This is a genomic window from Streptomyces sp. NPDC001220 (assembly GCF_053597895.1).
In genome coordinates, this window is sequence record NZ_JBSFJE010000011.1 from 90,265 (window position 1) to 147,611 (window position 57,347).

The following is a 57,347-nucleotide window of genomic DNA, read 5'->3' on the forward strand; positions in this document are numbered from 1 at the left end:
GCCGTGCGTGCCGGAACCGGTGCTCGCGCTGTCGGCCGTGCGTGCCGGAACCGGTGCTCGCGCTGTCGGCCGTGCGTGCCGGAACCGGTGCTCGCGCTGTCGGCCGTGCGTGCCGGAACCGGTGCTCGCGCCGTCGGCCGTGCGCGCCGGAACCCGTGCCCGACCGCGCCGCCCCTCCCGGCTCGCCCCGCTCTCGGGTTTCCCGGCCGGGACGGCGATCAGCCCCGACGGGCGCTGTCCGGCGGTGCCGGGGCCATCGCGACCCGAACCGTCGGCCCTCGCTGTCAGTGCGGCGTGGCAGGATCGGGGGCGTGGCAGAGACAGCATCGAAGAAGACCGACAAGACCCCCAGTGGGACCCGTCCCCGGCTGATGCTCATGGACGGGCACTCGCTGGCCTACCGCGCGTTCTTCGCGCTGCCCGCGGAGAACTTCACGACCGCGACGGGCCAGCCGACGAACGCGATCTACGGTTTCGCGTCGATGCTGGCCAACACCCTGCGTGACGAGGCGCCCACCCACTTCGCGGTGGCCTTCGACGTCTCGCGCAAGACCTGGCGCTCCGAGGAGTTCACCGAGTACAAGGCGAACCGCTCCAAGACGCCGGACGAGTTCAAGGGCCAGGTGGAGCTGATCGGCGAGCTGCTCGACGCGATGCACGCGCAGCGCTTCGCCGTCGAGGGCTTCGAGGCCGACGACATCATCGCCACCCTCGCCACCCAGGCCGAGGCCGCGGGCTTCGAGGTCCTGATCGTCACCGGCGACCGTGACTCCTTCCAGCTGGTCACCGAGCACACCACGGTCCTCTATCCGACGAAGGGCGTCTCCGAGCTGACCCGGTTCACCCCGGAGAAGGTTTTCGAGAAGTACGGCTTGACGCCCGCCCAGTACCCCGACTTCGCGGCCCTGCGCGGCGACCCGTCCGACAACCTCCCCGGCATCCCCGGCGTCGGCGAGAAGACGGCCGCGAAGTGGATCAACCAGTTCGGTTCCTTCACCGAGCTGGTGGAGCGCGTCGACGAGGTGAAGGGCAAGGCCGGCCAGAACCTCCGCGACCACCTGGAGTCGGTCAAGCTCAACCGCCGGCTCACCGAGCTGGAGCGCCGGGTCGAGCTGCCGAAGACGGTCGCCGACCTGGAGCGCGCGCCGTACGACCGCAAGAACGTCGCGATGATCCTTGACACCCTGGAGATCCGTAACCCGTCGCTGCGCGAGCGGCTCTACGCCGTCGACCCCGGCGCCGAGGAGGCCGAGGCCACGCCGGCCCCCGAGGCGGGCGTGGCGGTGGACGGCACCGTCCTCGGCACCGGCGAGCTGACCGGCTGGCTCGCCGAGCACGGCACGCAGGCGCTGGGCATCGCCACCGTCGGCACCTGGGCGCTCGGCACCGGCTCGGTCGCCGAGGTCGCGCTGGCCGCGGCCGGGGGAGCGGCGGCCTGGTTCGACCCCGCCGAGCTGGACGAGGCCGACGAGAACGCGTGGACGGCCTGGCTGACCGACGCGGCGCGGCCCAAGGTCTTCCACAACGCCAAGGGCGCCATGCGGGTCTTCGCCGAGCACGGCTGGAGCATCGACGGCGTCACCATGGACACCGCGCTCGCCGCCTATCTGGTCAAGCCCGGCCGCCGCTCCTTCGACCTGGACGCGCTGTCCCTGGAGTACCTGCACCGGGAGCTGGCGCCGGCCGCGGCGGCCGACGGTCAGCTGGCCTTCGGCGCGGACGACGGCGCCGAGGCCGAGGCGCTGATGATCCAGGCCCGCGCGATCCTCGACCTGGGCGAGGCCTTCGAGGGCCGGCTCCAGGAGGTCGGCGCGGCGGACCTGCTCCGTGACATGGAGCTGCCGACCTCCGTCCTCCTCGCCCGCATGGAGCGGCACGGCATCGCGGCCGACCGCGCGCATCTGGAAGCGATGGAGCAGATGTTCGCGGGCGCGGTCCAGCAGGCCGTGAAGGAGGCGCACGCGGCGGCCGGGCACGAGTTCAACCTGGGCTCGCCCAAGCAGCTCCAGGAGGTCCTCTTCGGCGAGCTGGCGCTGCCCAAGACGAAGAAGACCAAGACCGGTTACACCACCGACGCCGACGCACTCGCCTGGCTGGCCGGCCAGACCGAGAACGAACTGCCGGTGATCATGCTCCGCCACCGTGAGCAGGCCAAGCTGCGGGTGACCGTCGAGGGCCTGATCAAGACGGTGGCGGCGGACGGCCGTATCCACACCACGTTCAACCAGACGGTGGCCGCGACCGGCCGGCTCTCCTCCACGGACCCGAACCTCCAGAACATCCCGGTCCGTACCGACGAGGGCCGGGCGATCCGCCGGGGCTTCGTGGTGGGCGAGGGCTTCGAGTCGCTGATGACGGCCGACTACAGCCAGATCGAACTGCGGGTGATGGCCCATCTCTCCGAGGACGAGGGCCTGATCGAGGCGTTCACCTCCGGCGAGGACCTGCACACCACGGTCGCCTCCCAGGTGTTCTCCGTCGACCGCTCGGCCGTCGACGCGGAGATGCGCCGCAAGATCAAGGCGATGTCGTACGGCCTCGCCTACGGACTGTCGGCGTTCGGCCTCTCCCAGCAGCTGAACATCGACGCCGGCGAGGCCCGGGCCTTGATGGACACCTACTTCGAGCGGTTCGGCGGCGTCCGTGACTATCTGCGCCGGGTCGTGGACGAGGCCCGGGCGACCGGCTACACGGCGACACTCTTCGGCCGCCGCCGCTACCTCCCCGACCTCAACAGCGACAACCGCCAGCGCCGCGAGGCGGCCGAGCGGATGGCGCTCAACGCGCCCATCCAGGGCACCGCGGCGGACATCGTCAAGCTGGCCATGCTGAAGGTGGACGGCGCGCTGCGCGAGGCGGAACTGAAGTCCCGGATGCTCCTCCAGGTCCACGACGAAATCGTCCTGGAGATCGCCCCCGGCGAGCGCACCGAGGTCGAGGCGATCCTCCGCCGTGAGATGGCCGACGCGGTCCACCTCAGGGCCCCGCTGGACGTCTCGGTCGGCGTGGGCACGGACTGGGAATCAGCAGCGCACTAGCCTCCGGCGAGAGCCGGCGGGGGTTCCCGGCAGCCGGCGGCGGGCGCCACTCCACGACACCGGTGGAGCGGCGCTCGCTGCCGGTCGTCGGCGCAACGGCGTCACTCAGCTGGACCCCGTCAGAACGCCCCCGTACCCGGCAACGGCAAGGATGCGGGCATGGGTATACGCATGCTTCACGGCCGGACGCCCCAGATCAGGCCCCCGGCCAAGGTCCGCTCCGCCGCGGCGCAGGTCACGGCGGCCTCGTCGGCCCCGGCCATGGCACCCGGCGCCAGCTCCGCCCACATCCCCACCGACCTCGCCGTCACCGTGCGCAAAGCGGTCGCCCGCCTCCGGCGCAGACTCCGCACCCGCCCCGACCCGCGGCAGTGGCTCGATCTCGCCCGCAGCTATCTCGCGCTGCTCCTCAGCACGCTCCCCGGCCCCCGCCGCCCCCGCACCATGACCGTCTTCGTGGCCACCCTCACCGAACGGCCGAAGGGTTCCGGCGCACACCGCCGGCCACCGGAGCCGGACGCCACACCCTGACCGTCGCCGCATACCCGAGCACCCCGAGCAGCAGCCCCGCGCCCGCCCCGAAGAGCACCGTCGGCAGCAGCTCCCAGGGCTTCGCCGTCGAATCCCAGTAGGCCCACCACCGCGTGGCCCGCTGCACCGCGGCCACCAGCGCGCAGCCCGCGATCCCTGCCCCGGCCCACCACCGGTCCCGTACGGACAGCAGCGGCACCCCCACCGGCTCCCCGGCCGGGGCCCGCCGTAGCGCACGGAGCACGAACACGGCGAGCACGGCCGCGGCCACCGCCGAAGTGCCGTACTGGAGCAGGGTGTAGAGCGGTACGCCCGCGACGTTGCGGCCGATCGCGGGGATCAGCCGGGTCCCCCAGCGGTCGTGGTGGGTGAACGCGTCCCAGACGACATGGGTGAGCGCGCCGAGCACGGCGGAGACGTACCACCGGGCGGCGACGGAAAGAGCGGCACGCGCGCGTGGCGCCCCGCAGCGCAGCAGGGCCGCCGGGCGCCCCTGCCGGGTCCGGGGCAGCAGGGCCACGAGCGGCTCCCGTACCAGCACCCACAGCGCCGCCAGCGCCCAGGAGAAGAGCACGTCCACGGTGAAGACACCGGTGAAGGAGTGCGTGAACCGGCCGAACTCCATCGCGTCCGGCACCGCGCTCGCCGCGTAGTAGGTGAGGTCGGGGGAGAAGGACCCGGCGAAGAGCACCGCCGGCACCAGCCGTCCGCGCCCGGTCCCGTCGTCGCGCACGGCGGGCAGTACGGCGGCGGCGTGGCTGAGAGTGAACGGCACCCGGTCTCCCTGGAGCAGTCGGCGGCCGGAGCGCCGAACAAGTGATCGCGTACGGCAAGTATCCGCGACACCACCATCGTTCAACGGGTAATGGCCAACTGGTGAAAATCGGGCACCGCCGGGTGTCCGCGGAATGGAAGTTGTCGTAGTGTCGCCTGGGTCGCCGCCCCGGCGTGTACCACGGATGCGCTACCTCACCAATGGAAAGAGGTAACAGGGGGCAACCGCAGCACCAGGCCAACCGTCACACCAGAGGCGAGCAGGCAGACGGAGACGGGCGCTCAGAAGGCGCCCATGGGAGGGGTTCACCTTATGGCGGCGCAATTCGGCAGGCGGCTGCGCAAGGGAGCGGCGACGACCGCCGCGGCCGCGTTGGCGGTAGCGGCTCTGTCCGCGTCCCAGGCACCGGGTGCGACGGGCGGCGACACGGGCCGGCAGGCGAACGCCGGTGCCAGCACCTCCGCACCCGACGGAGCCGGCGCGGCCGACGGCGCCACCGGCAACTCGCCGTACTACACGGACCTGCCGCCGCTCAACAGCCCCAACCCCAGCCCCAGTCCCACCGCCTCCTCGTCGAGCATCGGCACCGCCGTCTCCCGGGGCGCGGCCGAGGCGGGCATACCCGCCACCGTCCTCGACGCCTACAAGAAGGCCGAGGCGGAGCTGCGCGGCTCCAAGCCGGGCTGCAACCTGCCCTGGCAGCTGCTCGCCGCCATCGGCAAGGTGGAGTCGGGGCAGGCCCGCGGCGGCGACGTCGACGCCGAGGGCAACACCCTGCACCGGATCCTGGGCCCGCAGCTCGACGGCAACGGGTTCGCGCTCATCCCGGACACCGACGGCGGCCAGTACGACGGCAACAGCCAGTACGACCAGGCCGTCGGCCCCATGCAGTTCATCCCCTCGACCTGGGCGTGGGCGGGCCGCGACGGCAACGGCGACGGCGTCAAGGACCCCAACAACGTCTACGACGCGGCGCTCGCCGCCGGCCACTACCTGTGCCGCAACGGCTGGGACCTGTCCGTCCAGGCCGACATGAACAGCGCGATCCTCAGCTACAACAACTCGCAGGACTACCTCAACCTGGTGCTGTCCTGGTACGAGTTCTACCGCAAGGGCACCCACTCGGTCCCGAACGGCACCGGCACCGTGCCCAGCCACCGCAGCGACGACGGCAAGCCCGGCAGCGGTTCCGGCTCCAGCGGTCCCAGCGGCTCCCCGACGCCCACTGCGCCGGGGACCCCGAAGCCCGACGAGCCGAAGCCGGGCGGCCCGAGCACGACCCCGAGCCTGCCGCCCACGGCCACCGACACCGTGGACCACCTGGAGGACGCGGGCACCGCCAAGCTCACGGCGATGGCAGGCGACGCGTTCACCAAGAGGATCAGCACGCGCGCGGAGACCAAGGCGGGCCGGATCGTCGCCAAGGTCCGGGTCCGGTTCACCATCGTCGGGGACACGGACGCGACCTTCACCGGCGGCGAGAGCGTCGCCACGGTCACCACCGACAGCAAGGGCGTCGCGGTCGCACCGGCGCTCCAGGCGGGCGAGAAGACCGGCGACTTCACGGTCCGCGCCAGTGTGGCGGGCCGTACGGCGAAGGGCGTCGACTACGCGGCGAGTGTCACCGCGCGCGCCGCCGACACCCTCGCCCTCGCCGACACCACCGCGCTCACCAGCACCCCCGGCGCCGAATTCGCCGACCAGGTGCAGGCGAAGGCCACCTACCAGGGCGCCGTCGCCGACCAGGTCGCCGCCACCGCCACGCTCGTCAAGTCGGCGGACGACAGCACCGAGAACGACAAGGGCCCGTACTTCAAGGACGCGAACGGCAACCCCGTCCGGACCCTCACGGACCTCAAGACGGACAAGAACGGCCTGCTCACGCTGCCCAAGCTGTACGCGGACGACACCACCGGCACGTTCCTGCTCCGCATCACCACCACCGGCGGCGCGACCCTCACCGTCGAACTGACGGTCGCCGCGGCCGACACCTCGCCGAGCCCGTCGCCGAGCCCGTCCGCGTCCGAGTCCGCGTCGGCCTCCGCCTCCCCGAGCGCCTCCGCCACCCCCTGAACCACGGCCGTACGACCACGAGGGCGCCCTCCCGCCGACGCGGGACGGCGCCCTTCGCCGTCGTACGACCTGTTCTCATCTCACCCTCCCGTTGCTACGGTGCCCGCACCTGACGATCCATCAGGAAGACCGTCGGGAAGCAGCCGGCCGTCGGGAGGCCCCGCATGCGTGCCCTGATCGCCGCCGCGACCGGTCTCGCCCTCGCACTGGTCCTCGTCGTCACGATCGGCGCCCTGGGGTCGCCGGCCGGGAAGACATCCCCCAAGCCGCTGCTCACAACGGTGCCGTCCCATCCGTAACCGCCGCCCCGGGAGGCCGAGATGCGCCGCAAGGCCAGTCTGGTCCTGCTCGCCTGCGCCGTGTTCTTCGCGGCACTGTCCCCGCTGCTGCGCTGGTACGCCTTCCCGCGCCTGGCCAAGATCCCCGCCAACCAGTACCAGGACATGGTCCTGGAGGCGAAGGACGCCACGCTCCTCGACTACGGCACCATGAAGGCGAAGAAGGTCCCCAGGGTCACCATCGTGCAGACCCTCAAGGGCGATGTGGCGGCCGCGAAGAAGATCGAGAAGACGGCGGGACGGGACGTCGTCGTCTGGGACGGCCTGTCCTACGTGCAGGGCCCTGACGGCAAGATGGTCTCCGAGATCCCCGAGCGCTACATCTTCGACGCCCACAGCCAGGAACCCGTCCACGCCACCGGCGAGATGGTCGACGGGGACCCGGTCAGACGGGACGGCATCGAGTTCAAGTGGCCGTTCCTGACCGAGAAGCGGGACTACGAGTACTTCGACGCGCAGACCCGCACCACCAACCCCATCCACTACAAGGGGACGCAGACCTTCCGGGGCGTCGAGGTCTACTACTTCGAGCAGACCATCCCCTGGACCAAGGTCCCCATGCCCAAGAAGATGCCGGTACAGGGCATCACCCCCGAGACCGTCGCCAAGACCGGCACCACCCGCTGGTACACCACGGTCCGCAAGTTCTGGGTCGAGCCCGTCACCGGGGCACCCGTCTACGGCGAGGAGATCCACAAGGAGGAACTGCGCGGCGGCACCCTGCTGGGCGGCCGCGCCAAGGTGACGGCCTTCGCCGGCGACGTGAAGATGCGCGAGGACTACATCGAGCACACGGTCGCCCTGGTCAAGCAGAACCGCACCCTCGTCCTGATGCTGACCTCCTACCTCCCGTGGGGCTTCCTCTCCCTCGGCATCGCGCTGCTCGCCCTCTCGCTCTGTCTGGAAGCCTTCGGCCGCCGCCCGGCCGACCCGGAACCGGCCGCCTCCACGGTCCCGGAACCGGTCAGCGCCTGAGCCGCGCGTTGGTGTGCCGGGTGGGCTCGGCGGACGCCGGGTCCTCGGGCCAGGGATGCTTCGGATACCGACCGCGCAGTTCGGCCCGTACGCCCTTGTACCCGTCCCGCCAGAAGGAGGCGAGGTCGGCGGTGACGGCGGCGGGGCGCCCGGCGGGCGACAGCAGATGCACGAGCACCGGCACCCCGGCCACGGCCGGTGACTCCTGCGCCCCGAACATCTCCTGCACCTTCACGGCGAGCACGGGCTGCTCGGGGTTCCCGTAGTCGACCCGGATCCGTGACCCACTGGGTACGACGATCCGCTCGGGCGCCAGCTCGTCGAGCCGGCCCGCCTCGCCGCTCGCCCACGGCAGCAGCCGCCGCAGCGCCTCCCCGGCGTCGATCCGCCCGAGGTCGGCCCGGCGCCGGGCCCGGCTCAGCTCCGGTTCCAGCCACTCGTCCACGCGCGCGTGCAGCGCGTCCTCGCAGACGTCGGGCCAGGGCTCCCCGAGGCGCAGCCGCAGGAACGCGAGCCGCTGCCGCAGTACCGCCGCGTCGGGCGTCCACCGCAGCAGGCCGAGCCCCTCCTGCCGCAGCCCGTCGAGGAGCGCGGCGCGGACGAGGGCCGGGTCGGCGTCCCGCAGCGGCCGCACCACGAGCTCGATCGCCCCGAGCCGCTCCACGCGCCGCGCCACGATGTCCCCGTCGGCCCACCGGACCTCCTGGTCCTCGGAGTACAGCGACCCGGCCGCCGACCTGGCCGTGGCCTCGTCCACCACCGCGGCGAGCCGCACGCGCGCGTGCCCTCTGCCGAGGGGACGGTCCGCGACGGCCACCGAGAGCCATGGGGCGCCGCGCAGCGGGCTGCCGTCGGCGAGCTCGGCCCGGGTGCCGGAGGCCATGAGATACGACCCGCCGTCGGCCTTGGCGACGCGCTCGGGAAAGGCGAGAGCGGCGACGAGTCCCACCATGCGGTCGCCCACCGAGCGGTCGTCCACCGAGCGGTTGCCTCCCGAGCGGTCGTCCACCGAGCGGTTGCCTCCCGAGCGGTTGCCTCCCGAGCGGTCGTCCACCGAGCGGTTGCCTCCCGAGCGGTCGTCCACCGAGCGGTTGCCTCCCGTGCGGTCGCCCACCGAACCGGCCGAGGTGCGCTGGTGGTCTGCTGTGCGGTCGCCCGTCGTGCCGGCCGGGGTGCGCTGGTCGTCCACCGTGCCGGCCGAGGTGCGCTGGTCGTCCACCGTGCCGGCCGAGGTGCCCCGGCCGCCCGCCCGGAGCCGGCGTACCTCCGCGTGCCACCGGCCGGCGTAGGCGTCGCCGCCACGCCGGGCCGCCCGCAGCGCGCCGGCCAGGTCGTCGCCGTACTCCCGCGGCGGCTCCTCGCTCAGCAAGGCGACCACCTCGGCACTTCCGCCCGGGCCGTCCAGCAACGCCCGCCCCAGCCGCGGATGCACCCCCAGCCGGGCCAGCCGCAGCCCCCGTTCCGTGGCCCGTCCGGCGGGGTCGACCGCCCCGATCGCCGTCAGCACCTCCCGCGCCGCCGCCATCGCCCCGCCCGGCGGCGGATCGAGCAGCGCCAGCCCGGCGGCCCCGGGATCACCCCAGCAGGCCGCCTGAAGGGCGAAGGCCGTCAGATCGGCCACCTTGATCTCCGGCGCCGGAAAGGCGGTCAGGCGAGCATCCTCCGCCTCGGACCAGCAGCGGTACACCGCTCCCGGAGCCTCCCGCCCGGCCCGGCCCGCCCGCTGCCGTCCGGCCGCCCGCGACGCCCGTACCGTCGCCAGCGCGCTCAGCCCGCGCGCGTGGTCGACCCGCGGCTCCCGCGCCAGCCCGGAGTCGACGACCACCCGCACCCCGGGCACGGTGAGCGACGACTCGGCGACCGCCGTGGCCAGGACCACCCGGCGCCGCTCCCCGGGCGCCAGCACCGCGTCCTGCACGGACGCCGGTGCCCGGCCGTGGACCTGGAGCACCGCCACGTCCCCCAGGTCACCCAACAGGCCGGCCACCCGCGCGATCTCGCCCACGCCCGGCAGGAAGCACAGCACGTCCCCCGGCCGCTCGGCCAGAGCCCGCCGCACCACCGACGCCACATGCGTCAGGAGCGCCGGGTCCACGCGCATCCCGTGCGGCGGCCGCACCGGACGCGCCGGCGGGGCCCACACCACCTCCACCGGGTACGACACGCCGTCCGCCTCGACCACCGGCGCACCGCCCAGCAGCCGCGCCCACCCCTGCGCGTCCGTGGTCGCCGAGGCGGCCACCAGGCGCAGCTCCGGGCGGAGCGTCTCGCGAACGTCCCAGAGGAAGGCCGCCACCGTGTCGGCGTCCAGATGCCGCTCGTGGCACTCGTCCAGGACGACGACGTCCACGCCCGAAAGCTCCTGGTCGCGTTGCAGGCGCTGCAACAGCACACCGGTCGTGACGACCTCCACGCGCGCGTAGGGGCCCACGACGCGTTCGCCGCGCACGGTGTAGCCGACGCTCCGCCCGACCTGCTCACCGAGCAGCCAGGCCATCCGGCGGGCCGCCGCGCGCGCCGCGATCCGGCGTGGCTCCGCCACGACCACCCGCCGCGCGGGCCGGCCGCCGTCCAGCAGCCCGGCCAGCGCCAGCGGCACCAGCGTCGTCTTGCCGGTGCCGGGCGGTGCCACCAGGACGGCGGTGCCGGGCCCGGCCAGGGCGTCGTCCAGACCGGGCAGGGCCTGTCTTACGGGCAGCGCGTCCAGGGCGTCGTAACGGATCACGGCCCTAGTGTCTTACGGCCGCCGAAGACGCCCCCACGCGCGCGTGCTCTCACGCGCGTGCTCTCGCGCGCGTGCCTTTGTACGAGCCGCCGGCGGCTCAGGTCCGCTCGCACACGAAGATCGCGGTCCCCGGCACGAGGCCGCCCCGCAGCGGCGACCAGCCGCCCCATTCGGCGGTGTTCCAGGCCGGCCACTCCGGCTCCACCAGGTCGACCAGGCGCAGGTCCGCGGAGACGATGTCCCGGACCCGGTCGCCGAGCGTGCGGTGGTGCTCGACGTACACCGCGTGGCCCTCCTCGTCCTGCTCGACGTAGGGCGTGCGGTCGAAGTAGGAGGCGGAGACCGAGAGGCCCTCGGGGCCCGGCTCGTCCGGGAACGCCCAGCGGATCGGGTGCGTCACGGAGAAGACGAAGCGGCCCCCCGGGCGCAGCACCCGCCGCACCTCGCGCAGCACCAGGCGCGGGTCGGCGACGAAGGGGAGCGCGCCGTACGCCGAGCACGCCAGGTCGAAGGAGCCGTCGGCGAAGGGCAGCGCGCCGGCGTCGGCGCAGACGAGGGGAAACGATCCGCCGATGCGCAGCGCGTGCTGGAGCTGGCGGTGCGAGAGATCCAGGGCGACCGGACGGGCACCCTGGGCGGCCAGCCAGCGCGAGCACTGGGCCGCGCCGGCACCGATCTCCAGGACGTCCTTGCCCTTGAGGTCCTCCGGCGGCCCGAGCAGCTCCGCCTCCACCTCGTCGAGGCCCTCGGGACCCCACACGAAACGGTCGTCGCCCAGGAACGTGCCGTGCTCGACCTGGTACTCGTCGGCGTTGCGATCCCACCAGCTTCGGTTGGCGCGGCTGCTCTCCGTGACCCCGGCGGCACGCCGGGTGGCTTCGGGATCGCCCTCTGTTCCGGGGTGTGACCCGGCCTCTTCGAGGTCGAACGAATCGGGCTCTTGGATGATCGGCTCCCTCGTCGTACTCTTCCGTGCAACCCGTTCAGGGGGGTGTCACGGAGGAGGTCTGTCGGGCCTGCGTGGCCTCGCGGGACGGCTTTTGTGCCGGGTATGCGGCGATCCGCCCCGGGTGTGCGCCTTCGCGCATTGACCCTGCCCGGCTGCCCCCGTATGCTACAAGTTGCGCTGCGGGCCTGCGCACCTCAGACGTAGCAGGCTGCGCTCGCATCTGTTGTATGTCCCCTCGGTTGTCGAGGCGTCACCAGTGTTTCAGGTGGCGCTTCCTAGGCTGTCCGGCTTCTACAGAGCGAAACAGGCTCCCGGCGTAAGCAGTACCTACGACTTCAATGTCCGTACCGGAGCCCTTTCTCACATGACGAGCAGCACCGAGACCACCGCCACCACCCCGCAGGTAGCGGTCAACGACATCGGTAACGAGGAAGCTTTCCTCGCCGCGATCGACGAGACGATCAAGTACTTCAACGACGGCGACATCGTCGACGGCGTCATCGTGAAGGTCGACCGGGACGAGGTCCTGCTCGACATCGGTTACAAGACCGAAGGTGTCATCCCGAGCCGCGAACTCTCGATCAAGCACGACGTCGACCCCAACGAGGTCGTCGCCGTCGGTGACGAGATCGAGGCCCTTGTTCTCCAGAAGGAGGACAAGGAAGGCCGCCTGATCCTCTCGAAGAAGCGCGCCCAGTACGAGCGTGCCTGGGGCACCATCGAGAAGATCAAGGAAGAGGACGGGATCGTCACCGGTACCGTCATCGAGGTCGTCAAGGGTGGTCTCATCCTCGACATCGGCCTCCGTGGCTTCCTCCCGGCCTCCCTGGTCGAGATGCGCCGCGTCCGCGACCTCCAGCCCTACGTGGGCAAGGAGCTCGAGGCCAAGATCATCGAGCTGGACAAGAACCGCAACAACGTGGTCCTGTCCCGCCGTGCCTGGCTGGAGCAGACCCAGTCCGAGGTCCGCCAGACGTTCCTCACGACCCTCCAGAAGGGTCAGGTCCGCTCCGGTGTGGTCTCCTCGATCGTCAACTTCGGTGCCTTCGTGGACCTGGGTGGCGTCGACGGTCTGGTCCACGTCTCCGAGCTGTCCTGGAAGCACATCGACCACCCGTCCGAGGTTGTCGAGGTCGGCCAGGAAGTCACCGTCGAGGTCCTCGACGTCGACATGGACCGCGAGCGTGTCTCCCTGTCGCTGAAGGCGACCCAGGAAGACCCGTGGCAGCAGTTCGCCCGGACCCACCAGATCGGTCAGGTCGTCCCGGGTAAGGTCACCAAGCTGGTTCCGTTCGGTGCGTTCGTCCGCGTGGACGAGGGCATCGAGGGTCTGGTCCACATCTCCGAGCTGGCCGAGCGCCACGTGGAGATCCCGGAGCAGGTCGTCCAGGTCAACGACGAGATCTTCGTCAAGGTCATCGACATCGACCTCGAGCGTCGTCGCATCAGCCTCTCGCTGAAGCAGGCCAACGAGTCCTTCGGTGCCGACCCGGCCTCGGTCGAGTTCGACCCGACCCTGTACGGCATGGCTGCCTCGTACGACGACCAGGGCAACTACATCTACCCCGAGGGCTTCGACCCCGAGACCAACGACTGGCTCGAGGGCTACGAGACCCAGCGCGAGGCGTGGGAGCACCAGTACGCCGAGGCGCAGCAGCGCTTCGAGCAGCACCAGCAGCAGGTCATCAAGAGCCGCGAGGCCGACGCCGCCGCTGCCGCCGAGGGCGGCGAGGCTGCCGCTCCGGCCGCTTCGGGTGGCGGTTCGTACTCCTCCGAGGGTGCGGACACCTCCGGCGCGCTGGCCTCTGACGAGGCGCTGGCCGCGCTGCGCGAGAAGCTCGCGGGTGGCCAGAGCTGAACCCCAGCCGCTGGGCTTAGCCGGTAACTGAGGGGCCGTACCTTTCGAGGTACGGCCCCCCGGTGTTTTCCGGGGGTGCGCGTCCGTGCGCATGTGCGGCCCCGCTGTGGCTGATCGCGCAGTTCCCCGCGCCCCTGCAGGGCGCTTCACTTCACGTGCGCAGAAACGTGTGGGATACACGAGTAACCGCTGGGCCGTAACGCGGCGCTGGGACGCTTCCCCGGTCTTCGTTCAAGATCGAGAGAGGAGTCCAGGCATGGCACACCCTCAGTACAGGTCAGGGACGAGCCGGCGGACCTTCCTGCGCGACGTCGGTCTCACCGGCGGCGCCGGCACCATGCTCGCCACCATGGGAGCGCTCGGACTCGCCCCCACCGCCCGGGCCGCCCAGCGCGAACAGGCCTTCCGGGCGCCCGGCGCGAGCGACTTCACCCTCACCGGGCGCGCCGCGGCCAGAGTCGTCATCCTCGGCGGCGGCATCGCCGGCCTCGCGACCGCGTACGAACTGGGCAAGGCCGGCTACGGCTGTACGATCCTGGAGGCCAGGGACCGTACCGGCGGACGCAACTTCACCGTGCGCGGCGGCGACTCGACCACCGACCTCCACGGCCATACGCAGACCGCCCGGTTCGCCGACGGCCACTACATGAACGCCGGGCCGGCCCGTATACCGCAGTGGATGATCACTCTCGACTACTGCCGCGAACTCGGCGTCCCCATAGAGGTGTTCACGAACACCAACGCCGACGCGTACCTCTACAACGAGTCCGCCGGCATGACGAAGGCCGAGCGCTACCGCACCGCCAAGGCCGACGTGTACGGCTACGTCGCGGAGTTGCTCGCCAAGGCCACCGACAAGGGCGCCCTGGACAAGGAGCTGACGGCCACCGACCAGGAGCGGCTCGTCGAGTTCCTCAAGGACTGGGGCGAACTCGGCGACAAGCTCACGTACCAGGGCGGCGAGCGGCGCGGATACACGACCGTACCGGCCGCCGCCGGCACTCCCGGCGTGCTTCTCGGCGATGTCCCGGCCGCCTCCGAGGTCTTCGCGAGCGGCGTCGGACGCTACTTCTCCTTCGAGTTCGGCTTCGACCAGGCGATGCTGATGTTCCAGCCGGTCGGCGGCATGGACCGGATACCCAAGGCGCTCACCCGCGCGATCGGCGCCCACCGCATCCGAACCGGAGCCGTCGTCTCCAGGATCACCGACAAGGGCGACGGCGTCACCGTGACCTACACCCAGGGCGGCCGTACCAAGGCCGTCGACGCCGACTACTGCGTGGCCGCCATGCCGCCCAACATCCTCGCCAAGGTTCCGCACAACCTCGGCACCGGCGTGCAGAGCGCCCTGGCGGCCGTCACCCCGTCGTCGGCGGCCAAGATCGGCCTCGAATACCGCTCCCGCTGGTGGGAACTGGACCACCGCATCTACGGCGGCATCACCGAGACCGACCAGGACGTCACCCACATCTGGCACCCCTCGTACGGCTTCCACGGCGAACGGGGCGTCCTCATCGGCTACTACAACTACGACACCGACGCGGACTCCTACGCCGAACTCACCCCGGCCCGGCGCGAACAGCGCGCGGTGGCCGCCGGCGTGAAGATCTACGGCGACAAGTACCGCACCGAGCTGGTCTCCTCCTTCTCCCACCACTGGCGCCAGACCCCCCATCTGGAGGCCGCCTGGCACGACACCCCCGGCGGTCCCGACGACGCGCGCTACAAACCGCTCAACGAGCCCACCGGCCGCGTCTACTTCGCCGGCGACTGGCTCAGCTACACGGACGCCTGGCAGCACGGCGCGTTCAGCTCCGCGCGAAAGGCGGTCACGGCACTGCACGCGCGCGTGCTGTCCGCGTAGGGCGCGGCAGGGCGGGGCCCGCACGGGCACGAGGCCGCGTTCTTCGGCAGGAGAAGAGCGCCCTTCGAGCGCCCTCCGGCATGAGAAGTCGGTGAGTGGTCGGTTCATCGGAGCGGCGGCGGGAATGCCCGCCGCTCCTGCCACGTTGTCCGGTACGAACACGAGGAGGAGCGGTCACAGTGCTTGATCCGCAGGGTTTGTACGCATGGGAGCCGAAGGGCCTCGCCGTGGTGGACATGGCGCTGGCCCAGGAGTCGGCCGGTCTTGTCATGCTCTACCACTTCGACGGGTACATCGACGCGGGCGAGACCGGCGACCAGATCGTCGACCGGCTCCTCGACTCGCTGCCCCACCAGGTCGTCGCCCGCTTCGACCACGACCGGCTCGTGGACTACCGGGCCCGCCGCCCGCTGCTGACCTTCAAGCGGGACCGCTGGACCGAGTACGAGGAGCCCAGCATCGAGGTCCGGCTGGTCCAGGACGCCACGGGCGCGCCGTTCCTGCTGCTGTCCGGCCCCGAGCCGGACGTCGAGTGGGAGCGCTTCGCCGCGGCCGTACGGCAGATCGTGGAGCGGCTCGGCGTCCGGCTGTCCGTGGACTTCCACGGCATCCCCATGGGCGTCCCGCACACCCGTCCCGTCGGCCTCACGCCGCACGGCAACCGCACCGACCTCGTCCCGGGCCACAGCAGCCCCTTCGACGAGGCCCAGGTGCCCGGCAGCGCCGCGTCGCTGCTCGAATACCGCCTCATGGAGTCCGGCCACGACGTCCTGGGCGTCGCCGCGCACGTCCCGCACTACATCGCGCGCTCCGCCTACCCCGACGCCGCCCTGACCGTCCTGGAGGCCATCACGGGCGCCACCGGCCTGGTACTCCCCGGCATCGCGCACGCCCTGCGCACGGACGCCCACCGTACGCAGACGGAGATCGACCGCCAGATCCAGGAGGGCGACGAGGAACTCACCGCCCTGGTCCAGGGCCTTGAGCACCAGTACGACGCCGCCGCCGGCGCCGAGACCCGGGGCAACATGCTCGCCGAGCCGGTGGAGATCCCCTCGGCGGACGAGATCGGCCTGGAGTTCGAACGCTTCCTCGCGGAGCGGGAGGGCGACAACTAGATCCCCCCTCCGGGGCCTCCACCGGGCCGACGGGCCTTGCAACAGTGCCTGTTCCATGGGGTCGGGGCTGCTCGGGAGCAGGGCCGGTTCTGCGGGGTCCGGGGCCGGTCGGGAGCGGGGCCGGTTCTGCGGGGTCCGGAGCCGGTCGGGAGCAGGGCCGGTTTCGTGGGCCCCGGCTCCGGGTCCGGTCGGGAGCAGGGCCGGTTTCGTGGGCTCCGGCTCCGGTCGGGAGCGGGACGGGTTTCGTTGGCTCGGGGCGTACGGGAAGCAGGGCCGGTCGGGGCTGGTGTCGGTGGCAGGGCCTAAGCTTCGGGGCATGCTGAAAGTGGGTCTCACCGGCGGGATCGGCGCCGGCAAGAGCGAGGTGTCGCGACTGCTCGTCGGCCACGGCGCGGTGCTGATCGACGCGGACCGCATCGCGCGTGAGGTCGTCGAGCCGGGAACCCCCGGTCTGGCGGCCGTCGTCGAGGCCTTCGGGCCGGACGTGCTCGCCGCCGACGGCACCCTGGACCGGCCGAAACTGGGCTCGATCGTCTTCGCCGACCCCGAGAAGCTCGCCATACTGAACTCGATCGTGCACCCCCTGGTCGGGTCCCGCTCCCGCGAACTGGAGAACGCGGCCGCCGCGGACGCGGTGGTGATCAACGACGTTCCGCTCCTCACGGAGAACGGCCTCGCGCCGTTCTACGACGTCGTGGTCGTCGTGGACGTCGACCCGAAGACCCAGCTCGACCGGCTGACCCGGCTGCGCGGGATGGCCGAGGGGGACGCACGCGCGCGCATGGCCACGCAGGCGACGCGCGAGAAACGCCTGGAGATCGCGGACATCGTGATCGACAACGACGTTCCCCTGGACGTGCTCCAGGAACGGGTCGCACAGGTGTGGGCGGACCTCGCACGCCGGGCGCGGGAGGGCGGTTCGAACTGACGGACATGCGTCTTCGAAATAGCGGGCACCCGTCCGGGCGTTGAACCGCTTCAGCGAGGGAAGGACTTTGCCGTGCCCGAGACCAGCGGTTCGACCGGACGTACTCCGGAGACGCATGTCATCGACTTCCGTGCCGCCGAGCAACTGCTCAACGCACGGGACCCGCGGGGTGCGGTGAAACTGCTCGACGGAGTGATCGCCGCACACCCCGAGAACACCGCCGCCCGGCTGCTGCGCGCGAGAGCCTTCTTCGCCGCCGCGCAACTACGCCCCGCCGAGCTGGAGTTCACCATCGTCCTGGAGCGCGAGCCGGACAACGCGTTCGCGCACTTCGCGCTCGCCCGCACCTACCAACGCCAGGGCCGCGCCGACCTCGCGATACGCCACTTCCGGCTGGCGGCCGCCCTGGACCCGAACCCCGAGTACCTGAAGGCGGCCCGCTTCGACGACGCCGGGTGAGCGGACAACTCCCCAGGGCAGCCGGGTCCGACGGTGCGAGACCGGACACCCTCCAGGGCCGCTCGGTTCGCGGACGGGCGCGCCGGTGCCCGCCCAGGTTCACCCGTGGGCGCGTGAGCGGATGATCAGCCAGGTCACCCAGGTCGCCCAGGTCGCCCAGGCCGCCCGGTTCAACGGCGGGTGAGCGGGCGGCTGCTCACGGGTGGCCGTGCTGCGGCGGGCGCCGCATCCGACGCGGGCCGCCTTCCGCCGGCTGGTACGGCGGCACATCACGGCCCGGCTGATAGTGCGGGCCCTGCCTGATGTGCCTGATGATCATGGTCATGTCGGCGGTGGCCACCAGCCACAGCACCCCACAGGCCGCCGCCCAGCCGGGACGGCCGACGAGCGCGAACGCCGCCGTCCCGAAGATCGCCCAGGCGACACCCCACACGCTCAGCCACAACCGCGCCCGCAGCGCACTGCGCGCGGTCGCCGGTTCACTGCCCGTACGCATCATGGATCACCACTCCTCCTTGCAACGTACTCTTCGACCAGGACGTTCACCAAGGGGGACCCTGCCGTGCTGCCGGACGCCGACGACCTGCCCGACCTGCTCCTCGACCTCGCCGTGCCGCACGAGGACATCAACGAGGTGGTGGCCCTGCGGCGGACCGTGACCGCCGATCCCGGAGTGCGGCGGCTGCTCGCCGAATGCGCCGACGAGGTCACCGGCGGCACCACCGCTCCGGCTGCCCCGGCTGCCCCGGCTGCCCCGGTGGGGGCCGACGGCCGGGCCGGGCTCGGGGAGCTCACCGCCGCCGCCCCGGCCGCACTGGACGGGTACTTCCTGGTCTACGTCCTCCTCGCCGCACTGCCCCACGCCCACGCCTACCACCAGGCGCGCGGTATCCCCGCCGACGTGTCCCGGCGCACGCTCGCCGACCTGGGGCGCAATATGACGCTGCACCGCAGGCGCCACGGCAGGGGAGGACTGTCGGCCCCCCAGGCGTCCTGGCTCGTCCGCCACTTCCGCGGCGAGCTATACCAGCTGGGCCGGCTGCAGTACGAGCGGGCCCCGCTCGGCGAGCGCACGGCACGGGCGGTCACGGCGACCGCGTCGGGCTCGTCCGGGGCCGTGGCACCGGGGCAGCCCTGCCTGAACCTGCACATCCCCGACTACCGCGGGCCGCTGACCCCCGTCGCCTGCGACCGCTCGCTCGACCTGGCACGGGACTTCTTCCCCCGGTACTTCCCCGAGGAGGAGTACGCGGTCGCGACCTGCCACTCCTGGCTGCTCGACCCGCAGCTGAGGCGGTACCTGCGAGCGGACTCCAACATCGTCCGCTTCCAGGACCGGTTCCGGGCCGGGCACGAGGACACCGAACCGGTCGACACCACCGCGGTCCGGTTCGTCTTCGGCGCCCCGGACCTGCCGGTACAGGACCTGCCCCGGCGTACGTCGGTGGAGCGGGCGGTCGGCGACCACCTGCGGGCGGGCGGCCACTGGTACCTCGGACACGGATGGTTCCCCTGGGGAGAGTGACGCCACGGCGGGAACGTCCATACGGGGGTGGGTCGTTGTCCGGGCATGACGATTGAAATGCGGGAGGGGTACGAGGGGACAGGTCCCGGTGCCATCACCCCGGACGGCTGCGCGGTGGAGCTCTACTCGCGGCTGTCCGTCGGCAGCGAGCCGGACATCATCGAGGCGGCGGTCCCGGCCGGCGCCCACATCCTGGAACTGGGCAGCGGCGTGGGGCGGATGACCCACCCGCTCCTGGAACGCGGGTTCGCGGTCACGGCGGTGGACGAGTCGGCGGAGATGCTGGCGCGCGTCCGCGGAGCACGCACCGTGCAGAGCACCATCGAAGGGCTCGACCTGGGCCGGAAGTTCGACGTGGTGATGCTCGCGTCGTTCCTGGTGAACACCGGGGACGCGGAGGTACGCCGGGGCATGCTGCGCACCTGCGTGGCACATGTGGCGGACGGCGGCTGCGTGCTCATCCAGCGGGAGGGCGCCGACTACCACTCGAACGTGCCGAGGGAACGGGTCGACCCCAGCGGCTACACGGTACGGATCGCGTCCGTGGAGCCGGCCGGGGACGGGGTGAACTCGGTACGCGCGGAGTACGAGTTCCCGGACGCGGCCTGGACACAGACGTTCCTGGCCCGGCCGCTCACCCAGGAACAGTTCGAGGAGGCGCTCGCGGAAGCGGGACTGGAGGTGACCGAGTACCTGACCGAGGACGGGGTGTGGGTGAGGGCGGTACCGGCGCCCTAGCGAGAGGCGGCGGGCGGCCGGGAAATCCCGGTGGCGGCCGATGAGTTCTCCGTCGGCGGCGGGTCTACCCCTGTGACAGCAACAGGGACCGCTTCCCCCAGGAGAACCCCATGCCCGAGCACACCGCTTCCGCCTCCCTCGCCGCTCCTACCGCGGCACCGGCCCCCGTCGTCGCCGAGTCTGCGACGGCCCGCGGCCGCCGGGCCCGGCTGGCCCTGCGCACGGTGCAGGTGCTGCTCGCCCTCTTCTATGCCGTCGCCAGCGCGCTGCCCAAGCTGATAGCGAACCCGTCGGCCGTCGAATCCTTCGACAGGATCGGCTGGGGCAGCACGGGCATGTACACCATCGGCGCGCTCGAACTGGCCGGTGCCGTCGCCCTGTTGATACCGGTGCTGCAGTCGGTGGCGGCGACGGCACTGAGTGCGCTCATGGTGGGCGCGTTCATCGTCCAGCTCACAGTCTTCGACGGCCAGTACGCGGCGACCCCGCTGATCCTGATCGTGCCGCTGGCCCTGGTCGCCTGGGCCCGACGCGGACAGAACGCGCGGCTGTGGGGACTGGTGCGGCCACGGGCATGACACCCCGCCCCGCCGAACAAAAGCAGAGCCGGAACCCGACCCGACGGAGCCTCGCCGGTCGACCCTGACGAGCCCGCCCCGCACGCCACCGATCCCGACCAGGTCGAGCCTCCTGACCAGGCCGACCCTCGCGCTGCCGACCCCGACGGGGCCGAGCCTCCCGACCAGGCCGAGCCTCGCGCCGCCGATCCCGACCAGGCCGAGCCTTGCGCCGTCGGCCTCGCGGCCTGGCCGAGCCCTGTGGAGTCAGCCCCGGTGGATCACCGTCCGCGGGGGCGTCCGCCGTCCGGTCGGCCCATTCCGCTCGTTCCGCCCGCGCCACCCAGCCCGCCGAGGCCGCGCAGGCGTTCCAGGTCGCGGCGGTCGCGCTTGGTGGGGCGGCCGGCGCCGCGGTCGCGCAGACCGATGGGGACGAAGGCCCCGCGGGGCGGAGGCGGCGGCGAGTTGTCGACGTAGCACTGGGCGGCCACCGGGGCGCCGACCCGCTTGCGGATCAGGCGCTTCACGATGACGATCCGCTCCCGCCCCTCCTGGCGCAGCCGCACCTCGTCACCGACGCGCACGGAGTAGGCGGGCTTGACCCGTTCGCCGTTCACCTGGACGTGCCCGCCCCGGCAGGCGGTGGCTCCCATCGAGCGCGTCTTGATCAGGCGCACGGCCCAGATCCAGCTGTCGATCCGCACGTTCTCACCGGGAGCGGGCCCCGCGGCTTCGGCGGCGGCGATGGCCGCGGCGACGGCGGCGGGGTCGAGGTCCGAGCCGGAGTCGGGGGCCTGGGCGGCGGGCGCCTCGGTGCCCTCGGCGGGCCCGCCCGGGACAGGGGCTCCCGTCCCACCAGTCTCGCGCTCCCTGCTCTCGCCCGTGTCCTCAGAAGCCATGCCCCGACCTTAGCCCTCCGAGCCGAGAGAAACGGAGCCGATTTCCCGGATGCCCACGTGGCCCGATCGGGTCGACCGGATCGACCCGGCACGGTCAGGTCCGCGCGGCTTACCGTTGACCTTGTGCCCCACCCCCCTCCCTCCCCTCCCTCCCCTCCCTCCCCTCCCCCCTCCCCGCCCACCCCCCTCGGCCGCCTCGACCAGCGGGTCAGTGCATGTCGGGCCTGCCCTCGCCTGGTCGCCTGGCGCGAGGAGGTGGCGCGTACCAAGCGCGCCGCGTTCGCCGAGTGGACGTACTGGGGCCGGCCCGTCCCCGGCTTCGGGCCGCCCGACGCCCCGTTGCTGATCATCGGCCTCGCCCCGGCCGCGCACGGCGGCAACCGCACCGGCCGGATGTTCACCGGCGACCGCTCCGGCGACGTGCTGTACCAGGCGCTGTACGACGTCGGCCTCGCCTCGCAGCCGACGTCGGAGCGCATCGACGACGGTCTGGAGCTGTACGGCGTGCGCATCACCGCGCCCGTGCACTGCGCCCCGCCCGACAACAAACCGACCCCCGCAGAGCGCGACACCTGCCGGTCCTGGCTGGTCGAGGAGCTGACCTTGCTGCGGCCGACGGCGCGCGCCGCCGTCGTGCTCGGCGCCTTCGGCTGGCAGGCCACGCTGCCCGCGTTGGCCGCGGCCGGCTGGAACGTGCCCCGGCCCCGGCCGGCCTTCGCCCACGGCACCCGGGTCGACCTCGACGGACTGGACCTCTTCGGCTGCTTCCACGTCAGCCAGCGCAACACCTTCACCGGCCGCCTCACCCCCGAGATGCTCCGCGATGTGCTGGCGACGGCGGCGGAGGCGGCCGGGCTGCGGTGACGGGCGGGCTCCGGTGACGGGCGGAGGGCGGGCGGGCTGCGGGCTCAGACTATGCGGGCCGCCGCCACCGGGCGGTCGGTGACCGGGTGGGTGCCGGTGGACGCGGACGAGTTGACGCTCCAGCGGTAGCGCGAGAACGCACCGGTGGCGTTGTCGGCGTAGAACATCATGTGGCCGACGCCGACACCCTGGAAGCTCTCGCCGTCCACGTTGCTGACCATGCGGGTGTCGGGGTACCGCGGGTAGTTGCTCAGGCCGTACACCCCGTGCGGGTCGGAGGTGCAGTCGATGATCTCGACGGCGTACTGGGTCTCGTCCGGGAAGTCGGCGACCCCGCTGAAGACCCCCTCGACCTCACGGACCACCACGATGTGCCCGGTGCTCTCGGCGTCCTGCCCGTTGTAGTCGACCGCGATGAGATCGCCCGGCCGTAGGTCGGTGACCTTGCGAACGGGACGGAAGTGCGGGCCGCCGGTGTTCTGGAGGAAGGCGGCGCAGTAGTTCGCGGCTTCCGGGCCCCTCTGCTGGAAGTGCCGGAGGAAGTAGGCGTCGGTCGCCCACCCGTAGGTGTGTCTGAGCAGCGCCGTGACGAAGGAAGCGCAGCGGGCCCGGGCCACCCAGCTCGCCAGGTCGTCCGGGCGGCCCCAGCCGACGGTCGCCGTCGCGTTCGTCAGGTAGACGTTGTTGGCGCGTGCCGTGGCGCCGCTGACCAGGGCGACCTCGGCGGCGCTCAGGGCGCGGCCGTAGGCGCGGACGTCGTTGATCGCGCCCTTGAAGCGGTTGACGTAGCCGCCGTCCCAGCGGGCCCGGCCGATGCTGAAGCCCTGGGGCGCGGCCCAGCACAGGGTCGTGTCGGCGCTGCCCTCGAGCACGCCGTTCACATACAGCAGGGCGCGGGTGCCGTCCCGGACACCTGTGAGATGGGTCCAGGCGCCGGTCCTGGTGACGGGCGTGGCGGCCAGTGCGGAGACCTCCGCGCTCTGGTCCTCGCTGCGCACCTTGAAGGCCCAGGTCCCGGCCGTGTCGTCGTACTGGAGCAGGAAGTGGCTCACGCTGCCGCCGTCCTGGCTGACGGCCGTGTACATGGTGGTCAGCACGGCGTCGTCGGCCAGCCGGACCCAGGCCGCGACTGTGAACGGGGCCGTGGTGTCCAGCACCGAGCCGGTGGCCGCGTAGGCACCGGAGGAGCCGTCGAAGCTCAGCTCACCGCCGGCCCGCAGAGTGGTCCAGGACGCCCCCGAGCCCAGGGTGACGGGACGCTCAAGGCCGGAGCGGCCGGTGCCGGAGCCGTCCAGCGGCCAGTGCCCGGCCAGTCCCGTCGGCAGATGGCCTGCCGCCAGCAGGCGCTGGTACCGCACCAGCTGCTCGGCCTCGGTCAGATGCGGTACGGCGACCGGCGTCAACGGCGTGTCCAGCGGAGTGTCGGCCGTGGCGGTCCCCGCGCCCGCCGCCAGGCTGCCGCCCACCGCGCCCGTCCCCACGAGTGCGGCCCCGCTCGACGGCCCCCGGCTGTCCACCATGGTCGTGCCTCCCCGTGTCGTCCGATCGGATCCGTTCCGATCACCACTGCTGAGGAGAAATCTAGGAGATCCCCTTCCGAACTGGTGTTCCTGTGGACAACCCGATGCGAGGTCAGGGCCGCTGCTCGGTCTCCTCGCCGAAGAGGTGCCGTACCGTCGACCGGTAGTTGGCCTGGACGTGGCCGAGGGCGCGGGCGCGGGCGCGGTCCGGGTCGCCGGAGGCGATCGCGTCGTACAGCTCGCGGTGTTCGGTGAGCAGCTGCGGCCACTCCTCGTTCCGCCGGGTGAGCCAGCGCAGCCGGCCGTCGACCGGTTCCATCACCGAGATGAGCAGGCTGTTGCCGGCCAGGGCCAGGATCCGGTCGTGGAAACGGGTGTTGATGTCGGTGATCGTCTCGGCGTCCCCGGTCCGTGTCGCCGTGGCGGCCCGGTCGAGCAGGTCCCGCAGCTCGGCCAGGGCCTGCGGGGTCGCCCGCGCCGCCGCCAGCCCGGCCGCGTACACCTCCAGCGCCTCGCGCAGCTCGAAGAGCTCCTTGACGTCGGTCGGGGTCAGCCGGCGTACGACGGTCCGCCGGGCCGACTCGAAGAGGACGAAGCCCTCGGCGACCAGGGCCCGGATCGCCTCCCGGACCGGCACCCGGGACACCCCGAACCGCTCGGCCAGCTCACGCTCGACCAGCCGGTCGCCCGGGCCCAGACGCCCCGCGATGATGTCCTGCCGCAGGGTCGCGAGGACGCGCTCGCGCACCGCGCCCAGGGGTTCGATCTTCGTCGTGGGGGATCCCATGAGGCCATCTTCGCCGATCTGAGGGGGCTTTTACGGAGCCGTAACGGGACGGACATCGGTCGGAACGCTTGACGGGAGGACCATGACGACAGTTTGGTATACCAAACGCGCGCATCGTTCGGCAGCCACCCTCCGCCCTGCCCGTCCCCACAGCCCGTTGCCCCCGCATTCCTCGTAGTCCCTGGAGGCCCCGTGTCCCTGGCCGACCGCGCCGAAGCCACCGGCGCACCCGCGTTCGTCCCCGACCCCCGGCTCACCAACGAAGACCTCGCCCCCGCCGAGAAGCGGAACTGGAAGGTCTTCGACCTCTTCGCCATGTGGATGTCCGACGTCCACAACCTCGGCAACTACACCTTCGCCGCCGGCCTGCTGGTTCTCGGCATGAACGTCTGGCAGGTCTTCACCTCCCTCCTCGTCGGCTTCGTGCTCATCTACGTCGGCATGAACCGGATGGGGCGGATCGGCCAGCGCCACGGCGTGCCGTTCCCGGTGGTCAGCCGGATCAGCTTCGGCGTCTGGGGTGCCAACATCCCGGCCCTGATCCGGGCCGTGATCGCCATCATGTGGTACGGCATCCAGACCTATCTGGCGTCTGTCGCCGTCAACGTGATGCTGCTGGCCGCCTGGCCCGGCCTGGAGTCCTGGACGCACCACTCCTTCCTGGGCCTGGACGCGCTCGGCTGGATCTCCTTCGTCTCCCTCTGGCTGATCCAGGCGGCGATCATCAGCCGGGGCATGGAGACGATCCGCAAGTTCCAGGACTTCTGCGGCCCCGCGATCTGGCTGGTCATGATCGCGCTCGCCGTCTGGATCCTGGCCAAGGCCCACTGGACCATCTCGCTCACCTCCACCCCGCACCCGGTGCCGGCCGGCGAACAGTGGCGGCAGTGGTTCGGCGCGATCGGCCTGATCCTCGCCACCTACGGCACGCTGATGCTCAACTTCTGCGACTTCTCCCGCTTCGCACCGGACTACCGCACCGTCCGCCGCGGCAACTTCTGGGGCCTGCCCGTCAACTCGACGGCCTTCGTGGTCGTCTCGGTGGTCGTCACGGCCGGCTCGCTGGAGGTCTTCGGCGAGGCCATCACCGATCCCGCCGAACTGGTCGCCAAGGTCGGCAACACCTGGGTTCTGGTCGTGGCCGCGCTGACCTTCGCGGTCGCCACCATGGGCGTCAACATCGTCGCCAACTTCGTCTCACCGGCGTACGACCTGGCCAACGTCTGGCCGCAGAAGATCAGCTTCCGGGTCGGCGGCATGATCAGCACGGTCGCCGCGCTGGTCGTCACGCCCTGGAACCTCTTCTCCAACCCCACCGTCGTCAACTACTTCCTCGGCGGCCTCGGCGCCTTCCTGGGTCCGCTGTTCGGCGTGATCATGGTCGACTACTACTGGGTCAAGCGCGGCAAGGTGGACGTCGAGAAGCTGTTCGACGCGACGCCGGGATCGCCGTACCACTACCGCAAGGGCGTCAACCCCAAGGCGCTGTGGGCGTTCCTGCCGTCGGCGGCGGTCGCGGCGGTGCTCGCGCTGGTGAAGACGTTCAGCGCGGTGGCGCCGTACTCCTGGTTCATCGGCACGGCGCTGGCCGCCGGACTGTACGCGGCGCTCTGCCGCACCGACCGGGCCGTCGCACCCCTGGAGGCCTGACGACCGTGCGGATCGTCGTCACCAACTGCAACACCACGCAGGAGATGACCGAGGAGATCGTACGAGGTGCCCGGGCCGCCGCAGGCCCGGGCACCTCCGTGACCGGTCTGACCCCGAACTGGGGCCCCGAGTCGGCGGAGGGCTGGCTCGACAGCTACCTCTCGGCCGCGGCCGTCATCGACACACTGCGGACCTACGACGGCCCGCCGTACGACGCGGTGGTCATGGCCGGTTTCGGCGAGCACGGGCGGGAGGGCGTACGGGAGCTGGTGGACGTACCCGTCGTCGACATCACCGAGGCCGCGGCCCACCTGGCCTGTCTGCTGGGCCGCCGCTACGGCGTCGTCACCACCCTGGAGCGGTCGCGCGGGCAGATCGAGGACAGCCTGGAGACGGCCGGCGTGGCTCGCAACTGTGCGGCCGTGACGGGCACCGGACTGGGCGTCCTCGACCTCGCCGGGGACCCCGGGCGCACGGAGGCAGCGTTCCTCGCGGCGGCCGAACGTGCCCGGGACGCCGGCGCCGAGGTCCTGGTCCTCGGCTGCGCCGGGATGACCGGGCTGCAACGTGCGGTGGGGGAGAAGCTCGGGCTTCCGGTGGTCGACGGGGTCGGCGCGGCGGTGAAGCTGGCGGAGTCGCTGGTGGCGCTGGGTCTCACGACCAGCCGGGCGGGCAGTTACGCGAAGCCGCTGCCGAAGCGACGGGCGTGGGGGGGCGGCCCGGTCCGCATAGCGGGCGCGGCCCGATGAACTCACGCCCTTCGGAGCCACGGCAGGGCACGGGCGACGGGGCCGGTACAGGGGGTCAGGGCCGCCAGACGTAGCGCACATCCGGCTCCCGCTCCTCGTTCCCGCTGCCGTCGGTGTACTCGACGGCGACGAAACCGTGCCGCTCGTAGAACCGGTGGGCGGGCTTGTTGACCTGGAACGTCCAGAGCGTGAGCCCCTGCGGGCAGCGCTCCTTGGCCAGCGCGACGAACCGGTCACCGACACCCCGCCCCCGCCACTCGGGGGCCAGGTACAACTGGGACAGCAGGTCCCCCGCGAGCACCATCACGCCCACGACGCGACCGTCCACCTCCGCGAGCCAGGTCTCCCGCTCCGGCACCACGACATCCCGGAAGTACGCACGCACCTCGTCGTCGGAGTGCCCCCGGACGACGGTGGGCAGGGCGGCGGAGTACGACCGCAGCCAGACGTCGGCGACCGCGCCGGCATCCGGTCCGACCGCCCGGCGCAGCACGGCCGCCTCACCCGCGCTCACGCACGCGCCCCGTCGGGCACGACATCCGTGGCCGTGACCCCCACCAGCTGACCGGCGCCGCCGGAGCAGGCCACACCGACGAGCTTCCCCTCGTCGTCCAGCGGAACGGAACCGGGCGGGGACGCGAGCTGCGCGCCGGCCTTGCCGACCGACCCGCGAGAGCAGGCGCGCGGCGGGACGAGTCCCGAGGCGGTGGTGGTGCGTTGGACCACTGGATCTCCTGGAGTGTCCTGGATCAACGACGGACAGCCCCCCGATCGTCCCCCCTCGCCCCAGCGGTCCGCACGCGAATTTCCCTGCGGTTCCTGGAGAGGGCCGCTCGTCGATCTCAAGACGGGTTCCCAAGTGTGCCGGCGTGGGACGACGGGCGGCTCTCCAGGGCCCCGGGGCCGGCTACGCCCCCGGGCCCGTTCCCGTTCGTCGTCTCCCGTTCGTCGTGAAATTGCGTTCATAAAGAACACGGCTCTTCGCCCCACTTGTCACACCTCGGAAATACGAACGGGCCTTTCCGTACGGGAACACGATCTACGGTGGGAACACCGAAGCCGACAACCCGGCCACCGTCGTCCGAAGGCACACCCCGCCCTCGCCCGGACAGGAGCCCCGTGTCCCCTCGTATCGCCCTGCCGCCCTGGCTCGCCCACACCCTGCGCACCCAGCGCGGGCCCGTGCCCTGGAGCGCCGTGACGAGAGGGGCGCTGGCCGCCGGGCCGCTGCTGCTCGCCGCGGTCGTGCTCCACCACACCTCCCTCGGAGTCGTCGCCGCCATCGCCGCGATGCTCGCCGGGGTCAACGACCGGCCGGGCAGCCGACGGGCCGCCGTGCGGCGGCTCGGAGTGCCCGCGGCGGCCGGGGCCGCGGGGCTGCTCGCCGGGACCTACGGCGGCGAGCACCTCACCGCCGTACCCCTGACCCTGCTGCTCACCGGGCTCGGGCTGGTCGCCGGCGGGATGAGCGCCGTCGGGCCGGTCGCCTCCGGGGCCGGGACGCAGTCACTGGTCGCCGCCGCCATCGGCGCCGGGATGCCGGTCGCCGAAGCGGGCTGGCAGCGGGCCCTCGCCTTCCTCGCCGGAGCCGGCTGGCTGCTGGTGCTGCGGCTCGCCCTGCCCACCCCGGGCGCCCTCGCCGGCGACTACCGCTTCGACGGGGAACGGGACGCCGTCGCCGCCGTGTACGACGCCGTCGCCGACCTGCTCGACGCGGTCGGTGGCGAGGCCGCCCTCAGCCGGCGCAAGGCGCTGAGCACCGCGCTCGACCATGCCCAGGACGCGCTCACCGGGCCCCGGTTGCGGCGGTACGCCAGTTCCGCCGCCGAGCGCCGGCTGCACGCGCAGTACGCCGCCGCGCTGCCCCTCGCCGAGGCGGCCACCGCCCTCGCCTGGGCGGAGGAGCCGATATCCGAGCGGGCCGCCGAAGGGCCCCGGCGGCTCGCCGTCGCGGTCCGGGAAACCGGCGGTACCGGGCCGCTGCCCGCGCCGTCCCGGTCGGCGCCCGCCCTGCGCGCCCTCGACGACGCGCTGCTGCGCGCCGCCGAGGCCTTCGACCGGGCCGAGGGCACGGAGCACCGGCCGCCAGCCCGGCGCCGCAGCCCGAAGGAGGTGCTGCGGGCCGCGCTCGGCAGCGGCGGCCGGGAGTACGGACTGCGGGTCGCCCTCTGCTTCGGGGCCAGCGCCGCCATCGCACAGGCCCTGCACCAGGCCCGCTGGTACGGCGAGCACCAGCACTGGTACTGGCTGCCGGTCACCGCCGTCTTCCTCGTCAAGCCCGATCTCGGACCGCTCGCCTCCCGGGTGCTGTGCCGGGCCGCCGGGACCGTGCTCGGCGCCCTCGTCTTCGCCGGCTTCGCCGCCGTACTGCCCCGGCCCGAGGGGCTCATCGCGCTCGTCGCCGTCTGCGGAGCGGCCATCCCGGTGTCCACCCGGCACTTCGCCGCCCAGACCGCCGCCGTGACCGTCCTCGTGCTCGCCCTGGTCATGGTCGGCGGCGAACCGCAGGCCTCCGTCAGCCGCATCGGCGAGACCCTGCTGGCCTGCGCGATCGTGCTGATCGTGGGGCATCTGCCGATGGCCGGGAAACGGGGCGGCGGGGTACGGGCCCGGCTCGCGGCGGCCGGGCGGGCCGCGCACGCCTATCTCGACCACGTACTGAGCGAGTCCGACGACCGCGGCGAACGCTGGGCCCTGCGCCGCGAGGCCTACCGCACCCTCGCCGAGGCCCGCACCACGATCGCCCTCGCCGCCGCCGAACTCCCCGCCCTCGCCCGGCACACCGAGGGCACGGACGCGGTGGCCGCCGTACTCGAACGGCTCGTGGACACGACCACCGCGTGTGCCGTACACCTCGACGAGACAGGGCACCTCACCGCCCGGCACACCCGGCAACTCGAAGACCTCGCAGCCGAGTTGGAGCGCGGCGGGCAACGACTCGGGCTCACGGTGCCGCGGATGCCGGTCGCGGTGTAGGGAACTTCGGCCGCGCCTTCCCCGTCGTCAGCGCCCGAACCGCACACCCCGGTGCGTGGTCCGACCCCGGCGCTCCGAGGCGCTCCGAGGCGCTCCGAGGCGCTTCGAGGCGCTCCGAGGCGCTCCGCCGGGCCGGTACGCGACAGCGGGCAGGACAGGATGCGCGGTTCGGCTCACACGGCCCGACGCCCGTCCCCTACGTTGGGGCGATGAGCTCCGCTCCCGCCGGCCGCGGCTCCACTCCCGCCGACCGTGGTTCGTCGCCTGCCGGTCGTGCTTCCGCTCCCGCCGGCCGTGGTTCGTCGCCTGCCCGTCGTGCTTCCGCTCCCGCCGATCTCGTCATCACCGGCTGCACCGTGCTCACCCACGACGAGCGGGAACGGATCGGCTTCCTGGAGGACGCCTCGATCGTCGTACGGGACGGAGTCGTCGAATCCGTGGGAGCACAGGGCGAGACCGCCGCCGTGGAGCGGATCGACGCGCGCGGGCAGGTCGCCATGCCGGGGCTCGTCAACTGCCACACCCACGCCCCGATGGTCGCGTTGCGCGGACTCGCCGAGGACATGCCGACCGAGGCGTGGTTCAACGACGTCGTGTGGCCCGTCGAGGCCAACCTCACGGAACGGGACGTGGAGCTGGGGGCACGGCTCGCCTGCGCCGAGATGATCCTGGGCGGGGTCACCTGCTTCGCCGACCACTACTTCCACATGGACGCGGTCGCCGCCGTCGTCGCCGAGTGCGGGCTGCGGGCCCACCTGGGCGAGGCGTACTTCTCCTCGCAGGGGCCCGAAGGGCGGGAACGGTCGTTGGAGTTCGCGCTACGGCACCGGGGCGGCGCGGACGGCCGTTGCACCACCGCCCTAGCCCCGCACGCCCCCTACACCGTCACCGACGCGGACCTCGCCGCCACCGCCGAACTCGCCCGTGCCCACGGCCTGCCCGTGCACCTGCACGCCGCCGAGAACCGTGACCAGACCGACACCAGCGTCGCCCGCCACGGCGCCACCCCCATCGAGATCCTGGACCGCGCCGGGCTCCTCGACGCCGAGCTGCTCATCGCCCACGGCACCGGCATCCTCGACCGCGATCTGCCCCTCCTGGAGCGCACCGGCGGCCGTACCGCGGTGGCGACCGCGCCCCGCGGCTACCTGAAGTTCGGCTGGCCCACCACCACCCCGGTACGGGCCCTGAGCGCCGCCGGCGTGCCGGTCGGCCTCGCCACCGACGGCGCCGCCTCCAACAACTCCCTGGACGTATGGGAGTCGATGGCGCTCACCTCGCTGATCCAGAAGTCCAGCGAGGGCGATCCGCGCTGGCTGACCTCCCGGCAGGCCCTGCACCACGCCACGCTGCAGAGCGCGCGGGCCGTCGGGCTCGGCACTCGCATCGGCAGCCTCGCTCCCGGCCGCCGTGCCGACATCGTCCTCGTCGACCTCACCGGGCCGCACACCCAGCCCGTCCACGACCTCGCCGCCACGCTCGTGCACAGCGCCCGCTCCGCCGACGTCCGCACCACGATCGTCGACGGCCGTGTCCTGATGCGCGACCGACAGCTGCTCACCCTCGATGTGCGTGCCGTGGTCGGGGAATTGGAGGAACGGCTGCCCGCCCTCGTCGACCGCTGCCCGGGCCGGCGCATCCAGGAGTACGACACCTGACGGTGACGCCGAAAAGAATCTTCGGCCGCGCCGATGAGTTCTTCTCCCTCCGACGGTCACCACCCGGAACCGACCGTCGTACAGGAGGGCCCATGTCGCTTCCGGAGATCGTCTCGCGTGAGCGGTGGCGTGCCGCGCGTGAGGAGTTACTGCTCAAGGAAGAGGCGCTCACGCGCGCGCGGGACGTGCTCAACGCCGAGCGGCGCCGGCTCCCGATGGTCGAGGTGGACCCCGAGTACGTGTTCGAGGGCGGAGACGGCAAGGTCACCCTGCTCGACCTCTTCGAGGGGCGTGCCCAACTGATCGTCTACCACTTCATGTTCGCCCCGGAGTGGGAGGCCGGCTGTCCCAACTGCTCGGCGTTCCTGGACCAGATCGGCCACCTCGCCCATCTGCGGGCGCGCGGCACGTCGTTCGCGGCGGTGTCCCGGGCGCCGTTCACCAGGATCCTGCCGTTCAAGGCCCGGATGGGCTGGACGCTGCCCTGGTACTCCTCCTACCACAGCGACTTCAACCGCGACTTCGGGGCGACCCTCATGGTCGACGACGAATCGGCCGAACGGCCCGGGATCAGCTGCTTTCTGAGGGAACACGACCGGGTCTTCCACACCTACTCCGCTCACGACCGGGGCCTCGACGGACTCGGCTCGACCAGTTCCCTGCTCGACCTGACGGCACTGGGCCGGGTGCCTGCGGGCAGCGACCGGGTGCGCTATCACGACGAGTACGAGGACTGACACAAGTGGTCACGAAGGTGGCCGAAAGTCAACGGACTCTCACCCTCCGCGCCGGTGACGTGTCGGCTATGTCTCAGTACCGTCACCGGGCGAGCCATTCCTGTTCTCCAGAGCGTTAACTCCAACAAGTACGACGCACTTCTGGAGGTGCAGGATGGTGAACGGGCGAACCGTGCTCGAACGCTTTCCCGCAGGCGGACCGCGAGGATCATGGCCGGCGGAGGAGTTCGCGCACGCGCGGCGACTCGAAGGCATGCCCGCAGAGGTCGTGATGGACCTGGCGACGGACGCGTTCCTGGTCATCGTGCGCGGCGGCGACGGAGCCCAGGGCTAGGCGACGCAGCCCAGGGCTAGGCGACAGAGCCCAGGGCTGGTCGAGGACCGGTCCAGGACAACTCGGGGAACGGTCCGGGCCGGCGGGGAACTGGTCGGGGATCGGGCGGGAACTGGTCGGGGACTGGTCCGGGGTTGGTCGGGGACTGGTCCGGGGTCGGTCGGGGACTGGTCCGGGGTCGGTCGGGGACTGGTCCGGGGTTGGTCGGGGGCCGGGTGCGGGCTAACCCACCTTCCGGGCGGGTACCTTGGCCGTGAACTGGTCCGCCTGGAGCGCGTACAACTCCGCGTAGACACCGCCGTTCGCCAGGAGCTCGTCGGGGGTCCCGGACTCCACGACCCGGCCCTGGTCGAGGACGTGCACCAGATCGGCGTGGCGGACCGACGCCAGCCGGTGGGTGATCAGTACGACGGTCTGGCCGCTGCCCGCCAGCGCACGGATCTTCTCGAAGACCTCCAGCTCGGCCCGGGCGTCCAGGGCGGCCGTCGGCTCGTCCACGATCAGGATGCGCCCGCGCCGGTAGGCGGCCCGCGCGATGCCCAGTCGCTGCCACTGACCGCCGGACAGCTCGTGCCCGCCGCTGAAGTTGCGGGCCAGCAGGGTGTCCAGGCCGCGCGGCAGGTCCGCGACCACCTCCTCCGCGCCCGCCTCCGAGACCGACCTGGTCAGCCGCTCCTCGGTGAGCGGCGCCGACGAACGGCCGACAGCCACGTTGACCTTGGCGGTGAAGGGCCAGCGCTTGAAGTCCTGGGCCACCATCGCGATGCGCTCGGCGAGCCGGTGCCGGTCGGCGCGCGCCGCGTCGACCCCGTCCCACAGGATGCGGCCCCGGTCCGGCTGGTACAGCCCCGCCAGCAGCTTGACCAGCGTGGTCTTGCCGGAGCCGTTCTCGCCGACCAGGGCGACGATCCGCCCGAGCGGGAGTGCGAGGGTGACGTCGTCCAGGGCGGGTCGAGTGGCATCACCCGGATAGGTGAACGTGACGTTCTCGAAGCGGATCTCCCGCGGATCCTCCGGAAGCGGGTCGCCGCCGGTCGGGATGGCCCGCTCGGCCGCCTCGACGTACAGCCGCTCCAGATCACCCACGAACAGCGCCTCCTCGTGGAGCGTGTTGATCTCCAGCACCAGCGTGTTGAGGCTCGCCGAGCCGGTACGGATCGCGATCACCGCCGTACCGGCCACCGACAGGGCCATCGCCCCACTCAGCAGCAGCGCGCCCAGCGTCGCGTACGTGGCGACGGTCGCGAGGCCGGTCCAGGCCGCCGCGATCAGGCCGGTGCGGGCGGCGAGCCGGGCCAGCCGGGCCTGCTCCGCCTCCGCCGTCTCCGACATCGCCCGGAAGTGTCGCAGCAGGAAGGGGCCGACGCCGTGCACCCGGATCTCCGGCGCCGCCTCCGGCTCGGTGAGCAGGGAGCTGATCAGATGGCCTGCGCGGGCGTGCTGCACCCAGGTGTGGAACGACTCGTAGCGGCGCCGGGCGATGGTCAGGGCGCCCCACGCGCTCGGGATCGTCATCGTGATCAGCAGCGGCAGCAGGGCCGGGTGCAGCACCGTCAGCACACCGGCCGCGGCGATCAGCGAGATCATCGCGTTCACCACGCGCGTCCCGTACATGATCATGCGACGGGCGGAGGAGGCGCCGTACTGCGCGGTGTCCAGCAGCTTGTGGAAGGCGTGGTCCTCGATCGCGGCGAGCTCGACGGCCGCCGCCCGCTCCAGGTACATCTCGGTCGCCACCCGCTCGACCTTGGGTTCCAGACGGCCCGTCGCGTAGGTGGACGCGGCGCGCAGCAGGGCGGCCAGGAACATCACGGCGGCCATGATCACCAGGGCCGGGGCGGCACCGCGCAGCCGTTCCTCGATGCTGCCGGTGCCGATCAGCCGGCCCAGCACGCTGTTGACGGCCAGCAGGCTCACGGCCTGGGTCACGCCGATGGCCACCTGCGCGGTGAGCACCACGCGCGCGGCGCCGGCGTCCGCCTGACGGGCCAGCCGCAGGCTGGACATGAGCATCCCGGGCAGACGGGTCAGCATCGCGCGGAGGTCCAGCTCCAGGAAGGCGTCCCGGTGCTGGTTCCATCCCATGTCGTAGCGGAGCGGCCCCCCGAACAGCAGCCGCTCCGACTCCGACACCTCGGACGCCGCCGTGTCCCGCCTCTTCGTCACCGAGTTCCTCCCCAGGGCCGTCGACGAACGGCCACTATCGCGGCCACGGCGTCCCCCGGGCAGGGCGTACGACGGGGCTCGCGGGGCACGGGGGAGTGCGCCGGGGGTGCGGGGTGAGGATGGGGTGGGCCGGGGATGTGCGGGAGGGCCACTCCTGGACCCGCCGGTCTCGTGCCGGTCGGTCTTGCGGCCGTCGGTCTAGCAGCTGTCGGCCTTGCCGCCCGGCGGTTTGAACGCCGGTCGCTCTCCTGCCGGTCGGCTGCACCCGTCGGTCTTGCCGCGGGCGATGTGAACGCCGGTGGCTCTCCTGCCGGTCGGCTGCGCTCATCGGTCTTGCTGCCGGCGGTTTGAACGCCGGTGGCTCTCCTGCCGGTCGGCTGCACCCATCGGTCTTGCCGCGGGTGGTTTGAACGCCGGTGGCTCTCCTGCCGGTCGGCTGCACCCGTCGGCCCTACGCCCCCCGGTCCCGCTCCTCGATCCCGCTCCTCGGTCACGCCCCTCGTTCACGCGCCGCTGTCCGCCGAAGCGGCGCGGCGGTCACGCGCTCAGGGGGCGGGACCACTCCGGTGTCGTCCCCGTCACCCGGCACAGGGCGAGGTACAGCGGTATCGGCGGGGTGTACGGCACCGTGCCCTCGGGGCGGTGGATCAGCCGGGCGGCGCCGGGGAGCGGGGCCCCCGGGCTGTAGTCGGCCGGGGCGGGCCAGCTGAGGGCGTAGTCGGAGTCGGAGGGGACGATCCACCACCAGCGCGTGCCGTCGGCGTACACACAGCCCACCCGCGGCAGCCGGGGTACCACCAGCGGCCCGAGACGCGCAGGTACGGCCACGGCGTCGCAGCCCAGCGGGGTCGTCATGCCCTCGGGCACCGGGACCCGCCGGGCATCGCCCATGGCCGCCGGCCGCTGGCCGCGTTGCAGCCGGACCAGGGTGTCGAGGCCGAGCGACCGGCCGGCACCGGGGACGCCGTTCACGGTCGCCTCCGCCCGGGCACCGGGCGCAGCGCGGCCTCCGGCTGCCCCTCTTCCCCGGAACCGGGCGAGGGACGGTGGACCGGGCTGTGCGCGGGCCCGTGCGACGGGTCGCGCGAAGGACCGCGGGACGAGCCACGCGACGGGCCCGGATCGGGGCGGGCGCCCCATCCCAGGTCGTCGCGGGGTTCGGCGGAGTCCTGGGCGGCATCGGTCCGGCGCGGCAGCTCCGCCCAGACCAGCAGCCCGGGACCGTGCTGCTGAGCCCCCCACGCCTGACACAGCGCCTCGACGAGGAGCAACCCCCTCCCGTGCTCCTCCTCCGGACGCTGTGGGGACGGGTGGGGCTCATCCGGTGAACAGCCCTCGTCCTGCACGGCAATGCGCACCGTGTCGTCGTGGTCGTGCAACTCGCACACGACGCGACTGCTCGCGGTGTGCACGATCGCGTTGGTGACCAACTCGGATATGACGAGTACCGCGGTGTCACAGGTGTCCGCGCAGACCGACCAGCCGGTCAGCCGGGCACGCACCAGGCGTCTCGCCTGGGCGGGGGAACCCGGATGAGCGGCCAACTCGAACCGGAACCGGCGCTCGGCACCGCCCCCACCAGGGGCGACAACCGCGGCAGCGCCGAGACCGAGACGGTCTGCGGCGGCGTCTGTTCCTAAGGGCGGGGACGGAATCACGCTTGCCACTATCGCCCCGCCGTGAACACTTGGCAAGAGTCACTCTGAAAAATGCAGAGTGCTGTGTGACGCGGTGAGGGGCCGTGGCACACTGCTCGCAACAGCATGTCGAGCGGCGCCAGTTGGGATCAGTGAGGATCCGACGGACCGATCCGGCCAATGCGATCGATGCGACTGAAACGGAAGTATCCGGCCGTTCCGGTCAATTCGGTCACCCTGCCCGGTCCGGCCACCCCGTCAGATCTTCGAATGAGTCTTCGAATGGCGCCGCTGGGCTGTCAGCATGCCGCTGACACCTGTAGCCGGGGTGACACCTGTATGTGGCGGCGACCGCGCCGCCGACCAGTGCAAGTGGCGGCCCGGCCAGGGAACTTCGTGGAGGTGGAGCGTGAGCGAGCCGCGGTCCGCGCCGACCGTGGGCCAGGTGGTCCTCGGCCGGCGCCTCCTTGACCTGCGTGAACGCGCCGGGCTCAAGCGTGAGGAGGCCGCCCGTGTGCTCCGCGTGGCTCCCGCCACCGTCCGCCGTATGGAGATGGCCGAGGTCGCCCTCAAGATCCCGTACCTCCAACTGCTCCTGAAGGCCTACGGGGTGACCGACGACGAGGCCGACGTCTTCGTCCGGCTCGCCGAGGAGGCCAACCAGCCCGGCTGGTGGCAGCGGTTCCATGACATCCTGCCCGGCTGGTTCTCCATGTACGTCAGCCTGGAGGGCGCGGCCGGCCTGATCCGCTCCTACGAGCCGCACTTCGTCCCCGGGCTGCTGCAGACCGAGGACTACGCGCGCGGGGTGCTGAAGTCGGGAGCCGTCGGCCAGACCCAGCCGGAGGAGATCGAGCGCCATGTCGCCCTGCGCATGCAGCGCCAGGATCTGCTCACCCGTGACGACGCCCCCCGCTTCTGGGCCGTGATGGACGAGACCGCCCTGCGCCGCCCGGTCGGGGGCCCGGAGGTGATGCGCGCGCAGATCGACCGGCTGCTAGAGGTCACGAAGCTGCCCAATGTGACGCTCCAGGTCGCCCCGTTCACGAGCGGGCCGCATCCGGGGACGTACGGGCCCTTCGTGCTGTTCCGATTCGCCATGCCCGAACTGCCGGACATGGTCTACAGCGAGTACCTGACCGGCGCCGTCTACCTTGACGCGCGCACCGAGGTGGCGACCCACCTCGAGGTCATGGACCGCATGGCGGCGCAGGCCGCTACGGCACAACGCACGAAGGAGATCCTCCGGGATCTCCGCAAGGAGCTGTGAATGGATCGCATCAAACCCCAGTCCGGGCCACGGAACCGCACCGAGCGGATCTATAACGGCATGCCCGCCCGGGATCTGGGCAGCGAGGGCTGGCACAAGCCGTGGAGCGGCGGCAACGGCGGCAACTGCCTGGAGGCGATGAAGCTGGCCGACGGCCGGATCGCCGTCCGCCAGTCGACCGACCCCGACGGACCGGCGCTGATCTACACCACGGACGAGATGACGGCCTTCATCGAGGGCGCCAAGGCGGGGGAGGCCGACTTCCTGCTCTCCTGAAACTGCTGCTTTTTCTTGTTCAACTTCTTTGTAATGGTGCTGAATTGATCATCGACCCTGTCGGACGCTTACGGAGTGCCTCGTGATCGACACCAGCAAGGCGCATCCCGCGCGGATGTACGACTGGTATCTCGGCGGTAAGGACAACTACCCGGTCGACGAGGAAATGGGCAGGCAGATGCTGGCCCTCGACCCCCGGGTGCCGGTGATGGCCCGGGTCAACCGCGCCTTCATGCACCGCGCCACCCGGTGGCTGGCCGAGCAGGGCGTACGGCAGTTCCTGGACATCGGGACGGGCATCCCGACCGAGCCCAACCTGCACCAGATCGCCCAGGGCGTCGCACCCGACACCCGGGTCGTCTACTGCGACAACGACCCGATCGTGCTGGCCCACGCGGCCGCCCTGCTGCGCGGCACGCCCGAGGGTGCGACGGAGTACCTCCAGGCCGACGTGCGTGACCCGGCGTCGATCGTCGCCGGCGCGCGCGAGGTCCTGGACCTCGACCGCCCGGTCGCGCTGTCGCTCGTCGCGCTGCTGCACTTCGTCCCCGATGAGGACGGGGCGCACGAGCTGGTCGGCCGGCTGCTCGCCGAACTGCCGTCCGGCAGCTACCTGACGATGACCCATGCCACCGCCGACTTCACCCCGGAGGAGTCGGCGGCGGCCACCGCGAAACTCAAGGCGGCCGGAGTCACCCTGGCGCTGCGCTCCCGGCAGGAGTTCGGGCGCTTCTTCGACGGCCTGGACCTGGTCGACCCCGGTGTCTCGGTGGTCCACCACTGGCATCCGGAACTGGGCGAGCCGGTGCCGGGGCAGGACGACGGGGTGATCCCGGGCTACGGCGCGGTGGGGCGCAAACCGTAACGGCCTCTTCGGCCCCTGTCAGAGCCACGACCACAGGCCGGCCTGGGCCAGAGTCATGACCACAGGCCGGCCTGGGCCAGAGTCACGACCACAGGCCGGCCTGGGCCGGACCACGACCACAGGCTGATCCAGTCAGAGCCGCGACCACAGGCGCCGGGGTGCGTCCACCAGGCGGCTGACGGCCACCATGGTCGGGCGTTCGCCGTCCCGCAGCCTACGGCGGCCGTCCGCATCCCGCGCTCTCACCTACACGGTCATCGGCCGGTCGTACGGTGATATCGGCGCCGGCAGCTGCGAACTCCCCGTCAGATATCGGTCGACGGCCGCCGCCACCGCCCGCCCTTCCGCGATCGCCCAGACGATGAGCGACTGCCCGCGCGCCGCGTCCCCGGCGGCGAAGACACCGGGCACGTTCGTGGTGAACTCCACGTCCCGGGCGATCGTCCCGCGCGGTTCCATCACCAGTCCCAGCTGGTCGATGAGCCCGTCCTCCCGGTCGGGGCCCGAGAAACCGAGCGCGAGCAGCACCATGTCGGCGGGCAGTGTCCGGCCGGTCCCGTGCAGCGGCTGCCGCGCCGCGTCCACCTCCGTCAGGTGCAGGGACCGCACATGCCCGCTCCCGTCGCCGGTGAAGCGGAGCGTCGACGCCGCGAACAACCGCGCGTCCGCGTGCGCGTCGGGCGCCGTCTCCAGGTCCCGCGCCTCCTCGTGCGCAGCCGACAGCCGGTAGATCTTCGGATACGTCGGCCACGGCTCGACGTCCTCGTCCCGCTCCGCCCCCGGCTGCGCGTAGATGTCCAGCTGGGTCACCGACGCGGCCCGCTCCCGCACCGCCGTCCCCAGACAGTCCGCCCCCGTGTCACCCCCGCCCACGATCACCACGTGCCTGCCGGCCGCCGACATCGGCGAGTGGGCCAGATCCCCCTCGCCCACCCGGTTGGACAGCGGCAGATACTCCATCGCCTGGTGTATCCCGTCCAACTCCCGACCCGGCACCGGAAGTTCCCGCCACGCCGTGGCCCCGGTCGCGATCACCACCGCGTCGTACCGCGTCCGCAGTTCCGCCGCCCCGATGTCCCGCCCCACCGTCACCGACGTACGGAACTTCGTCCCCTCGGCCCGCATCTGCCCCAGCCGCCGCTCCAGATGGTGTTTCTCCATCTTGAACGAGGGGATGCCGTACCGCATCAGCCCGCCCAGCCGGTCGTCCTTCTCGTACACGGCGACGGTGTGGCCGGCGCGGGTCAGCTGCTGCGCCGCCGCGAGGCCGGTCGGACCGGACCCGATCACCGCCACGGTCCGCCCGGACAGCCGCTCCGGCGGCCGCGGCGAGGCGAACCCCTCCGCCCAGGCCCGGTCGGCGATGGCGCACTCGACGTTCTTGATCGTGACGGCCGGCTGGTTGATGGCGAGCACGCACCCCGCCTCGCACGGCGCCGGGCACAGCCTCCCCGTGAACTCGGGGAAGTTGTTCGTCGCGTGCAGCCGGTCGCCCGCCGCCCGCCAGTCCTCCCGTGACACCAGGTCGTTCCACTCGGGGATCAGGTTGCCCAGCGGACACGCGTCGTGGCAGAACGGCACCCCGCAGTCCATGCAGCGGTCCGCCTGCTTGCTGATGATGGGCAGCAGCGCGCCGGGGACGTACACCTCGTCCCAGTCCCGGACCCGCTCCTCGACCGGCCGCCGCGGCCACTCCTCCCGCGGCGTGGTCATGAAACCCTTGGGATCGGCCATGGTCGACTTCCTCGCGTGCGACTGCCCGAGGCCATGCGTCATCGGGCGGCACTCTTTCGGCCACGATACGTCCGCGCGGTCGTGCCCGCAGAGTGGCTGACAGCACCATCTGCGGGGGTTTCCCCAGCCGGGAGCCAGCCGGGAGCCAGCCGGGAGCCAACCGGGAGCCAACCGGCGGCCAGTCGGGTGTCAGTTTTCTCCCACGTCTCCCTCAGGACAGGGCCAGTACATAGGTGATCGTCGCCGCGGCCGACGCGAGGGTGCGCACATGGTTCCACCGCGTCCACTCGCGCACATACGACGGCCAGTAGGAGGCGGCCTCCGGGGTGCCCGGCTCCAGCGAGGCCAGCGCCTCGTTCCGGGGCACGTTCGCCACCAGGGTCAGCCCGAACGAACCGGACAGATACAGCGCGCTGCCCAGCAGCAGCTCCGTCTTCCCCTCGTCCGGCCACACCACGAACGTCACCACCGCGATCAGCGCGCACAGCACCGCCGACCCGGCGAACAGCAGCATGAACGCGGGGATCACCGCGGCCCGGTTGATCGCGTTCATCGCCGCGACCCCCTGCGCCGGCGGCAACGCGGCCAGCCCGCGCATCACGAAGGCCGAGAACCCGCAGAACACCCCCGCCACCAGCCCGGTCCCCAGTACACCCAGCAGGACCAGCACGTAATACGGCCCGTCGATCACAACCACCACACTCACTCCCGCCCCTCGCCTCGGACACCGCCGCCATTCAAGTCATTGCCCACGCCCGCCCTGCCCGGCTACCTACCTGCTCACCTCCCGTCCCCGGCCTTGCCAGACCGGCTGTACCGCCCGGCCCCCGTGCCCGGCCTCGTCAGACCGGCTGTACTGCACGGCCCCCGTCCCCGGCCTCGTCAGACCGGCTGTAGTACTGCCCGGCCTCCCGTGCTCGGTCTCCTCCGGCCGGCTGGTCCGCCCGGTGTCAGCCGGTGAGGCGGATCTCCACCCCGGCCTCCCATTCCCGCAGGACCGCCTCCACCGTCCTCGCGATCCGCCGCCGCGCCTCGTACCGCGGCACCCCGCCCATCAGCAGCTGGTCGTACGGCGTGTCCACATGCCGCACCCCCGCCACCACCGCCGAGACCACCGCCCCCTCCGTGAGCGCCCGCCCGGCCCTGGTGCGCCCCACCCGCCCGCTGCCCCGCACCGACGCGTGCGCCGCGATCGCCCGGGCCCGCTCCACCGGGCAGCCCGGGAACAGACGCAGGATCTCCGCCGCGAAGGCCTCCGTGAACCGCACGTCCTCCACCGCCCGCCGCCTGGCGTCCCGCGCCCGGCGCCGCCGCCGCGCCTCGGCATCGGCCAGACACCGCGCCTCGGCCCGGGCCAGTGCGGCCTCCTCGACGAGGACGCCCTGTCGTTCGTACCGGCTCTTGCGCCGGTTGAACCGCACCACCACCGCCGACAGCGTGCTCTCCTCCCGCGACCGCCGGGTCAGCGCGGTGTCGCCACGCGGCAGGAACAGCAGATGCCCGAGATCGGCGCACTCCAGGCACCGCGGTGCCCCGTCCTCCAGCACCAGCATCGACAACGGTCCCCGCCGGCAGGCCGCACACCGCTTGTGCCGAAGCGGCTGCACCACCAGAAGTCCACCGTGGTGAGGGGGAGTTGCGAGGCGCGTCATATGCGGTTCTTTCCCCTTCCGAGCCGGGGATCTCACGTCCGTACGTCGGCGGGCACACGACGTGCGGTTCGGTCCGGAGCGGGAGTACGACCCGGGCCTTCGGTCGTTCCCGCGGCTCGGGGGCCGGGCATCCCGGCGAACCTCACCGGAGTGCCCCGGCCCCGGCAGGGCCGCCGCCCGGGCCGCGCGGCATCATGACCCCGTGCGACTCGAAGCGATCACCTGGGACCGGCTCGCCGAGCGCCTCGCCGAGCGGCTGGCCGAGCTGAAGCCCGCCGACGGGGGTGCCTGGCCGCGTGTCGCTCTCGACGGCGCCCCGGCGGCCCGGCCCGGGGACCTTGCGGAGCGCGTCGCGGAGGCGTTGCGCCTGCGGGGCCGGCCTTCGCTCGTCGTGGGCGCCGAGGGCTTCCTGCGCCCCGCCTCGCTGCGTCTGGAACACGGTCGCCGCGACGCGGAGTCGTACTACGGCGGCTGGTTCGACACCAACGCCCTGTGGCGGGAGGTGTTCGGCCCCCTCGACCCCGGCGGGACCGGACGTGTCCTGCCCGACCTGTGGGACCCGGCCACCGACCGGGCCACCCGCAGCCCCTACGTCCAACTCCCGCCCGGTGGCCTCCTGTTGCTGCACGGACCGCTGCTGTTGCGGCACTGGTTCCCGTTCGACCTGACCGTCCACCTCCTGCTGTCTCCCGGCGCCCTGCGCCGCCGTACGCCCGAGTCCGAGCACTGGACCCTCCCCGCCTTCGAGCGCTACGAAGCCGAGACCGACCCCGCCAGCACGGCCGACGTCCTGGTCCGCGCCGACGACCCCCGGCACCCGGCGTGGAACGGCTGAGCGTCCCGCGGCAGGTCCCGCCGCCCGCTCGCATCGGCTGAGCGTCCCGCGGCCGCCCCGCCGCCCCGCTCGCACGGGCTGATTCGGCGAACCGCTTTTATATGTGCATGCATGTAACTAGCCTGGTCGCATGCCGACCTCCTCGAACGCCCCCGCCACTTTCGACGACTCCGTCCGGGCCCTCCTCGACGGCAGGAACTTCGCCAGTGTCGCCACCCTCGGCCCCGACGGTGCCCCGCAGAACTCGGTGGTCTGGATCAAACGCGAGGGCGACACCGTGCTGTTCTCCTCCACAGACGGTCGCCAGAAGGTGCGCAACCTCCGCCGTGACCCCCGCGTCAGCCTCACCGTCTTCGACCTGGCCGACCCCTACCGCTCGGCCGAGATCCGCGGCACCGCCGAGATCCTCCCGGACGAGGCCAAGCGGCTCCCCTTCGAGCTCTCCCACAAATACCTCGGCATCGACCCGCCCGCGGAGAAGGACGACGAGGTGCGCGTGATCATCAGGGTCGTACCGCGCCGGGTCATCGCCTTCTCGGCCTGAGGCCGCCCACGGGGCGTGGGGGCCCCGGTCCCTGGTGTTGCCCGTCGTGGGGCTCAGAGCCAGCCGTTGCGGCGGAAGCCCCGGTACAGCACCAGACAGGCCAGGGATATGACGCCGATGACGAGCGGGTAGCCGAACCGCCAGTGCAGCTCCGGCATGTGGTCGAAGTTCATGCCGTACACCCCGCACACCATCGTCGGCACGGCGATCACCGCGGCCCACGCCGTGATCTTCCGCATGTCCTCGTTCTGGGCGACCGTCACCTGCGCCAGATGCGCCTGGAGAATGGAGTTGAGCAGTTCGTCGAAGGACGCGATCTGTTCCTTGGCCCGCATCAGGTGGTCGAGCACGTCCCGGAAGTATGCCTGTATCTCCGGGGCGATCACCCGTATCGGCCGGGTCGTCAGCTCCTCCATGGGCCTGCCCAGCGGCACCACCGCCCGCTTCAGCTCCAGGAGTTCACGCTTCATCTGGTAGATCCGCCCCGGGTCGGCCCGCGCGCCGTTCTCCGCGAACACGTCCGCCTCGACCTGGTCGATGTCGGCCTGCACCGCGTCCGTGACGTTCAGATAGTCGTCGACCACATGGTCCGCGATCGCGTGCAGCACCGCCGCGGGGCCCTTGGCGAGCTGGTTCGGCGTCGCCTCCAGTTCCTCGCGCAGCGGCCCCAGCGAGCCGTGCCGGCCGTGCCGCACCGTGATCACGAAGTCCTCGCCGACGAACACCATGATCTCGCCCGTGTTCACGACCTCACTGGTCGCCGTCAGCTTCTCGTGCTCGACATAACAGACCGTCTTGAACACCGCGAACAGCGTCTCGCCGTACCGCTCCACCTTGGGGCGCTGATGGGCCTCGACCGCGTCCTCCACGGCCAGCGGGTGCAGATCGAACAGCTCGGCTATGCCCGCGAACTCGCTGTCCGTCGGCTCGTGCAGCCCCAGCCAGACGAACCCCTCGCCCTTCTTGCGCACCCGCTCCACTGCCGAGTAGAGATCACTGCACTCGGGGACCCGCGCACCGGCCTCGTACGTCACGCAGTTGACCACCGAGGAGCCCAGCGGGGACCGCGCGTGATGGTTGAGGTCGACGCGGGGCCGCCGCCGGGCCAGCCGCGCCACCTTGCGCAGACCGCCGGCCCTGCCCAGCCCCGTGACCTTCCGCAGATTCCCTGCCATCGTCATACGGATCTCCTTGCCTGGATCCCCTCGCGCAACGCTTCCGTGCCCTGCCGGGCAAGTGTGCCAGCCCGGCGTGAGACACGGGTAAGCCTGTGTGAGCAGCGAGTTCCGGTTGGTTCCCGCCTGTGGACAACCTGGCTGGCCGCGCCCGGCAACCCGGTCAACGGGGATGATCCCTTCATGACACAAGCGGACGGATATCTCCTCGACAACCGCCAGAGCGAGGCCGCGCAGCGCTTCGACGCCTTCGCCGCCCTCTTCGACCCCACCACCTTCCGGCACCTCGAGGCATTGGGCATCGGACCGGGCGGGCGTTGCTGGGAGGTCGGGGCCGGCGGCACGTCGGTGGTGTCCTGGCTGGCCAGGAAGGTCGGACCGACCGGCCACGTCGTCGCCACCGACATCGACACCTCGCTGCTCGCCACGGCCGCCCACGCGCCGGTCGAGGTCCGCACCCACGACGTCGGCACCGAGGAGCCGCCGGGGGAGGGCTTCGACCTGGTGCACGCCCGGCTCGTGCTGGTCCATGTCCCGGACCGGGAACATGCGTTGCGCGCCATGATCAAGGCCCTGCGCCCCGGCGGACGGCTGCTGATCGAGGACGCCGACCCCGCCCTCCAGCCGCTCACCTGCCCCTACGAGTACGGCCCCGAGCAGCGGCTCGCCAACCGCCTGCGCCAGGGCTTTCGCACACTCCTCGCCGAACGCGGCGCCGACCTGTCGTACGGGCGCAAACTCCCGCGGCTGCTCCGCGAGGCCGGGCTGCACCAGGTGGAGGCCGACGCCTACTTCCCCGTCGCCTCGCCCGCCTGCACCGCCCTGGAGTCCGCGACGGTCCGGCAGATCCGCGGCCGGCTGGTCACCGCGGGTCTGGCCACCGACGAGGAGATCGACCAGCACCTCGCCAACGTGACGGCGGGCGGCATGGACCTCGCCACGGCCCCGATGATCTCGGCATGGGGCCACAAGCAGTAGGCCCACCGGACAGGGCGCCGGACCGCTGCTTCCGGCCGGGGTGCCGTGTCAGCCGTGGACGGGCGGTCTGGCGCCCACACGTTCCACCGCCCTCGCGCCCGCCCCGCAGCCCCGTGCCGCCGCTTCCCCGGGATCCGCGCCGGCGAGCAGCGCCGCGAGGAACGCCCCGGTGAAGGCGTCACCTGCGCCCGTGGTGTCCCGTGGCGTCGCCGGTTCGGCCGGGACCCGCGCGAGGACGCCACCCGCCTCGGCGAGCAGCGCGCCGTCCGCCCCCGCCTTGGCCACCACCAGCGGCACACGGTGGCTCAACGCGGCCGCCGCGTCGGCCGGATCTGACAACCCCGTCAACAGACAGGCCTCGTCACGGCTCGGCAGGAGGACGTCCACGCCTTCGACGAGCGCCAGGAAGCGGTCCACGCCCAGCGCCACGATGAACCCGGCCGACGCCGGATCCAGGCTCACCGGCACGCCACGCGCGCGTGCCGACGTCAGGGCCACCGCCACCAGTGCCCGGCTCGGCTCGGAGAACAGCAGATAACCCGACAGATGCAGCCGGGCGACCCCGTCGAGCAACGCGTCCGACCAGTCGGCGGGCTCCAACCGCAGCGACGCCCCGCTGTCCGTGAGAAAGGTGCGCTCGGCCGAGTCGCCGTTGTCGACCAGGCAGATGACCGTCCCCGTCGCGGCCTCCGGGTCCACCACGAGCCGTGGCCGCACCCCGGCCGCGACCAGCTCCCGCCGGTGCCACTCGGCCGCGTCCGCGCCGACCCGCCCCAGCAACCGTACGTCCGCACAGCCCGCACGGGCGGCCCAGCAGGCCACGTTGGCGCCCGCTCCGCCGGGCACGGTCCGTATCGCGGCGGCCGTGTCCGTGCCGGCCGCGAGCGGTCCCCGGTGCCGCGCGACGACATCGGTGACGACGTCCCCGACGACCAGCAGCGCACCCTCTCCGGCAGCCGTCACCCCCTGGCCCACGCCGACGCGATCCGCGCCGCCAGCCGTACGTTGCCGCGCACGGCCGCCAGGTTGGCCTCCAGCGAGGCGCCGTCCGTGTGCCGGACCAGATAGTCGAGCAGGAACGGCGTGACCCCCTGACCGGTGATCCCCTCCTCGTCGCACGCCTGCAGCGCGTCGGCGAGCACCCGCGCGTGCAGTGCGGGATCGAGCTGCTCCGCCTCCGGGACCGGATTCGCGACGATCAGTGAGGTGTCCGCCGCGTCGAGCGCGTCCTGCGCCCGCATGACCTCCGCGACCTGCGCCGGAGTCGCCAGCGTCCAGTCGACCGGGTAACCGGAGTCGGACAGATAGAAGCCGGGGAAGCGGTCCGTGCCGTAACCGGCCACCGCCACACCCAGGGTCTCCAGACGCTGCAGGGTCGCCGGCACGTCCAGGATCGACTTCACGCCCGCACACACCACCGTGATCCGGGTGCGCGCCAGCAGACCCAGATCGGCGGACTCGTCCTGGGTGACCGTCCACTCCCGGTGCACCCCGCCGAGACCGCCCGTCGCGAACACCCGGATGCCGGCCAGCGCCGCAAGCTGCGCCGTCGCCGACACGGTGGTCGCCCCGCTCGCCCCCGCCGCCACGGCGAGCGGCAGGTCGCGGTGGCCCAGCTTGCGGATCCCGTCCTCGTTGGCGACCCGCTCCAACTGGTCCTTGTCCAGGCCGACATGGGGCCGTCCGTCCAGGACCGCGATGGTCGCGGGTACGGCGCCCTCGTGCCGTACCGCCTCTTCCAGCTCGAGCGCCACCAGGAGGTTGCGCGGGCGCGGCAGCCCGTGCGCGATGATCGTGGACTCCAGGGCCACCACTGCCCGGCCCGCGCCGAGCGCCTCACGGACCTCTTCCGACACCACCAGCACCACGCGCCTGCCTCCTGTCCGTCGGTCTTCCCTCATCTCTGGCGGGCGGCACACCCGGTTAAACGCCTGCGGCCTGTGCCGGACGCCACCAGCCCGTGCCGCATGACGAAGAACATGGCGCGTCTGGACCGTGTCGTCCTCGGGGCCGCCGATCCGGTCGCCGCGGCCGGCTTCCACGAGCGGACGCTCGGCCTGGAGCCATTGCGGCTGGCCGATCTCACCGCGGGAAAGGTGTCCTTGCCCTCCGTGCGTGTCAGCGAGGAGACGATCCTCGACCTCGCGCCGTACACCCTTGCCGAACGCAAACGGGCGTCCCCCGGCGCGGCCGGCCACCCGATGGACCACATCTGTCTGTGCCTGCCGTCCGATGCGTTCGACGCCCTGAGCGGCTGCCTCGCCGAGCACGCCGTCCCATGACCGACATCGGCCATGGCTCCTTCAACGCCCGCGGGAAGGCCCCGCGCGACTTCTACTTCCGCGACCCGGACGGCGACGTCACAGAGGTCCGGCACTACGACTGACCGCCGCTCCCGCCGGGGCGCCTCAGAACAGCGGCTCGGGCAGCACGCCCTCCAGGGCGAGCAGCTTCCGCTTGGTCTCCAGACCGCCGCCGAACCCGCCGATGCCGCCGTCGCTCTCCACCACCCGGTGACACGGCACGACGACCGGCAGCGGATTGGCACCCATGGCCGCGCCCACCGCCTGCGCCCCGCCGGGCTGCCCGACCCGCCCGGCCAGGTCCCCGTATCCGACCACGGTGCCATAAGGGACGCCGGCGGCCAGTTCACGCAGCACCTGCCGGTTGAAACCGGAGATCAGCGACCAGTCCAGCGGCAGGTCGAAGTCCTGCCGCTCACCCGCGAAGTACGCCCGCAGCTGGCGTATCGCCTCGGCCAGCACGGGTGCCGCGGCATCCTCGACGGGCTCGGCGCCCAGCCGGGCCGCCAGCCGCTCCAGAGTCCGCTCCCGCACCGCGTCCGTGGCGTGGAACACCACGGTGACCAGGCCCTCACGGGTCGCCGCCAGCAGCAGCGGACCGATGTCGGTGCCCACGACGGCCCACACCACCCGCTGCCCGTACTGCCCTTCGCTGTCCATGCGACCCACCGTACGACCCGCCACTGACAACGCCGGCCCGTCCTGCCGTGCTCAGCCCGCGCGCAGCGCGGCCCGCACCACGTCCGGCTTGTTGGTGATGAGCCCGTCGACGCCGTAGCCGACGGCCTTCCAGGTGGTGGCCGCGTCGTCCACCGTCCAGGTGAAGACCCGCAGCGGCGTGCCGTGCGGGCCCTCCAACGAGTGCACGGAGGAGACATAACCGGCGGAGATCGACCCCACCGACGGGTTGATCAGGTCCGTGAAGCGCGCGTACCGCTGCAGGGCCGACACGGGCGGTGTGCCGAGATAGCCGGTCGTCACGGCGGGCCTGAGACCGTGCACGACGCGCAGACTGTCCGCGCTGAAGCTCTGCACGACGATCCGGCCGAGATGCGGGCCGTCCAGCCAGCCCTCGTTTCCCAGCAGCTTGACGATCTGCTGCTCGATGCCCGGGTACAGCTCCGGGTTCTTGATCTCCAGGAGCAGTTTCTCGTGGTTGTGCTCGATCCTGCGCATGTACTGCGCCAGCGTGGGCACGCGCGTGCCTGTGTACGAGGAGGAGAACCAGCTGCCCGCGTCCAGCCGGGCGATCTCGGCGGCGGTGAAGTCCTTCACCTTCCACGGCGCCCGGCCGGGAAAGACCTGTTCGACGTTCGTGGTGCGCGCAAGGCTGTCGTCGTGGAGAACCACCAGCCGGCCGTCCCTGGTGCGCTGGACGTCGTTCTCGACCCAGGTGAAGCCCAGCGCGGCCGCCTTGTCGACGGCGGCCAGCGTGTTCTCGGGGGCGTAGGCGGAGGCGCCCCGGTGCGCGAGCACCGTGGGCTCGCGTACGTCGCCGGCCCGGGCGGCGGGCACGGGGCTCAGCAGGGCGGCCGTGCCCAGCAGCGCGGTGGTCGTGGCGGTGACGGCACGCGCGTGCATGTGTGCTCCTCACGTCGGACGAATACGGACAGCACAAGACTGACAGCAGGGAGTCAACAGCAGCCGGGTGCGGGATGGCCACAGATTGAATGGAGTTACCCAAGGCCGCTCACTGGTGCCGCACAACTGCGGCAAAGCCGTGTTTCTTTGCCGGAAAATCGTTCGACCATTCCGGTGCGGGTCATACTCTCTGCGTCAACCCTGACCGCTCGGGCGGTCCTGGGACGGGGGCGCATATCAAATATTCCGGGACGCAAAGGGTGAAGGGCAGCCACGTATGCAGGGCACGGTCGACGGATTCAGCTACGGGGTCGTCACCCCGCTGGTGGCCTATGTGATGGCCTGCCTCGGCGGTGCCCTCGGACTGCGCTGCACGACCCGGGCGATGCTGGTGGCCCAGTCCTGGCGGCCCGCCTGGCTCGCCCTGGGGGCGGCAGCGATCGGCTCCGGCATATGGACCATGCACTTCGTCGCCATGATGGGGTTCAGCGTCAGGGAGACGCCGGTCCACTACGACAAGACGATCACCTTTGCGAGCCTCGGCCTCGCCATCGTCATGGTGGGTGTCGGGATCTTCATAGTCGGCTACCGGGGTGCCACCGGAACCGCGCTCTTCACGGGCGGCACGATCACCGGCCTGGGCATCGCCTCGATGCACTACCTCGGCATGGCCGGCCTGCGCCTCAACGGGACCCTGGGGTACAACACGCTCACCGTGGGCGCGTCGGTCGTGATAGGGGTCGTGGCCGCCACCTCGGCCCTGTGGGCGGCCGGGCAGATCCGTGGCTTCCTGTGGAGCGTCGGCGCGAGCCTCGTGATGGGACTCGCCGTCAGCGGCATGCACTACACGGGGATGGCCGCCATGACCGTCCATCTCCACAACACCGGTGGCACACCCCCCGGCGACTCGCCCGCCTCCCTGCTCGCCCCCATGCTGATCGGCCCGCTGGCCTTCCTCTGCCTCGCGGCCGTCGTCGTGGTGTTCGACCCCATGATGATCATCGGCAGGCCCGACCGGCTCCGCGTGGAGCACAAGCCGGGCGTCCCGGCCGACGAGGTCACCCACCACCCCAGCCGCCGCCCGCAGCTGCGCATCGGCCGCCAGCAGAGCCACCACAGCTCCCGCACTCCGCAGAATCGCTGATCAGAGCCGGTTGTCAGTGCGGGGTCGTACGGTGGAACCCATGCGGCCCGTTTCCCACATCGAACGCACGGTGGCGCCCTTCGAGGTCGTCAGCCCGTACCAGCCCAGCGGCGACCAGCCGGCGGCCATCGCCGAGCTGGCCAAGCGCGTCGAGGCCGGTGAGAAGGACGTCGTCCTCCTCGGCGCGACCGGCACCGGCAAGTCCGCCACCACGGCGTGGATGATCGAGAAGCTCCAGCGCCCCACCCTGGTGATGGCGCCGAACAAGACGCTGGCCGCCCAGCTGGCCAACGAGTTCCGCGAGCTCCTCCCGAACAACGCGGTCGAGTACTTCGTCTCGTACTACGACTACTACCAGCCCGAGGCGTACGTCCCGCAGTCGGACACCTACATCGAGAAGGACTCCTCGATCAACGAGGAGGTCGAGCGGCTGCGCCACTCTGCCACCAACTCGCTGCTCACCCGCCGCGACGTCATCGTGGTCGCCTCCGTGTCCTGCATCTACGGCCTCGGCACACCGCAGGAGTACGTCGACCGGATGGTCCCGCTGCGGGTCGGCGACGAGATCGACCGCGACCTCCTGCTGCGCCGCTTCGTCGACATCCAGTACACGCGCAACGACGTGGCGTTCAGCCGGGGCACCTTCCGTGTCCGCGGCGACACCATCGAGATCTTCCCGGTCTACGAGGAGCTCGCCGTCCGCATCGAGATGTTCGGCGACGAGATCGAGGCGCTGTCCACGCTGCACCCGCTGACCGGCGAGATCATCAGCGACGACCAGCAGCTGTACGTCTTCCCGGCCTCCCACTACATCGCGGGTCCCGAGCGCCTGGAGCGGGCCGTCAACGACATCGAGAAGGAGATGGCGGAGCGCCTCGCGGAGCTGGAGAAGCAGGGCAAGCTCCTGGAGGCCCAGCGGCTGCGCATGCGCACCACCTACGACATCGAGATGCTCCGCCAGATCGGCACCTGCTCCGGCGTGGAGAACTACTCGATGCACTTCGACGGCCGCTCGCCCGGCTCTCCGCCCAACACCCTGCTCGACTACTTCCCGGACGACTTCCTCCTCGTCATCGACGAGTCGCATGTCACCGTGCCGCAGATCGGCGCCATGTACGAGGGCGACGCCTCCCGCAAGCGCACCCTCGTGGACCACGGCTTCCGGCTGCCCTCCGCCCTGGACAACCGCCCCTTGAAGTGGGAGGAGTTCCAGGAGCGCATCGGGCAGGCCGTGTATCTGTCGGCGACCCCGGGCACCTACGAGCTGTCCCGCGGGGACGGCGTCGTCGAGCAGATCATCCGCCCCACCGGTCTCGTCGACCCTGAGGTCGTCGTCAAGCCCACCGAGGGCCAGATCGACGACCTGGTGCACGAGATCCGCAAGCGCACCGAGAAGGACGAGCGCGTCCTCGTCACCACCCTCACCAAGAAGATGGCCGAGGACCTCACCGACTACTTCCTGGAACTCGGCATCCAGGTGCGCTATCTGCACAGCGACGTCGACACCCTGCGACGCGTCGAGCTGCTGCGTGAGCTGCGCTCCGGCGAGTACGACGTCCTGGTCGGCATCAACCTGCTGCGTGAGGGCCTCGACCTGCCCGAGGTGTCCCTGGTGGCCATCCTCGACGCCGACAAGGAGGGCTTCCTGCGCTCCGGCACCTCACTGATCCAGACCATCGGCCGCGCGGCGCGCAACGTCTCCGGCCAGGTCCACATGTACGCCGACAAGATCACCCCGGCGATGGAGCGGGCCATCGACGAGACCAACCGCCGCCGGGAGAAGCAGGTCGCCTACAACACGGCCAACGGCATCGACCCGCAGCCGCTGCGCAAGAAGATCAACGACATCGTCGCGCAGATCGCCCGCGAAGAGGTGGACACCGAGCAACTGCTCGGCTCGGGCTATCGCAAGCAGAAGGACGGCAAGGCGGCCAAGGCCCCCGTTCCGGCCCTGGGCGACAAGGCGGCCAAGGGCGCGAAGGCCGGCAAGACGGCCAAGGGCAAGGCGAAGGAGACGGTGCCGACCGACCGTCCGGCGGCCGAACTCGCCGAGCAGATCGAGGAGATGACGGAACGCATGCGTGCCGCCGCCGCGGATCTGCAGTTCGAGATCGCGGCCCGGCTGCGTGACGAGGTCTCCGAGATGAAGAAGGAACTGCGCCAGATGAGGGAGGCGGGCCTGGCCTGAACCCCGAGCCGCCGCCGGACCCTGGCAGGGGCGCGAAGTGTTGCAACACCGACACAAACCGCGGGCCGGGGTTCGGCACTGTCAGCGGCGCTGCATAGGGTTTTGGACAACCGCGCACTTCGCGGCAACCGGGGACATTCGACGAGGGGACAGCAGCCGTGACCGTCAACATGACCAAGGGTCAGGCCATCAGCCTGGAGAAGAAGGACGGCGGCTCCCTGAGCGCGGTCCGCATGGGTCTTGGTTGGAAGGCGGCACCGCGGCGCGGGCTGTTCGGCTCGCGCACCCGGGAGATCGACCTGGACGCCTCGGCGGTGCTGTTCGCCGACAAGCAGCCCGTCGACGTCGTGTTCTTCCGCCACCTGGTGAGTGACGACGGTTCGGTCCGGCACACGGGCGACAACCTCGTCGGCGGCGCGGGACAGGGTGGCGACGACGAGGCCATCCTCGTCGACCTCGCGCGCGTTCCGGTCCACATCGACCAGATCGTCTTCACCGTCAACTCCTTCACCGGCCAGACCTTCCAGGAAGTGCAGAACGCCTTCTGCCGCCTGGTCGACGAGACCAACGGCCAGGAACTCGCCCGCTACACGCTCGACGGCGGCGGCGAGTACACCGCCCAGATCATGGCGAAGGTGCACCGCTCCGGTTCGGGCTGGACGCTGACGGCCCTGGGCGTGCCGGCCAAGGGGCGCACCTTCCAGGACCTGGTGCCCACGATCCTGCCGGTCCTCTAGCGAAGCCCCGCGGCGCACGACGACACGACACACAGGGGGAGATGGGCGATGGCGGCCGAGCTGAAGCGCGGGCAGAACCATCCGCTCCCGCGGAACCGGATCGAGATCCGGATCTCGGCCGATGTGCCGGTCGTGGCCGGGGCCACCCTCGCCGACGACACCGGCCGGGTGCGGGACGCCGACCGGGTGGCCCATCCGGGCGCACCCACCCAGTCCGGGATCGAGGTCTCCCGGCAGGCGGCCGCCGAACACCGGCTCGCCGTCGACCTCGACGCCCTGCCCGAGGCCGTGCACCGGGTCAGCGTCCTGATCGCCCTGCCCGCAGCCCTCGGCGGCCCCCTCCGCTTCGGCGCGGTCGCCGCGCCGCGCGCCGCGGTCACCGGCCTCGACGGCACCGAGGTAGCGGGCTACACCCTCGCCGGCCTGGACGCCGAGTCGGCGGTCGTGGCCTTGGAGCTCTACCGCCGCCAGGGCGCCTGGAAGATCCGCGCGGTGGGCCAGGGCTACGCGGAGGGCCTCGCCGCGCTCCTGACCGACCAGGGCCTTCCGCAGGCCGCCGAACTCGCCCGCGGGATCGAGGAGGCGGTGGCGCGCGGTGCGGCCCGGTCGGTCCCGGTGCACACGGAGACCGGCCGCTCCCGTCGTACGGCCGCCTCCGTCGCCGGCCCGGATCCGTCCGGCACCAGTGCCGGGTCCCCGTACGACGTTCAGGCGCCCGGCGACGGCAGCGACCGGCCGGTTCCTTCCGGCGGACCTGGCGGACCTGTCGGACTCGGGGGGCCTGGCGGACTCGGTGGAACCGAGTCGGCACTCGATGACGGCCGGTCCCCGGTCTCCGAAGGACCCGCCGATGCCGCCCCGCCCGTCGGCGGCCCCATCGACTACACGCATCCCAGGCGTCGCCAGGCGTCCTCGCCGACGGCGTCGGCGGCGCCCTCCCCGGGGGCGCCCGCCCCGGCCGACGGACCCGTGCCGCCCGTCGCCGGCGATGCGGTCGGCTGGTCCATGGACGAGCGGCTGTACAACCAGGTCTGGGGCATGTTCGAGGACCTGGCCCGCTCCACCGCCGCGTACCGCAGTGCCGTCGACTTCGCCGGATCCCGTATGGAGAAGGAGCTCGACCAGGTCCTCGCCGACCCGCGCAGCCGCCTGGGCTCGACGGGCGACGCCGCACGCGAGGCGGCCCGCGCCCGGCAGGCCCAGCTGGTCGACCAGGCCCAGGCGGCCCTCGACCGCGACCTCGCCCAACTCACCGCCGAGTCCGAGGTCGTCGAGCCCGCTCTGCCACCGGCGTACGCCCGCTGGGACAACCCCGTCTGGCATGCCTACCGGGTACCGACGGAACCGCCGATGGCCGTGCGACTGGGCGACCTGCACCTCGCGGAGAGCGATCCGCTGCGCGTCCCGATGCTGGTCCGGCTGCCGCTGGAGCGGGGCCTGTGGATCGACAGCGGCCTCACCTCGACTCCCGACGGCGGCTTCCCTGACGCCGATGACCTGCGGCACCTCGCTCTGCACACGGCGGTGGCGCTCGCGGCCCGGCTGCTCGCCGTACACCCGGCCGGGGAGTTCGGCGTACAGGTCATCGATCCGGCCGGTTCCGGCACCTCCGCGCTCGCCCCGCTGACGGGGACCGGCGTCCTGGCCGGGCCACCCACGACCGGCGCGGCCGGTGTGGCGGAGGTGCTGGGTCGGCTGACCGAGCGCGTCGACCTGGTGCAGATGGCCGTGCGCGGTGGCGCGGCGGACGCCCTGCCGCCCGGTCTGGACATCTCCCGGCAACTGCTGATCGTCAACGAGTTCCCGCACGGTTTCGACGACCGCGCCGTCACTCAACTGCGCTATCTCGCGGACGAGGGCCCGGACGTCGGTGTCCATCTCCTGCTGGTCGCCGACCGCGAGGACGCCGCCGCCTACGGACCGTTGCTCGATCCGCTGTGGCGTTCACTGATGCGACTCACGCCGGTACCGGACGATCACCTGGCCGACCCGTGGGTGGGGCATGCCTGGACGTACGAGCCCTGCCTCGTGCCGGCCGGGAGCCAGGTGCTCCAGCAGGTGCTCAACCAGGTCGCGATCGCGCGTACCAAGCGTATGTAAAGCCCTCTGACCAGGCAACTTGGCCTTTCTTTTGCCAATCGCTTTACCTTTCCTTGGTGATTGGGGTACTGTTTTCCTCACGGAGGGGAGTACTCCCTATCTGCTGCGGCGTACCCGTCAATACGGATCCGACCGGATCCCGGGGCGTCGGCCCGTCTCGGGTGGAAGAGACCTCCGGCAGCGATGACGCTGGCCCTTTGCCATTCACGAACCGGAGGCGCAGTGGATGTATCCGTGACCCTTTGGGTCCTCACCATCTTGGGTCTGGCCGCCCTCATCGCGGTCGACTTCTTCATCGGCCGCAAGCCGCATGACGTATCCGTCAAGGAAGCCGGAATCTGGACCGTCGTCTGGATCGCCCTGGCCGGACTCTTCGGCCTCGGCCTGCTCGTCTTCGGCGGCAGCCAAGCCGGCGGCGAGTTCTTCGCGGGCTTCATCACCGAGAAGTCGCTGAGCGTCGACAACCTCTTCGTCTTCGTTCTGATCATGGCGAAGTTCGCCGTGCCCTCGCAGTACCAGCAGCGGGTGCTGCTCGTCGGCGTCCTCATAGCCCTGGTCCTGCGGGCCGTCTTCATCGCCGCGGGTGCCGCGATCCTCGCCAACTTCTCCTGGGTGTTCTACCTCTTCGGCGCCTTCCTGATCTGGACCGCCTGGAAGTTGATCCAGGAGGCCCGGGCCGACGACGAGGAAGAGGAGTTCGAGGAGAACAAGCTGCTCAAGGCCGCGGAGCGCAGGTTCGGTGTGGCCGACCGCTACCACGGCACCAAGCTGTGGATCCAGCAGAACGGCAAGCGGGTCATGACCCCGATGCTGGTCGTGATGCTTGCGATCGGTACGACCGACGTCCTGTTCGCGCTGGACTCCATTCCCGCCATCTTCGGCCTGACGCAGGACCCGTACATCGTCTTCACGGCCAACGCCTTCGCGCTGATGGGTCTGCGACAGCTGTACTTCCTCATCGGCGGACTGCTGAAGAAGCTGGTCCACCTGTCCTACGGGCTGTCGATCATCCTCGGCTTCATCGGCGTCAAACTCGTGCTGCACGCCCTGCACGAGTCCGGCGTCCATGTGCCGGAGATCAGCATCCCGGTCTCACTCGGCGTCATCTGCGCGGTCCTGATCGTCACCACGATCACCAGTCTGCGGGCTTCCAGGAGGCAGGCGGCGGCCGAGGCGGCGCAGGGCCGGAGTGAAGGCGCTCCGAAGGACAGCATCGACGTCTGACCACGTCGGACGTAGGAACAACCACCCCGTGGAGCGGTGCGAAGCGCATTGCCGACCCACCGCTCCCGGTGCTTCGTTGGGTGGCGGAGCGTCCCCGGTCGGGGGCGCCGCCACCCGGTGGAGGCAACCGTGACATTCGTCCAGATCATCGACTTCGAGACCGACCGCATCGACGAGATGAGGGCCCTCGCGGACGAGATGGGCAACCAGCTCGCCGGCGGTGAGAACAGCCCGACGCGCCGACTGATCCTCAGGGACCGGAGCCGGCCCGGCCACTACCTGGGCGTGATCGAGTTCAACTCCTACGAGGAGG

The 57,347-nt window shown here is 71.7% G+C and carries 52 protein-coding genes and 1 pseudogene (1 of these 53 running past the window's edge); 33 read left to right on the forward strand and 20 right to left on the reverse strand.

The features are described from left to right. Positions 1-311 precede the first annotated feature (311 nt). Complete coding sequence (gene polA, locus ACWDGI_RS25820; RefSeq protein WP_450762772.1) at positions 312-3,038, forward strand: DNA polymerase I; 2,727 nt, start codon at positions 312-314, stop codon at positions 3,036-3,038. A gap of 159 nt (positions 3,039-3,197) precedes the next feature. Beyond that, on the forward strand, positions 3,198-3,569 hold the full coding sequence (locus tag ACWDGI_RS25825; RefSeq protein ID WP_450762774.1) for a hypothetical protein: 372 nt from the start codon (positions 3,198-3,200) through the stop codon (positions 3,567-3,569). On the opposite strand, the gene ACWDGI_RS25830 is transcribed toward ACWDGI_RS25825, so the two are convergent. Beyond that, entirely contained in the window at positions 3,505-4,344 is an 840-nt protein-coding gene (locus tag ACWDGI_RS25830; protein WP_450762776.1) for a DUF4184 family protein, read from the reverse strand. The genes ACWDGI_RS25825 and ACWDGI_RS25830 overlap by 65 nt on opposite strands. A gap of 312 nt (positions 4,345-4,656) precedes the next feature. On the opposite strand from ACWDGI_RS25830, the gene ACWDGI_RS25835 reads away from it, so the two are divergent. From ACWDGI_RS25835 to ACWDGI_RS25845, 3 genes are all read left to right on the forward strand, one after another. Further along, on the forward strand, positions 4,657-6,417 hold the full coding sequence (locus tag ACWDGI_RS25835) for a lytic transglycosylase domain-containing protein (RefSeq protein WP_450762778.1): 1,761 nt from the start codon (positions 4,657-4,659) through the stop codon (positions 6,415-6,417). 164 nt (positions 6,418-6,581) lie between these two features. Next, positions 6,582-6,716 (forward strand): SPW_0924 family protein, encoded by a 135-nt coding sequence (locus ACWDGI_RS25840; protein ID WP_365798853.1) that lies wholly within the window; start codon positions 6,582-6,584, stop codon positions 6,714-6,716. Between the two features lie 21 nt (positions 6,717-6,737). Beyond that, on the forward strand, positions 6,738-7,730 hold the full coding sequence (locus ACWDGI_RS25845; protein ID WP_450762780.1) for a DUF3068 domain-containing protein: 993 nt from the start codon (positions 6,738-6,740) through the stop codon (positions 7,728-7,730). On the opposite strand, the gene ACWDGI_RS25850 is transcribed toward ACWDGI_RS25845, so the two are convergent. Both ACWDGI_RS25850 and ACWDGI_RS25855 read right to left on the reverse strand, forming a co-directional pair. Next, positions 7,720-10,455, reverse strand: coding sequence for an ATP-dependent RNA helicase (locus tag ACWDGI_RS25850; protein ID WP_450762782.1), 2,736 nt, complete (start codon positions 10,453-10,455; stop codon positions 7,720-7,722). The genes ACWDGI_RS25845 and ACWDGI_RS25850 overlap by 11 nt on opposite strands. A 97-nt stretch (positions 10,456-10,552) precedes the next feature. Next, positions 10,553-11,401 carry a class I SAM-dependent methyltransferase gene (locus ACWDGI_RS25855; RefSeq protein ID WP_450763196.1) on the reverse strand — a complete coding sequence of 283 codons (849 nt, stop codon included), beginning with the start codon at positions 11,399-11,401 and terminating at the stop codon, positions 10,553-10,555. 367 nt (positions 11,402-11,768) lie between these two features. On the opposite strand from ACWDGI_RS25855, the gene rpsA reads away from it, so the two are divergent. From rpsA to ACWDGI_RS25880, 5 genes are all read left to right on the forward strand, one after another. Continuing rightward, positions 11,769-13,262 (forward strand): 30S ribosomal protein S1, encoded by a 1,494-nt coding sequence (rpsA, locus tag ACWDGI_RS25860; RefSeq protein ID WP_189947373.1) that lies wholly within the window; start codon positions 11,769-11,771, stop codon positions 13,260-13,262. A 337-nt stretch (positions 13,263-13,599) separates the two neighbouring features. Then, the gene (locus ACWDGI_RS25865) at positions 13,600-15,126 is read left to right on the forward strand and encodes a flavin monoamine oxidase family protein (protein WP_450763198.1); all 1,527 of its coding nucleotides are present in this window, start codon (positions 13,600-13,602) and stop codon (positions 15,124-15,126) included. A 179-nt stretch (positions 15,127-15,305) separates the two neighbouring features. Then, positions 15,306-16,244, forward strand: a complete 939-nt coding sequence (locus tag ACWDGI_RS25870) for a PAC2 family protein (RefSeq protein WP_450762784.1) — start codon at positions 15,306-15,308, stop codon at positions 16,242-16,244. A gap of 316 nt (positions 16,245-16,560) precedes the next feature. After that, positions 16,561-17,172 (forward strand): dephospho-CoA kinase, encoded by a 612-nt coding sequence (gene coaE / locus ACWDGI_RS25875; protein WP_450762786.1) that lies wholly within the window; start codon positions 16,561-16,563, stop codon positions 17,170-17,172. A 72-nt stretch (positions 17,173-17,244) separates the two neighbouring features. After that, complete coding sequence (locus ACWDGI_RS25880; RefSeq protein WP_351326380.1) at positions 17,245-17,631, forward strand: tetratricopeptide repeat protein; 387 nt, start codon at positions 17,245-17,247, stop codon at positions 17,629-17,631. Between the two features lie 196 nt (positions 17,632-17,827). Here the strand turns inward: ACWDGI_RS25880 and ACWDGI_RS25885 are convergent, their stop codons facing one another. Then, positions 17,828-18,127 carry a DUF6343 family protein gene (locus ACWDGI_RS25885; RefSeq protein WP_450763200.1) on the reverse strand — a complete coding sequence of 100 codons (300 nt, stop codon included), beginning with the start codon at positions 18,125-18,127 and terminating at the stop codon, positions 17,828-17,830. A 66-nt stretch (positions 18,128-18,193) separates the two neighbouring features. On the opposite strand from ACWDGI_RS25885, the gene ACWDGI_RS25890 reads away from it, so the two are divergent. The 3 genes from ACWDGI_RS25890 (at position 18,194) to ACWDGI_RS25900 (ending at position 20,472) form a co-directional block, all read left to right on the forward strand. Then, on the forward strand, positions 18,194-19,156 hold the full coding sequence (locus ACWDGI_RS25890; protein WP_450762789.1) for an acyltransferase domain-containing protein: 963 nt from the start codon (positions 18,194-18,196) through the stop codon (positions 19,154-19,156). A gap of 57 nt (positions 19,157-19,213) precedes the next feature. Beyond that, entirely contained in the window at positions 19,214-19,894 is a 681-nt protein-coding gene (locus ACWDGI_RS25895; RefSeq protein WP_450763202.1) for a class I SAM-dependent methyltransferase, read from the forward strand. A gap of 110 nt (positions 19,895-20,004) precedes the next feature. Further along, positions 20,005-20,472 carry a DoxX family protein gene (locus ACWDGI_RS25900; RefSeq protein WP_450762791.1) on the forward strand — a complete coding sequence of 156 codons (468 nt, stop codon included), beginning with the start codon at positions 20,005-20,007 and terminating at the stop codon, positions 20,470-20,472. Between the two features lie 260 nt (positions 20,473-20,732). Here ACWDGI_RS25900 and ACWDGI_RS25905 read toward each other — a convergent pair whose 3' ends face one another. After that, a complete protein-coding gene (locus ACWDGI_RS25905) occupies positions 20,733-21,350 on the reverse strand; it encodes an RNA-binding S4 domain-containing protein (RefSeq protein ID WP_450762793.1) in 618 nt (205 codons plus the stop codon). Between the two features lie 234 nt (positions 21,351-21,584). Between ACWDGI_RS25905 and ACWDGI_RS25910 the strand changes: the two genes are divergently transcribed. After that, entirely contained in the window at positions 21,585-22,214 is a 630-nt protein-coding gene (locus tag ACWDGI_RS25910) for a uracil-DNA glycosylase (protein ID WP_450763203.1), read from the forward strand. Positions 22,215-22,258: 44 nt separating this feature from the next. On the opposite strand, the gene ACWDGI_RS25915 is transcribed toward ACWDGI_RS25910, so the two are convergent. Next, positions 22,259-23,734, reverse strand: coding sequence for a LamG domain-containing protein (locus ACWDGI_RS25915; RefSeq protein ID WP_450762795.1), 1,476 nt, complete (start codon positions 23,732-23,734; stop codon positions 22,259-22,261). Positions 23,735-23,846: 112 nt separating this feature from the next. Further along, a complete protein-coding gene (locus ACWDGI_RS25920) occupies positions 23,847-24,521 on the reverse strand; it encodes a GntR family transcriptional regulator (RefSeq protein WP_450762797.1) in 675 nt (224 codons plus the stop codon). 192 nt (positions 24,522-24,713) lie between these two features. On the opposite strand from ACWDGI_RS25920, the gene ACWDGI_RS25925 reads away from it, so the two are divergent. Beyond that, entirely contained in the window at positions 24,714-26,171 is a 1,458-nt protein-coding gene (locus ACWDGI_RS25925; RefSeq protein WP_450762799.1) for an NCS1 family nucleobase:cation symporter-1, read from the forward strand. A 5-nt stretch (positions 26,172-26,176) separates the two neighbouring features. Next, the gene (locus tag ACWDGI_RS25930) at positions 26,177-26,920 is read left to right on the forward strand and encodes an aspartate/glutamate racemase family protein (protein WP_450762801.1); all 744 of its coding nucleotides are present in this window, start codon (positions 26,177-26,179) and stop codon (positions 26,918-26,920) included. A gap of 55 nt (positions 26,921-26,975) precedes the next feature. Here the strand turns inward: ACWDGI_RS25930 and ACWDGI_RS25935 are convergent, their stop codons facing one another. After that, positions 26,976-27,434: an N-acetyltransferase family protein gene (locus tag ACWDGI_RS25935; protein ID WP_450762802.1), complete on the reverse strand. Its 459-nt coding sequence runs from the start codon at positions 27,432-27,434 to the stop codon at positions 26,976-26,978. After that, a complete protein-coding gene (locus ACWDGI_RS25940) occupies positions 27,431-27,646 on the reverse strand; it encodes a hypothetical protein (protein ID WP_450762804.1) in 216 nt (71 codons plus the stop codon). The genes ACWDGI_RS25935 and ACWDGI_RS25940 overlap by 4 nt, the downstream gene beginning before the upstream one ends. Before the next feature lie 393 nt (positions 27,647-28,039). Between ACWDGI_RS25940 and ACWDGI_RS25945 the strand changes: the two genes are divergently transcribed. The 4 genes from ACWDGI_RS25945 (at position 28,040) to ACWDGI_RS25960 (ending at position 32,625) form a co-directional block, all read left to right on the forward strand. Further along, positions 28,040-29,896 (forward strand): FUSC family protein, encoded by a 1,857-nt coding sequence (locus tag ACWDGI_RS25945; RefSeq protein WP_450762806.1) that lies wholly within the window; start codon positions 28,040-28,042, stop codon positions 29,894-29,896. A 209-nt stretch (positions 29,897-30,105) separates the two neighbouring features. Further along, positions 30,106-31,554: an amidohydrolase gene (locus ACWDGI_RS25950; protein WP_450762808.1), complete on the forward strand. Its 1,449-nt coding sequence runs from the start codon at positions 30,106-30,108 to the stop codon at positions 31,552-31,554. 92 nt (positions 31,555-31,646) lie between these two features. Next, a complete protein-coding gene (locus ACWDGI_RS25955; RefSeq protein ID WP_450762810.1) occupies positions 31,647-32,291 on the forward strand; it encodes a DUF899 domain-containing protein in 645 nt (214 codons plus the stop codon). A 154-nt stretch (positions 32,292-32,445) separates the two neighbouring features. Further along, entirely contained in the window at positions 32,446-32,625 is a 180-nt protein-coding gene (locus tag ACWDGI_RS25960; protein WP_450762812.1) for a hypothetical protein, read from the forward strand. A 222-nt stretch (positions 32,626-32,847) separates the two neighbouring features. On the opposite strand, the gene ACWDGI_RS25965 is transcribed toward ACWDGI_RS25960, so the two are convergent. The 3 genes from ACWDGI_RS25965 to ACWDGI_RS25975 form a co-directional block, all read right to left on the reverse strand. Further along, positions 32,848-34,710, reverse strand: a complete 1,863-nt coding sequence (locus ACWDGI_RS25965; protein ID WP_450763205.1) for an ABC transporter ATP-binding protein — start codon at positions 34,708-34,710, stop codon at positions 32,848-32,850. A gap of 618 nt (positions 34,711-35,328) precedes the next feature. After that, entirely contained in the window at positions 35,329-35,763 is a 435-nt protein-coding gene (locus ACWDGI_RS25970; protein WP_450762814.1) for a hypothetical protein, read from the reverse strand. Further along, positions 35,760-36,335 carry an ATP-binding protein gene (locus tag ACWDGI_RS25975; RefSeq protein WP_450762816.1) on the reverse strand — a complete coding sequence of 192 codons (576 nt, stop codon included), beginning with the start codon at positions 36,333-36,335 and terminating at the stop codon, positions 35,760-35,762. The genes ACWDGI_RS25970 and ACWDGI_RS25975 overlap by 4 nt, the downstream gene beginning before the upstream one ends. A gap of 502 nt (positions 36,336-36,837) precedes the next feature. Between ACWDGI_RS25975 and ACWDGI_RS25980 the strand changes: the two genes are divergently transcribed. The 3 genes from ACWDGI_RS25980 to ACWDGI_RS25990 all read left to right on the forward strand — a co-directional run bounded on the left by ACWDGI_RS25980 (position 36,838) and on the right by ACWDGI_RS25990 (position 38,839). Then, on the forward strand, positions 36,838-37,698 hold the full coding sequence (locus tag ACWDGI_RS25980) for a helix-turn-helix domain-containing protein (RefSeq protein ID WP_450762818.1): 861 nt from the start codon (positions 36,838-36,840) through the stop codon (positions 37,696-37,698). Then, a complete protein-coding gene (locus ACWDGI_RS25985) occupies positions 37,699-37,974 on the forward strand; it encodes a DUF397 domain-containing protein (RefSeq protein WP_123978005.1) in 276 nt (91 codons plus the stop codon). A gap of 82 nt (positions 37,975-38,056) precedes the next feature. Beyond that, entirely contained in the window at positions 38,057-38,839 is a 783-nt protein-coding gene (locus tag ACWDGI_RS25990; RefSeq protein WP_450762820.1) for an SAM-dependent methyltransferase, read from the forward strand. A gap of 246 nt (positions 38,840-39,085) precedes the next feature. On the opposite strand, the gene ACWDGI_RS25995 is transcribed toward ACWDGI_RS25990, so the two are convergent. The 3 genes from ACWDGI_RS25995 to ACWDGI_RS26005 form a co-directional block, all read right to left on the reverse strand. Next, complete coding sequence (locus tag ACWDGI_RS25995) at positions 39,086-40,573, reverse strand: glutamate synthase subunit beta (RefSeq protein ID WP_450762821.1); 1,488 nt, start codon at positions 40,571-40,573, stop codon at positions 39,086-39,088. A 211-nt stretch (positions 40,574-40,784) separates the two neighbouring features. Continuing rightward, positions 40,785-41,264: an anthrone oxygenase family protein gene (locus tag ACWDGI_RS26000; RefSeq protein WP_450763207.1), complete on the reverse strand. Its 480-nt coding sequence runs from the start codon at positions 41,262-41,264 to the stop codon at positions 40,785-40,787. Between the two features lie 259 nt (positions 41,265-41,523). Continuing rightward, the gene (locus ACWDGI_RS26005; protein WP_450762823.1) at positions 41,524-42,225 is read right to left on the reverse strand and encodes a DUF2293 domain-containing protein; all 702 of its coding nucleotides are present in this window, start codon (positions 42,223-42,225) and stop codon (positions 41,524-41,526) included. Between the two features lie 202 nt (positions 42,226-42,427). Between ACWDGI_RS26005 and ACWDGI_RS26010 the strand changes: the two genes are divergently transcribed. Continuing rightward, positions 42,428-43,060, forward strand: coding sequence for a uridine kinase (locus ACWDGI_RS26010; protein ID WP_450762825.1), 633 nt, complete (start codon positions 42,428-42,430; stop codon positions 43,058-43,060). A 130-nt stretch (positions 43,061-43,190) separates the two neighbouring features. Continuing rightward, positions 43,191-43,604, forward strand: a complete 414-nt coding sequence (locus tag ACWDGI_RS26015; protein ID WP_450762827.1) for a PPOX class F420-dependent oxidoreductase — start codon at positions 43,191-43,193, stop codon at positions 43,602-43,604. 53 nt (positions 43,605-43,657) lie between these two features. On the opposite strand, the gene corA is transcribed toward ACWDGI_RS26015, so the two are convergent. Further along, complete coding sequence (corA, locus tag ACWDGI_RS26020) at positions 43,658-44,785, reverse strand: magnesium/cobalt transporter CorA (protein WP_450762829.1); 1,128 nt, start codon at positions 44,783-44,785, stop codon at positions 43,658-43,660. 177 nt (positions 44,786-44,962) lie between these two features. On the opposite strand from corA, the gene ACWDGI_RS26025 reads away from it, so the two are divergent. Then, positions 44,963-45,757 carry a methyltransferase domain-containing protein gene (locus ACWDGI_RS26025; protein ID WP_450762830.1) on the forward strand — a complete coding sequence of 265 codons (795 nt, stop codon included), beginning with the start codon at positions 44,963-44,965 and terminating at the stop codon, positions 45,755-45,757. A 48-nt stretch (positions 45,758-45,805) separates the two neighbouring features. On the opposite strand, the gene ACWDGI_RS26030 is transcribed toward ACWDGI_RS26025, so the two are convergent. Further along, positions 45,806-46,720, reverse strand: a complete 915-nt coding sequence (locus ACWDGI_RS26030) for a carbohydrate kinase family protein (protein WP_450762832.1) — start codon at positions 46,718-46,720, stop codon at positions 45,806-45,808. Continuing rightward, on the reverse strand, positions 46,717-47,625 hold the full coding sequence (locus ACWDGI_RS26035) for a pseudouridine-5'-phosphate glycosidase (RefSeq protein ID WP_450762834.1): 909 nt from the start codon (positions 47,623-47,625) through the stop codon (positions 46,717-46,719). Before ACWDGI_RS26035 ends, ACWDGI_RS26030 begins: the two co-directional genes overlap by 4 nt. Before the next feature lie 99 nt (positions 47,626-47,724). Here ACWDGI_RS26035 and ACWDGI_RS26040 point away from each other — a divergent pair. Continuing rightward, a pseudogene (locus ACWDGI_RS26040) lies at positions 47,725-48,143 on the forward strand (VOC family protein). Positions 48,144-48,165: 22 nt separating this feature from the next. Here ACWDGI_RS26040 and ACWDGI_RS26045 read toward each other — a convergent pair. Both ACWDGI_RS26045 and ACWDGI_RS26050 read right to left on the reverse strand, forming a co-directional pair. Then, positions 48,166-48,720, reverse strand: coding sequence for a methylated-DNA--[protein]-cysteine S-methyltransferase (locus tag ACWDGI_RS26045; RefSeq protein WP_450762836.1), 555 nt, complete (start codon positions 48,718-48,720; stop codon positions 48,166-48,168). A 51-nt stretch (positions 48,721-48,771) separates the two neighbouring features. Further along, positions 48,772-49,641 carry a glycerophosphodiester phosphodiesterase gene (locus tag ACWDGI_RS26050; protein ID WP_450762838.1) on the reverse strand — a complete coding sequence of 290 codons (870 nt, stop codon included), beginning with the start codon at positions 49,639-49,641 and terminating at the stop codon, positions 48,772-48,774. Between the two features lie 277 nt (positions 49,642-49,918). Here ACWDGI_RS26050 and ACWDGI_RS26055 point away from each other — a divergent pair, with 277 nt between their 5' ends. The 6 genes from ACWDGI_RS26055 to ACWDGI_RS26080 form a co-directional block, all read left to right on the forward strand. Then, complete coding sequence (locus ACWDGI_RS26055) at positions 49,919-50,785, forward strand: MHYT domain-containing protein (protein ID WP_450762840.1); 867 nt, start codon at positions 49,919-49,921, stop codon at positions 50,783-50,785. 40 nt (positions 50,786-50,825) lie between these two features. Then, complete coding sequence (gene uvrB / locus ACWDGI_RS26060) at positions 50,826-52,973, forward strand: excinuclease ABC subunit UvrB (protein WP_450762842.1); 2,148 nt, start codon at positions 50,826-50,828, stop codon at positions 52,971-52,973. 158 nt (positions 52,974-53,131) lie between these two features. Next, the gene (locus tag ACWDGI_RS26065; RefSeq protein WP_352224595.1) at positions 53,132-53,710 is read left to right on the forward strand and encodes a TerD family protein; all 579 of its coding nucleotides are present in this window, start codon (positions 53,132-53,134) and stop codon (positions 53,708-53,710) included. Between the two features lie 48 nt (positions 53,711-53,758). Next, complete coding sequence (locus ACWDGI_RS26070) at positions 53,759-55,810, forward strand: TerD family protein (RefSeq protein WP_450762844.1); 2,052 nt, start codon at positions 53,759-53,761, stop codon at positions 55,808-55,810. Between the two features lie 222 nt (positions 55,811-56,032). Then, a complete protein-coding gene (locus ACWDGI_RS26075) occupies positions 56,033-57,034 on the forward strand; it encodes a TerC family protein (RefSeq protein ID WP_450762846.1) in 1,002 nt (333 codons plus the stop codon). Between the two features lie 129 nt (positions 57,035-57,163). Further along, on the forward strand, positions 57,164-57,347 hold the 5' portion of the coding sequence (locus ACWDGI_RS26080; RefSeq protein WP_450762848.1) for a hypothetical protein. Its footprint extends 119 nt past the window's final position; only the first 184 of its 303 coding nucleotides appear in the window; its start codon is at positions 57,164-57,166; its stop codon lies beyond the right edge, outside the window.

Excerpts from the sequence above, each read along its gene's own strand:
- ACWDGI_RS25905 (WP_450762793.1), bottom strand. The coding sequence starts at position 21,350 with ATGGCTTCTGAGGACACGGGCGAGAGCAGGGAGCGCGAGACTGGTGGG.
- ACWDGI_RS25845 (WP_450762780.1), top strand. The coding sequence starts at position 6,738 with ATGCGCCGCAAGGCCAGTCTGGTCCTGCTCGCCTGCGCCGTGTTCTTC.
- ACWDGI_RS25835 (WP_450762778.1), top strand. The coding sequence starts at position 4,657 with ATGGCGGCGCAATTCGGCAGGCGGCTGCGCAAGGGAGCGGCGACGACC.
- ACWDGI_RS25895 (WP_450763202.1), top strand. The coding sequence starts at position 19,214 with ATGCGGGAGGGGTACGAGGGGACAGGTCCCGGTGCCATCACCCCGGAC.
- ACWDGI_RS25885 (WP_450763200.1), bottom strand. The coding sequence starts at position 18,127 with ATGCGTACGGGCAGTGAACCGGCGACCGCGCGCAGTGCGCTGCGGGCG.
- ACWDGI_RS25865 (WP_450763198.1), top strand. The coding sequence starts at position 13,600 with ATGCTCGCCACCATGGGAGCGCTCGGACTCGCCCCCACCGCCCGGGCC.
- ACWDGI_RS25920 (WP_450762797.1), bottom strand. The coding sequence starts at position 24,521 with ATGGGATCCCCCACGACGAAGATCGAACCCCTGGGCGCGGTGCGCGAG.
- ACWDGI_RS26005 (WP_450762823.1), bottom strand. The coding sequence starts at position 42,225 with ATGACGCGCCTCGCAACTCCCCCTCACCACGGTGGACTTCTGGTGGTG.
- ACWDGI_RS26070 (WP_450762844.1), top strand. The coding sequence starts at position 53,759 with ATGGCGGCCGAGCTGAAGCGCGGGCAGAACCATCCGCTCCCGCGGAAC.
- ACWDGI_RS26025 (WP_450762830.1), top strand. The coding sequence starts at position 44,963 with ATGACACAAGCGGACGGATATCTCCTCGACAACCGCCAGAGCGAGGCC.
- corA (WP_450762829.1), bottom strand. The coding sequence starts at position 44,785 with ATGACGATGGCAGGGAATCTGCGGAAGGTCACGGGGCTGGGCAGGGCC.
- ACWDGI_RS25900 (WP_450762791.1), top strand. The coding sequence starts at position 20,005 with ATGCCCGAGCACACCGCTTCCGCCTCCCTCGCCGCTCCTACCGCGGCA.
- ACWDGI_RS26015 (WP_450762827.1), top strand. The coding sequence starts at position 43,191 with ATGCCGACCTCCTCGAACGCCCCCGCCACTTTCGACGACTCCGTCCGG.
- ACWDGI_RS25840 (WP_365798853.1), top strand. The coding sequence starts at position 6,582 with ATGCGTGCCCTGATCGCCGCCGCGACCGGTCTCGCCCTCGCACTGGTC.
- ACWDGI_RS25965 (WP_450763205.1), bottom strand. The coding sequence starts at position 34,710 with ATGGGATGGAACCAGCACCGGGACGCCTTCCTGGAGCTGGACCTCCGC.
- ACWDGI_RS25825 (WP_450762774.1), top strand. The coding sequence starts at position 3,198 with ATGGGTATACGCATGCTTCACGGCCGGACGCCCCAGATCAGGCCCCCG.
- ACWDGI_RS25995 (WP_450762821.1), bottom strand. The coding sequence starts at position 40,573 with ATGGCCGATCCCAAGGGTTTCATGACCACGCCGCGGGAGGAGTGGCCG.
- coaE (WP_450762786.1), top strand. The coding sequence starts at position 16,561 with ATGCTGAAAGTGGGTCTCACCGGCGGGATCGGCGCCGGCAAGAGCGAG.
- ACWDGI_RS25915 (WP_450762795.1), bottom strand. The coding sequence starts at position 23,734 with ATGGTGGACAGCCGGGGGCCGTCGAGCGGGGCCGCACTCGTGGGGACG.
- ACWDGI_RS25950 (WP_450762808.1), top strand. The coding sequence starts at position 30,106 with ATGAGCTCCGCTCCCGCCGGCCGCGGCTCCACTCCCGCCGACCGTGGT.
- ACWDGI_RS26055 (WP_450762840.1), top strand. The coding sequence starts at position 49,919 with ATGCAGGGCACGGTCGACGGATTCAGCTACGGGGTCGTCACCCCGCTG.
- rpsA (WP_189947373.1), top strand. The coding sequence starts at position 11,769 with ATGACGAGCAGCACCGAGACCACCGCCACCACCCCGCAGGTAGCGGTC.
- ACWDGI_RS26050 (WP_450762838.1), bottom strand. The coding sequence starts at position 49,641 with ATGCACGCGCGTGCCGTCACCGCCACGACCACCGCGCTGCTGGGCACG.
- uvrB (WP_450762842.1), top strand. The coding sequence starts at position 50,826 with ATGCGGCCCGTTTCCCACATCGAACGCACGGTGGCGCCCTTCGAGGTC.
- ACWDGI_RS25960 (WP_450762812.1), top strand. The coding sequence starts at position 32,446 with ATGGTGAACGGGCGAACCGTGCTCGAACGCTTTCCCGCAGGCGGACCG.
- ACWDGI_RS26045 (WP_450762836.1), bottom strand. The coding sequence starts at position 48,720 with ATGGACAGCGAAGGGCAGTACGGGCAGCGGGTGGTGTGGGCCGTCGTG.
- ACWDGI_RS25985 (WP_123978005.1), top strand. The coding sequence starts at position 37,699 with ATGGATCGCATCAAACCCCAGTCCGGGCCACGGAACCGCACCGAGCGG.
- ACWDGI_RS25955 (WP_450762810.1), top strand. The coding sequence starts at position 31,647 with ATGTCGCTTCCGGAGATCGTCTCGCGTGAGCGGTGGCGTGCCGCGCGT.